Origin of the sequence: Paenibacillus sp. FSL R7-0179 (assembly GCF_038002265.1) — a bacterium.
Taxonomy (GTDB): Bacteria; Bacillota; Bacilli; order Paenibacillales; family Paenibacillaceae; genus Paenibacillus_AQ.
On sequence record NZ_JBBOCC010000002.1, the window covers coordinates 132,843 to 190,513 of the forward strand.

Sequence of the window (57,671 nt, forward strand, 5' to 3'; positions counted from 1 at the left end):
ATGCAGGGCTGCTGCTGTTCGCCCTGCTGGTCTTCCATCCGTTATTTCTGGCCACAGAGATAGCCGGGCTGCTGGCGTTGCTGCTGTTACAGGGCCAAGGGCGGCTGCTTGTGCGCGGCTTGCCTTTTATGCTGCTGATGGCAGCTTCCGTAGCCTTGCTGAACCCGCTGTTCTCGCATAGAGGAGCGCATATTCTGTTCTACTGGCTGGATCAGCCTATTACACTGGAAGCTGTGCTGTATGGACTGATGATGATGACAATGCTGCTTACTATTTTTATCTGGTTTCTATCCTACAATTACACGGTAACCACTGATAAATTCATGTACCTGTTCGCGGCGGCTGCGCCAAGAATGGCGCTGTTGACGCTGATGGCCATCCGGTTCGTGCCGCTGTTCCAGCGGCGGCTGCGCCAGATTACGCAGATCCAGCGTCTGCGCGGCGTAGATACCGGTACGGGAAGCCTTAAGAAAAGAATGACAGACGGAATGACGCTGCTTAAAGTGCTGCTGACCTGGTCACTGGAGGAAGCCCTCCAGACTGGAGACTCCATGACAGCCCGCGGCTACGGCAGCACCAAACGCAGCACTTACACGATATACAAGGCCGATTTGCAGGATAAGCTGGTGATGCTGCTGTTAACCGTTAGCGGTGTGGTTACGCTGCTGTTCTGGGTGCAGGGCTACGGCAAGCTGGAGATTTATCCCCGGATGAGACCGGCGGACTTCGGCTGGCAGGAGGCTGTCATGTACGGCAGCTTCTGCCTGTTCGTGCTCATTCCTGCGGGGCTGGAAGGAAAGGAGAAATGGTTATGGAGATCCTCAAAGCACAGCAATTATCCTTCCGATACCCTGAAGAAGACAGGGACACACTCCATGAGCTATCGTTCGTCATAGAAGAGGGTGAATTTGTCGTGCTCTGCGGCCCGTCCGGCAGCGGAAAAACCACCCTGCTGCGTCATCTGAAGCGGGAGCTTACCCCGGTAGGTACATCGAGCGGAACCTTGACCTACAAAGGACAGCCGCTGTCCGGGCTTCCGGCGGCGGTGGCCGCCGGGGAGATCGGGATGGTCTTCCAGAGTCCGGATGCACAGATCGTGATGGATACGGTCTGGCATGAGCTGGCCTTCTCCATGGAGAACCTGGGGCTGCCGCCTGCTGTTATGCGGACCCGGCTGGCGGAGATCTGCGGCTTGTTCGGGCTGGAGCCGCTGCTCTACCGTCCGGTACATGAGCTGTCAGGCGGACAGAAGCAGCTCATGAACCTGGCTTCAGTGCTGCTGCTTCAGCCCAAGGTGCTGCTGCTGGATGAGCCAACCTCCCAGCTTGATCCTGTTGCTGCGCGGGAATTCATTATGGCGCTGCAGCGGCTGAACGAGGAAATGGCGGTCACAGTGATCATCAGCGAGCACAGGCTGGAGGAGGTGCTGCCGCTGGCAGACCGTGTGCTGATGCTGGAAGACGGCAAGCTGCTGGCAGATGCCGCCCCCCGCCTGTTCGCCCAGCAGACCGGCAGCGGGACCTTGACCTCGGCTGGGCGTTACCTGCCAGCCGCCTCACGCCTGTACTTGTCGCACGCTCCGGAAGCGGATTCGGCTGTGCCGGAGAATATTCCGCTGACCGTGCGTGAGGGCAGACGCTGGCTGCATTCCCTGATGGCAGGAACTGAGGCTGGCGCAAGCGCTGAACTGGTTAACAACTTAACTTCCCGCATACTATCTGCTCCAGAGGTGTATTCACCTCCAAGCCCAGCCGCAGAGCCTCTGCTCACCTGCCGAGAAGTGACCTTCCGGTATGAGAAGGAGGGCCGGGAGGTCCTCAGGAAGCTCTCGCTGACGCTTAAGCAAGGAGAGCTCCTGGCAGTCATGGGCGGGAACGGCGCAGGCAAGTCCACCCTGCTGTATGTGCTGAACGGGCTGATGAAGCCGCAGCGCGGCAAGATAGAGCTGGCTAAGGGTAAGACTACCGGCCTGCTGGCGCAGAATCCGCTGCTCTATTTCAGTTATGATACAGTGGCTGAGGAGCTGCAGCATATGGGCAGCTACGCCGGGTTATCCCCCGAGGCAACAGCAAGCCGGATTGAGGCTTTGCTCGAAGTGTTTCAGCTCCGGGAGGTGCTGCAGAGTCATCCCCATGATCTCAGCGGCGGGCAGCAGCAGCAGACCGCACTTGCCATGATGCTGCTCATGAAACCGGATATTCTGCTGCTGGATGAGCCGACCAAGGGGCTTGATCCGGCCGCCAAAGACAGGCTGGCCGCCCTGCTTCAGCAATTGCGCGGGCAGGGGATCAGTATTCTTATCGTAACGCATGATGTAGAGTTCGCGGCTAAGCATGCTACGCGCTGCGCGCTCCTGTTCGACGGGGGAATTACAGCGGAGGGCACACCGGCTGAATTCTTCAGCAGCAATTACTTCTATACCACGGCAGTCAACCGGATGGTGCGGGACTGGCTGCCGCAGGCATTGACACTAGAGGATGTGATTCGCACATGGCCCGCTTCCGCATACCGCTGCTAATCGCCCTGGGACTCTTCATCGCCGGGCTTGCGCTTACCGCAGCATTCACTGACCGGCATTATGTGCTGCTTAGCGTAGTGCTGCTGCTGGCTGTATTGTCGGCCATCGCTGCGGTCAGCCGGATTCCTTTTGCCGCATTGCCGGGGGTAAAGCCTGTGTCAGCCGTTGTCATCCTCTCCGCTTATGTCTTCGGGGCAGAGGCGGGATTCGTCATCGGTGCAGTCGCTGCGCTGGTCTCGAATATTTACTTCGGGCAGGGCCCCTGGACACCCTGGCAGATGTTTGCCTGGGGCATGACCGGGCTTACAGCCGGATGGCTGCGGAGGAGCTGGTTATTGCGCCGGCGGGCCGGGCTGCTGATTTTTGGCTTCATCTGGGGGTTCCTGTTCGGCTGGATTATGAATATCTGGGTCCTGCTCAGTCTGCCGGACGCTTTAAGCTGGCGGCTGGTTGCCGTTACGTTTGCCGCAAGCTTTTATTTCGATCTGGCCCATGCCTTGTCGAATGTATTCTTCTTAGCGGTGCTGGCCGGAGGCTGGACCAAGGTACTGCAGAGATTCCGCAAGAAATATGGCTTGCTTCAAGAGTAAATGGAATGATAATTAATGGATAGCGCTCTGTTAAAACGATAAATTTCTTCTTTTTTCGACAAATTTCTTAACAGGGCCATCAACAATTCGATGTTATTCTCCGATAAATAAGGTTACAGCTAGATTCGAGAAGGCGGGATAACGGGAAATGAGACATCTGAAGATTAAGCATAAAATGATTGTACTGATAGCGGTGGTTACCCTACTTCTGATCGGGATTGGAACAACAGGTATTCTGACGACAACCAGAATGGCGGACAGGTCTGAAGAGACGTACAGGCAGAACCTGCAGCCGATTTATTTCGTAACGGAGATCCGCGGGAATAACCGGGCGATTGAGTCTTTTCTGCTGGAGGATCTGATTACTACGGATGACGCCAAGAAGCAGGAGCTGAAGGCGAGAATTCAGGAGAATATCCAGACGAACAATGAGCTGATGGCTGAACTGAGGAAGATTGAATTCAACAATGAGAAGATTGCTGCTTATGTGAACGAATATACTCTGCTGCTGCCGGACTACCGCTCACAGCGTGATAATATTATCCACCTGGCCGATAACGATCTTAACGACGAAGGGTATCAGGTGTTCACGGGCCAGACCTTTAATGAGCTGCGTGACAAAATGGTCCGGCTGCTTGAAGAGACAGCGACGTTATTCATTCAGGAGGCGTCTGCCCACAATACACGTACGGCTGACAGTGCCAAGAGCTCGGTTACGCTAAGCAGTGTTCTGATTGCACTGGCCTTGCTGCTCAGTATTGTCATAAGTGTGGTCATTACCAGATTGATTACAGGGCCGCTGAAGGAATTGCAGGGGCTGATGAAGCGGGCGGAAGAAGGGGATCTGACGGCCTCTGCCGCTTACCGGTCCAGGGATGAGATCGGCCAGATTAATACCTCGTTCAATACCATGCTGGACGGGTTGAAAAATATGATGCGCGGCGTCTCGGAGAGCGCCGAGATTCTCTCGGCCTCCTCCCAGCAGATGAGTGCCAGTGCCGACCAGACGGCACATGCCTCACAGGTGATCGCTGAGACCTCAGGCGAGATCGCAGCCGGATTCGATGTGCAGGCGGAGAGCATTACCCGTACTACGCAGTCTGTGCGGACGATGTCCTATGAGATTGCCGAAGCCCGGCATAGCGGTAACGAAATGACCCGCCTGATGGAGCAGGCTGCCTCCTCCACGGAACGCGGTGTATACGCAGTAGAGCAGATACTGGCCCAGATGCGGGAGATTGACTCCAGTGTCTCGGAGAGCCGGCGGATTGTCGGCAACCTGGGCAGCCTGTCGGAAGAGATTAATACGATTATTACAACCATAAATGAGATTGCGAGCCAGACCAATCTATTGTCCCTGAATGCTTCCATCGAAGCCGCCCGGGCGGGAGAGCATGGCCGTGGCTTCGCTGTAGTCGCCGGTGAGATCCGCAAACTGGCGGAGGCTACCGGAACCAGCTCGCTGCAGATTACGGAGATTATTAACCATATCCGTCAGCAGACCGCCAGTGCCGTAGAATCGATGGAGCAAGGCTCCGGGATTGTCTCTCATGGTGTAGCACAGAGTGAAGTGGTAGCTGAAGCCTTTACAGCGATCCAGACCTCCATTCAGGCCGCCAGTGAGCAGACAGAGCAGATTACAGAGGTTATCGGTCATGTCGCGCAGGAATCGGAGGAAGTAGCCAAATCCATGTCAACGGTGAATGAAATCTCGCACAAAGGCGCCGCAGACCTTCAGGGCACCAGCGAAGCAAGCCTGGAGCAGCTGACCGCAATGGGAGAGATGTCCTCCTCCGCACAGTACCTGGCTACCCTGGCCGAGGACCTGCAGAAGCATCTGGCAAGGTTCCGGCTGTAACTGCTATAATAGATATCAGCCTGGCCCGATTTGGCCGAGGAAACCTGGAGATTCCCGGGCATCCTCAGCGGAGCCGGGCTTTTGAACGTATTAGTATTACCCTCAAGGAGGCATTCTCTATAATGAATACCCGAACATGGAAGCTGGCGTTAGTTCCAGCCTTGTTAATGACACTTGCAGCTTGTAGCTCGAATCAGGCTGATACTCCGGCGGTTAGCCCCAGCCCGCAGCCAACAGCGGCTCCTGTAGAAGCTTCTGCCCAGCCGACGGAAGGGCCGAAGATTACACCGGCACCTGCTGAAGCTGCTGGCGTAACGGTTGGGGAAGTTAAGCAGTATGACAAAATCGCGATTTCCGACTGGAAAGATGATCAAACCATTGTCGTATCCAAGGCGAACGATAAGCTGGGGCTGATCGCTTCGGGAGAGCTGAAGGGTTCCTATCCGCAAAGCCTGTATTTCTTCCACCTGGATAGCGGCGAATACGAATTGATTACAGAGAAGGAGAATATGATGCTGGGGGATGCCAAGCTATCCGCCGATCAGTTGTTTCTGCTGTATAGTGAATTCTCCCTGGGTGATCCTTCCTATAATGTGATGGACCTGGGTTCCAAAAAGACCTTTACCATCAAGGGCGATACCATTGCCGGAGCGATGGGGGCTGAGTGGGCGGACAAGGATACGGTAGTGGGTCCGGCATACAGCGGCGGTGCCTATACAGCCAGTACTTCCGGTAAGATCGCTCCTGTTGAGGGGCTGGGGGAAGAAGGCCTGATTGTTGTAAGACAACTCAAGGATAAGCTCTATTACACCAGTAATTCAAAGGACTCGCTGCAAATGCTTGACCTTAAAACTAAGGCGAAGACTGACTTGAATATTCCGGGTACCACCAGCGTAATCCCTTCGCCTGACGAAGAACAAATGCTGATCCTGCAGTATAAGGAGAATACCCAGGCTCTGCTGCTCAGCGGCACTGACGGTAAGAATCCGCGGACCCTGTTGGAAGGTGCCGAGCTTGGGGCCGTCTCCTGGTCTCCAGATCAGCGGCTGATTGCCTATAGTGTAGCCATTGAAGATAATGGTACAACGAAGAATACCTTATATGTCTACGATTTGTCCTCTGACAAGTCCGTTCAGATTGCGGAGAGCAACGGGACGATGACCACCTCATGGAGCCCCTCGGGCAAGCAGCTTGCGTATACGGAGCGGGACGACAGCGGCAGCAGCAGCAGTATAGTACAGTTGAAGTATTAACTAAAAAAAGCGGTCCGCACCGGTAAATCTACCGGATACGGACCGCTTTTTTTAAATATTTAAATTTATATGTTGCACACGATAACTTATCCTTCTATTTCTCGTCAAAACGGTGCCGTCCTTTAAAAGGACGGCACCGTTTCCACTTATAGATTACTAGTAGGAGCATAACGCTCCTCTGCTTCTTACGTTCTAAGCATACCAGCCCCATACGAAGATGAACAGGGTGCCGAAGATCGTGACCAGAGCCACGAACATGGCGTATGCGATGTTGATATACAGTTCTTTTTTGGAATCGGCCGATTCTCCGATGTGCATGAACACAAACAGCTGCAAGGAAGCCTGGATCAGCGCTGTGATTAGCAGCACCGCCATATTGGCACTGGAGGACAGGTCTCCATAAATAACAATCAGTGCAGCGGCAGAGAGGACCAGAGAGGCTACATAACCCATCACATGCTTAATTGGGAATAGTTGCTTCATCATGTCACATCAGTCCTTTCAGGTAGACGAAGCTGAAGATAAAGATCCAGACCACGTCTAAGAAGTGCCAGAACAAGGAGAAGATGAACGTTTTGTTGGCGGTAGCGGGCGTAATGCCGCGCTTCCACAGCTGAATCATAATTCCAATTCCCCACAGCAGACCGAAGCTGACGTGAAGACCATGCGTTCCCAGTAAGATGAACAGACTGGAGAGGAAGCCGCTGGTCTGGAGCGTAGCTCCTTCATGCACATAAGTAAAGAACTCGTCGATTTCGATTCCGACAAAAGCCAGACCCATGACCAGCGTGATGGCCATGAAGACCATCATTGCTTTCTTGTAGCCATGCCGCATGGCATGGACAGCAAGGCCGATGGTGAAGGAACTCGACAGCAGGAGGAAGGTCTCCATCAGCACCGGGCCGATCTCGAACAGCTCGCTGCCGCTCGGTCCGCTGGCATAGCGGTTAACCATTACGAAATATACAGTGAACAGCGTAGCGAAGAGAGGGATCTCGGCTCCGAGGAAGACCCAGAAGCCGAAGATTTTGTTACTGTTCTCTTCCGTTGAATATTCGAGCGGCTTGGACGCATCTATTTTCATACAGTCTCACCCCGCATCAGTTTCTTTTCTGTAGCTGCAATCTCTTCTACAGGAATGTAGTAGCCCTGGTCCTTATCGAAGGACATGAAGGCCAGCACAACCAGGATTCCAATCCCGGAGACAATTGCCGGAATCCACATACTGAATACCAGGAAGAAGCCAAGGAAGAAGAAGACTACACCGAGTATGAACGGCTTGCCGGTATTGCTTGGCATATGAATCTTGGTGTATTTGGTATCTGTGTACAGCGGAATATTCTCGTGCTTCGCAGACCATAGAGCATCGCGCGTCTCAACCTTAGGCACAATCGCAAAGTTGTAGAGCGGGATCGGACTGTGCGTAGCCCATTCCAGTGTCCGGCCATCCCAAGGATCGTTGGTTGTATCTCTCGGCATGTAGCGGGTACTCCAGTAAATATTGTAGACCAGGATCACGAAGCCGATGGCGAGCCCGACAGCCCCGACGAAGCTCAGCATATTGAGCGGACCAAAGCCCGATTCCTCAGAATACGTATACATACGCCGCGTCATTCCCATCAGACCCAGGAAGAACAGCGGGAAGAAGGTTACATTAAAGGAAATAATAATCCACCAGAAGGCGTGCTTGCCCAGCCGTTCGTTCAGGCGGAAGCCGAACACCTTCGGGAACCAATAGTGGAACCCGGCGATGACGGCGAACACGGCACCCGGAATCAGCACGTAGTGGAAATGCGCAACCAGGAACATCGTGTTGTGATACTGGTAATCGGCGCTGGCCATCGCCAGCATGACACCCGTTACTCCGCCGATCGTAAAGATAGGGATAAAGGCCAGCGTGTACAGCATCGGGGTCGTGAAGGTAATCCTGCCCTTTCGCAGGGTGAATAGCCAGTTGAATATTTTGACCCCGGTAGGTACCGCTATGGCCATCGTTGTAATCGAGAAGAAGCTGTTGACCATGGCACCTTGACCCATCGTATAGAAATGGTGCGCCCATACGAGGAAGGACAGGAGCGAGATGATCAGCATACTGAATACCATGGAGGTATAGCCGTACAGGTTCTTCTTCGAGAAGGTGGCGATAATCTCACTATATATACCGAAGGCCGGAAGGATTACGATATAGACCTCCGGATGTCCCCAGACCCAGAACAGATTGGCCCAGAGCATATCCATCCCGCCGTTGGCCATCGTGAAGAACTGGGAGCCGAAGAGGCGGTCGAACATCATCATCGCCAGCGCTACGGTAAGCACCGGGAAGGCGAAGACAATAATAACGTTGGTGATCAGTACGGACCAGGTGAACATCGGCATCTTCATCAGTGTCATGCCTGGTGCGCGCATCTTAAGGATCGTTACGATAAAGTTAACCCCGGTGATCAGCGTACCGATACCGGAAATCTGCAAGGCCAGAGAGTAGTAGTTGTTCCCTACGGTCGGGCTGAATTCAAGACTCGCCAGCGGGAAGTACGCTGACCAGCCCGCATCCGGCGATCCGCCGATGACGAAGGAAATGTTCAGCAGCATGGCGCCCATGAAGAAGAGCCAGAAGCTGACAGCGTTCAGCCGCGGGAAGGCAACGTCCCGTGCGCCGATCTGCAGCGGAATGATTACGTTCATCAGACCGATGATGAACGGCATGGCCATGAAGAGAATCATGATCAGACCATGGGTGGTGAAGACCTCATTGTAATGCTGCGCATCGAGGAATTTCATTTCCGGCGCAGCCGTCTGCAGACGCATCATCATCGCATCTACACCGCCGCGGAACAGCATCAGCAGCGCCGCGAGGATGTACATGATCCCGATTTTTTTGTGGTCAACGGTGGTCAGCCATTCGCGCCACAGATAGCCCCATTTCTTGAAATAGGTAAGCCCTACGAGAATCCCGATGGTTGCCAGTGCAATACTGATCATGGCCCCGTATATCAAGGGTTCGCCGTGAACCTTAAATTTGTCCAAATCCATTAGGGTAGCTCCTTTCAGTGTGTTGCATTAAGCTCGCAAGAGAGCTAGTGTCCTTCGTGTGTGCTTTCATCCACAGGGGAGCTTGGCAGCGGCTGGTCGACATCCGGATGAGGCTCGCTGTCGAATTCTGTTCCGCTGGACGGCTCGGGAGACGGATGAATTTCCTTGTTATCCTGATGCTCCTGATTGCCGTTGTCCATATCCATCTCCTTGCCGCCGCCGCTCATATGCTCGCCGTGGTCTCCAGGAGGAGGGCTGAACTCCAGATGGGTGGAGGAATACGTTTTGCGTCCGAGGTAGTCTGTGGCCAGCAGGCCTTTGAATTCTTCCTCAGTCAGCTTAGGCGCAGTTTCCTTTACTTCCTTCACCCAGTCCTCATAACCCTTGTTGCTAAGGACAAGCGCTTCGAATTCCATGTGGGCGAAGCCTTTACCGCTGAAGTTCGCGTTCTTTCCGATATAAGAGCCTTCTGTATCAGCGGAGAGATGAAGCGTTGTCAGCATGTCGCTCATCGCGTACTTTTGACCGGCAAGCTGTGGAATCCAAAGACTGGTAATGGTGCCGAATGAGTACATTCTGAATTCTACCGCACGATGCACCGGCATATTCACGTAGTTAACCGTCTCGATCCCTTCCTCAGGGTAGCTGAAATGCCATTTCCAGTTGGAAGAGGAAGCATAGATGACCAGCGGCGTCTGATCCTGATAGTCCGCAGCCACATTCTCCACTTCGTTAGTCGTCTTGACGGTAACAACGGACAAGAAGGCTACGATGATTATCGGGATGATAATCCAGATGGCCTCCAGTACCTTGTTGCCTTCCTCATGTTCAGGGATGTAGCCCTCATTACTCTTCTTCGCACGATATTTCACCAGTACAAAGATATACAGAATGTAGACAACAGCCAGAACCCCGAGCATCACAAGAATAGAGAGCAAGATGGTGTCAGATAACGTCCTTGCAGACGGTCCCTTCGGGTTCAGAACAGCGATTGAGCTGCATCCCGGCAGGAGAAGGATCAGGCTTAGAAACAAAGCGTATAACGGTCCCTTTTTTTTCATATAGAACTCCTTCCTTCAATACTACTTTTCATTCGCCGTTCATTAACGGGAGTACATTGATCTGTATCTATAGTAAGAACTACTTACCCATAATGCAAAATACATATTTTGTATAAATATATAAAATAGACCTTAAAAATGGCGAACAAGTTAAATATGTGTGATCAAATTGTTACAACTCCCTAAGGGTATGATAAAGATCACTGTAGTGGCGCACTTTAGCTAATTTTAAGGTTGTTCAATTTTTGTTCAAAATTCCGATATTGTTATTAATTTTGTCACAATTATTCTGGGCCAAAAACCGCTGATTTAACCGTGTAACACCTGCTGTGACAGCATTCGACGAGAATTGCGTGCTTTCTGAAAATAATGGCGAACCCTCAATTATCATTGCATAAGAGTAACAATTTTTTAGCTTCCGGTTACAATCTCTCAAATTACGTTGAAAGTATATATGATAAAGTGATAGACAAATATACATAGATTGGAGACGGCTGCTGTGCGCATCAAGAAAATTCTGCTCTTATTCATGTCTTTATTCCTAATTATGGGGCTTGTGCAGGTCCCGGCTAACGCCAAAGCTACTAGCACTACACTTAAACTCGGAGTCAACGATAAATTAAGTGCGATTGAAGCTGTATCCGTAAAAGGCACCTATTATGTACCGCTGCGTGCACTTGCGGATGAGCTGAAATGGACCCTTACCGGCCTGACGAACGGGATTCACGTAGCTGGCGGGACGGGTTCGCTTACCCTGCTGAGCAAGGACGGAGGTGCGGTGCTGAAGGACGGCACGGCCGTGCCTATGAATACTTTTGTGCAGAACGGCAAGCTCATGGCTCCGCTGAAGGTCAGCGGGTACCTCGGGTATAGCATTTCCTATGTGGGAGATAAATATTTACTTCGTGTGAAGGACGGCTCGGCACAGCTTACCGATGCAGCGTTTACTGATAAATATGCTGCCGACCTGAAGCCGAAGGCTCCGGTAGCGCCAGCGACTCCCTCCACTCCGGTTACACCCGCTGATCCGGGCAAGCCGGGCCGGACCGTATACCTGACCTTCGACGACGGCCCGTCAGCGACGACTGGTGAGCTGCTGGACATCCTGAGTAAATATGACGTACAGGCGACCTTCTTCATGCTGGGGAACAACATGAATCAGCATCCCGCCCAGGTGAAGAGAATTGCGAAGGAGGGCTATGGCTTAGCGCTGCATGGTGTGACTCACCGCCAGGAGAAATTCTATGCTTCTCCGTCAGCGGCGCTTGCCGAGATGTCAGGGGCCAATGCAACGTTGAAGAAGCTGACGGGAGTAAGCACCACACTGATCCGTACGCCATACGGAAGCAAGCCCTATTTCACCAAGTCCTTCCGCGATAAAGTCCTGACACAGGGCTATCATCTCTGGGACTGGAACGTGGATTCCTACGACTGGAAATACAAACAGAACAGCGACAGAATCTATAACACCGTGATGGACCAGGTGAATAAGCTGAAGGCGTCCAAGACCAATCCGGTAATTCTGATGCATGACCAGAAGGCTACACTCAAGGTGCTGCCGCGTATTCTGGAGACGCTGAAAAAGGAAGGCTATACCTTCAAGCTCATTACTAAGGACATGGAGCCGCTCAATTTCTGGAAGGATAAACGCTGATCCGTAAGGGTCAATAGAGAAGAGCAAGCCTGCGGGGTAATCCGCAGCTTGCTCTTTTTTTGCGAAAATGTATAGAGGAAACGCTGTTGTTACTTGTACAAATATTGCACCAGCATATGAACCAGCTCTGACTTCAGCCGGTCCACAGCGATCCGCTGCGGCGAGAAGGAGATGAAGTCCACAATCGCGCTCACAGACTCGAACACAATGATCGATGCAGCCTCCGTATCTTCCGTCTTCAGTTCATCCTGTCCCATCTGAAGATAGGTCAGCGTCTTAAGACGGCCGGCCTCGTACTGGGCATCCATCAACTGCTTGATGGCCTCATCGCTGTGATACATAATGTTAAGATCCTTGTGATACCCGATAAAAGCCTTATGCGAAAGCAGAAGCGTGTCTATCAGATGCAGGATCAGGTCCGTACGCTCAATCGTATTGAAATTAATCTCAGCCATCGACCGCTCCACCTCGGCCATCAGCTCATCCCCGTACATGTGGAGCACCTCAATGAACACGGCTCTTTTATCCACGAAATAGGAGTAGAAGCTCCCGGTCGACACCCCGGCCGCTGCTGCAATCTCCTTCGTATTCGTCTGATAGAAGCCCTTGTCCGAGAACAGCTGCATCGCGGCCCGGATAATGGCTTCCTTAGTTCGTATACTGCGCTCCTGCTGCGGAGTTCTAATCTTGTCCTCTGTTTCACCCATATCGTAAGGTCCCCCTCATAGTACAGATTGTAGTGGAGCAGTTTTGCGCTGTCAATAAAAGTTGAACCCAAGTTCATTTTTTTGATTGACAAATATGAAACAGGGTTCATATAATCTAAATATGAACTCTATTTCATATTTAGGGAGATGAACAAAATGGGGATTGGAATGCGCAGAGCTTTATCCTTTACGGCGATTGTGCTGGGGTTTTTCATGGCGCTGCTGGATACGACCATTATTAATATTGCCCTGCCGGAGATGACCCGCCAGTTCGGGGGGAGTGTGTCGCAGGTATCGTGGGTGATGAACGGCTACAACCTGGCCTTTGCCGTATTCATCCTGACTGCCTCGCGACTGGCCGATCAATTCGGACGAAAGAAGGTATTTCTGATTGGCGTGGGAATGTTCACTCTGAGCTCTCTGCTGGCCGGACTCTCCACTTCCCTTGGCATGCTGATTCTGTTCCGGGTCATTCAAGGCTTGGCGGGAGCCATTATTGTGCCGGTTACCATTCCGCTAAGCACCACTACCTTCCCCAAAGAAATGCACGGACTGATTATAGGCATATGGGGGGCTGTCTCAGGAGTGGCTGCGGCAAGCGGTCCGGCACTTGGCGGAATTCTGACACAGAAGCTGAGCTGGGAGTGGATTTTTTTTGTGAACGTACCGCTTGGGCTGCTGAGTATAGGGCTGACCGCTATGTTCATTCAGGAGTCGCGGGATGATTCAGCAGGAAGGTCCATAGACTATGGCGGAATACTGGGGGTTACAGGAGGGATGTTCTGCATTACATATGCTCTGATTAAAGTGCAGGATTACGGCTGGAGCTCACGCACGTTCCTGGGGCTGATGGCTGCGGGAGTGTTGTTTCTGGTGTTCTTTTTTCTTACGCAGTCTAAGGGAAAGAAGCCGATGCTGCCCTTGTCCCTGCTGAAGATCAGAGCTTTCAATAGTACTTCGGTATCGATGATCGTGCTTGGGGCGGCGGTGATGAATATTTCGCTGCTGACCTCCTTTTATCTGACCCGGGTGATGGGGGTATCGGAGCTGAAGGCAGGGCTGGTCCTCTCAACCATGGCCTTAGGCTCCATCGCCAGCTCGGCTGTATCCGGGCCGCTGGCTGCGAAATACGGCAGCAGTGTGTTCGCCGCAGCGGGAATGGTGCTGATTGGCGCTGCCACCTATTCCATGAGCGGACTTGAGGCCGATTCTACGCTGGGTGCGGTGATGCTCCGGCTTGCAGTGACTGGCTTCGGCGTGGGACTCTCGATGCCGCCTGTGATGTCATCGGCGATCCGGGTCGTTCCTGAAGATAAGGTAGGCATAGCCTCAGGGGTGACGAATATGGCGAAGGCGCTGGGGAGTGTGCTCGGTGTGGCCATCATCGTCACTGTGCTCCAGCATAATACAACCCGGGAGCTGAGTGCGGCGAACTCCGCAGGCACAGAGGCCGGGACCGTGGTAATAAGACAGCAGCAGGCGGCTGTGGATGCGTTCAGCCAGACCTATAAGTTCGCAGGCTATCTGCTGCTCCCGGGTATAGGCGCTGCCCTGTTCAGCGATGAACGCAGGCAGCAGCGCAGAAGCAGCCTTCATGTTCAATAGAACAGTCCCCCTAAGCAATCATAACCCCCACCTGCCTTTTGGACAGATGGGGGTTATTTGGGTGACATGTTGAAACTAGAAAAAGTAAAAGTTAATGATTGACATTAACCCTAAACTGTATTAATAATAGTAGTACAGTTAATACACTTTGATACAGCAGCCGGAGTATCAGATGAAAGGAGGACTGTCATGTTCGAGTTGGATGTACGCAGCCGCAAGCCGATCTATGAGCAGCTGACCGACAAGGTGAAAGAGATGATTATGCACGGGATTCTGCGGGCGGATGAACAGCTGCCTTCGGTGCGGGCGTTATCCTCGCAGCTTACAGTCAATCCCAATACGATCCAGAAAGCCTACCGGGAGCTTGAGCGTGAGGGGTATATCTATTCGCTGCAGGGCAAGGGCAATTTCGTTGCCGCCATGCAGCAGGAGCACAACGAGAGCAAGCGGGCGGAGCTGAAGACAGAGCTGCTGCGGCTGATGGCGGAGGCGGTCTATCTCGGATTTACGGAGAGCGAGATTAGTGCATTGTACCGCCAGTCGCTGGATCAGAGAAGAGAGGGGAACAGCCATGATTGAGATACGCGGGGTCAGCAAGATTTTTCAGGGGGATAAGGCGGTTGACAATCTGTCGCTTACTGTACATAAAGGCGCTATTTACGGGTTGCTGGGATCGAACGGAGCCGGCAAAACCACGCTGCTGAAAACGCTTGCCGGGATTTACCGTCCTGATGCAGGCACGGTCAAGCTTGGCGGACAGCCAGTCTACGAGTCGCCGGAAATGAAGCGCAGAATGATCTTCATGCAGGACAGCCCGTACTTCTTCCCCCAGGCGACCATACGGAGTATGGCGGCCTTCTACAAGTCCATCTACCCGGAATGGAGCCAGAAGCGCTATGACGAGCTGCTTACTATGTTCCGGCTTGATCCCCGGCGCAAGCTCAGCCGCTTCTCCAAGGGGATGCAGCGCCAGGCAGCCCTTCTGCTTGCGCTTAGCTGCAGGCCGGAGGTGCTGATCATGGACGAGCCGATTGACGGGCTTGACCCGGTGATGCGCCGCCAGATCAAGAATCTCCTGTTCCAGGAGGTCGCCGAGCGCGAGCTTACGGTGCTGATCTCCTCGCATAATCTGCGCGAGATTGAGGATCTGTGCGATCATGTCGGCATTATGCATGAAGGGCGGATGCTGGTTGAGAAGGATCTGGATGATCTGAAGTCGGACACGCATAAGGTACAGGTCGCGTTCCGTGATGAACGTCATGCGGCTGCGCTGGAATCCATCCTGAGAATCCTCCACCGGGAGGAGCGGGGAAGTGTCAGGCTGTATATTGTCAAAGGTGAGCGGGAACGCATCAGCCAGGCCTTCTATGTCTATGATCCGTATGTATTCGATCTGCTGCCGCTGACGCTGGAGGAAATCTTTATTTATGAAATGGGAGGTGCCGGTTATGACGTACAGCCGATTATTTTGTAACGCCAGCCTGATCCGTCAGAACCTGCGCCAGCACGGGTGGATTGGAATTCTGTATACGCTGGTGCTGTTATTTATGCTTCCGCTGCAGCTGTTCGCAGACGGAGCCCGGCTTGAAAATAAGATCGAAATAGATAGTCTGTTCGGCTTTGGTACTAATATTTATGCGGTTCTGATTGCCTTTCCGATAATTGCTGGACTGTTCCTGTCCCGTTATCTGCAGTCCAAAGGCTCCTCCGATCTGATGCACAGCCTCCCGCTGCGCCGCTCGCATCTGCTGTCTTCTTATACGCTGAGCGGTCTGCTTCTGCTGCTGCCGCCCATTTGGATTACAAGTGTGGTTACGATGCTGGTCCGCCCGCTGGAGGGGAATATGTATATCTATCACGGGGCGGAGGTCTGGGAGTGGTGCCTGACCCTTACAGTGTTGTCGCTGTTCTTGTTTGCCTTTACGCTTTTTGTGGGGATATGTGTAGGACAGACCGTGCTGCAGAGTGTGGTGACCCTCATTCTGTTAGTCCTCCCTGCGGCAATATTAATGTTTATAGATATGCATCTGAACAGATATTTGTATGGGTACCCGGATAGTATAGGATCGAGGGAATCCCTGAAGGATTGGGCGCCGATGCTGCGGATTGCAGATATGTCTTATAGCCCCTTCAGTCCTACAGAGCTTTGGGTCTATGCTCTACTATTTGCAGCCTTTTTAACGCTGTCCTTTGTGCTGTACCGTAAGCGCCACAGTGAGAAGGCTGGACAGGCAATGGCCTTCACCTATTTTAATCCGCTGTTCAAAGCCGGGGTAATGCTCTGCAGTATGCTGCTTGCGCTCAGCTACTTCGGCAGTATCAAGCAGGAAACAGGCTGGATCGTCGGCAGTGTTGTCGCAGGAGGGGGAATCGGTTATATTCTCGTAGAGATGGTTCTCCGCAAAAGCTGGCATATCCTGAACCGCAAGCTGCCGCTTGAAATGGCAGTATACAGTATCCTGCTTGGCTTGCTGCTCTATGTTCCTGTATCCGGCTTGACCGGATATGAGACCCGGGTTCCGGCCTCCGGGAAGGTGAGTGCGGTATTCGCCGGTGGTAATTATGCAGACCTGATGCAACGCCCTTACAACGCTCCGAATACTGCACCTGCGGAGGAGACTGATATCTTTTCCAAGGACCCGAAATATATTGAGGCTGTAACTGCACTGCATAGTGCTATCGTAACGGCGAAGCCGGGTCAGGGCGATCCCATGTGGAATCATGGTTATCTCTCTTACTACCGCTTCACGTTGTCATATAAGCTTAAGAGCGGAGGGACACTGATGCGGACCTATCAGGTTCCGTCAGTGGGCTTCGAGCCGGAGTTGAAGACGGTCATGGGACATGTGGACTACAAACGTGTGCGATACCGGATATCCCAGATGAACAAGAACGCAGAGAGTATCCGTATGAGTAATCTCGACAAGGCCTTCAGTATTTCTGATCCGCAGGAGGTGAAGGAGTTCAAGGACATCTTAACCCGTGAAGTGCTGAATATGTCCTATGAGGATCAGGTTTCGGATCAGCGGTCACGGGCGTCCATCCGTGTTCTTCAAAAGACGGATAAAGATGGAATTCAGTCGTATTTCACTTATGACTGGTACCCGTCCTATCATGAATTAGGGGCTTGGCTGGAAAAGAAGGGATATGCGGATAAAGTGCGGATTACCGAGGCGGACGTCCGGTCCGCCGAGATGTTCATAGATATGAATCACAGTAAGCTGCCACCCGGGCGGATGTATGATCCCGAGAGCCGTCTGGAGTTAGCACGCAGCGAGAAACGGGCTATTATGGTCAAAGACAAAACGCTAATTAACGGTATTCTGGAGCATCGCCGCAATTATAACCGCAGAGAGGGAGAATATGCGGTGAAGATCGTGTATAAGAATGGTTCATCTAATTATATTTCGCTGGATCAGCAGGAGATGTCTCCGGCGCTGAAGGCACTTCTTCCTTAAGTAGGTTTGTTCTGTCGTAGTAACCCGGGCAATCCTGTTCCCCTCGTAAACGGATGCATATCCTTTGCGGGGGGATTTCTATGTTGCAGCGGGAATTCAGTGCCAGTGCCGATGCCAGTGGTAGTGCCATTGCCGGTGCTAGTGTTAGTGTTAGTGCTAGTGCTAGTGCTAGTGCTAGTGCCTTAGTGCAGTGTTATGTCCTCTGGTTCTACTTCAGGTGTACCTGAGTCCGAAGCATGGGTATATTAGATTAGGGCTGCAAAATAATGCGGCCAGTGTAAGGAGGAACGAACATGGAAGAGATACGGGATCATCTGGATCACGGACTCCAGATTGTCTTCATCGGATTCAATCCCAGCATCCGCTCCGGCGAGCTGGGTCATCATTATGCCAATCCGCGCAATAACTTCTGGCGCATACTGCATAAGTCCGGACTGACGCCGCGATTATACGAGGCCTCCGAGGACGGGGAACTGCTGAAGCTGGGGTACGGCTTCACCAACATCGTCGCCCGCCCCACCGTAGGCGCTGAAGATATCACCCGGGAGGAGTACGCCAAGGGCCGTGAGCTCCTGCGGGCCAAGCTGGAGGAATACCGCCCGGAGATTGCCTGCTTTGTCGGCAAGGGCGTGTATACAGAGTTCAGCCGCAGAAGTACAGCTGCCTGGGGCTTCCAGGAAGGCGTTGCTCCGGTGGTGGACGGAGTCCGGGAGTTCGTCGCCCCATCCTCCAGCGGCCTGGTCCGCATGCCAATGCCGGAGATCATCGGCATCTACTCGCAGCTGAGTGACTTCACGGGGGATCAGGAGCCTTGAAGCCGGAGGACGCGTTATAAGAGTGCGTGGGAGTGCGTGGGTTCGATGTATGCGGAAAACAGCATATATTTGCTGGCGCGGATGGCGTATGGCCCGAATGTATGTGAAAAACAGCATACATTGTGCTGGCGTGCAGGCATGTAGCCCGAATGTATGTGAAAAACAGCATACATTGTGCTGGCGTGCAGGCGTGTGGCCCGAATGTATGCGAAAAACAGCATACATTTGGTGCTGGTGCGAGGGTGAAAGGGTGGGGGCCGGATTGTGGTTTTATTTCTCATCCCGCTTAAACAGCGGAGAGAACGGAACGAATGTGGAAAAGCGATAGCGTTCGCCTTGGTCTCCGGATTTTCACCGCTAAGGGGAATGACAAAAAATCTGGAGACTACAGCGATTGTAACATCGTTCCGTTCACGGAGCGTCCACCCAAGCGCCCATGTTGATCCATCTCGAAAGTAAAGGTTCTCCCAAGTAATCCGTTCCGTTCGCGGAGCGTCCACCCAAGCGCTCGCCTTGATCCTGCTCAAAGATTCCAAACCAAAAAGGCTGTCCCCATCAGTCATTTCATGACTTTTGGGAACAGCCCTTTTCATAATAGCAATAGCAGCCTGCCTACGTCTGGATCAGCAGCAGGATAATGGATGACAGGGAGAGGCAAACGCTGGCCAGATAGAGCACGCCGACCACCTGTTTCTGGTTCAGACCCGCCTTGAGCAGGCGGTAATGAACCTGAGTGGCATCCGCCTGATAGATGGCTTGTCCCTTCAGGAAGCGTCTGATGACGACAAAAATATTGTCGAAGATCGGCACGCCAAGCGCGAGAATCGGAATGAACAGCGACAATACCGTGGCCTGCTTGAAGGCGCCATCCAGCGCAATCACCGCCAGAATGAAGCCGAGGAAGGTGGCGCCGGCATCGCCCATGAAGATTTTGGCCGGAGCCTTGTTGAAGCGCAAATACGCCAGCGTAACCCCGATCAGCGAAATTGCCATGAAGGCAGAAGTAGATTGGCCCATCGTGAGTGCGACTACGAACAGGGTAACTGCCGAGATCGCTGTCAATCCGCCGGCCAGACCGTCCATGCCGTCCGAGAAATTAATGACCGTAGTCACGCCGAAGATCCAGATGATCGTCAGCAGGAACTGCAAAATGAACGGTAGTGAGATATAATCACCTGAGAACGGATTAATGAAGCCGGTAAACGCATTGCCGGAAAAGAACACCAGAACGGCGGCGGCAATCTGTACGATGAATTTGGGCAGAGCCGGGAAATCCTTGCCTTTGGTTTTGTACCAGTCATCGATGGTTCCTATGGTCAGCAGAAGCACACCGCCAATGAACAGGGCGAGCGTCTCCAGGGTGAATTCACGTGCGAAGAGCAGATATGTAATGAAAAAACCTACGAAAATGGCATAGCTTGCGGTTAGCGGGATGGGCTCCCTATGGATTTTGCGTTCAACATCTACCCTCGGCCTGTCTACGAAATCCAGCCGGAAAGCCAGCCTGCCCAGAGGAGGAATCAGCAGATAAACGATAAAAAATGACACGAGAAAAGCTAAACCGTATAAAATGACAATCACCCCGTTGATTTTTTTAAGGCCTAACCCAGATTATATCGCAGAAGGACATATGTTGTCGAACTACATAAGCGAGATGGAGGACAAGATGAAATACGAATGTATCTTATTTGATGCCGATGATACACTGTTCGATTATGGAATGGCCGAGAGTCACGCCTTGAGCCATGCTTTCACCCACTTCGGGCTGCCGGCAGGCGCGCAGGAGTATGCGGCCAGCTATCAGGAGATTAACCATGCCTTATGGAAGGATTTCGAGCGAGGCTTAATCACCTCTGCCGCCCTGCGGGTGGAAAGGTTCAACCGCTTGTTTACTGCCCGACAGCTCGCGTTCAAGCCGGAGGAATTCAGTGAAGCGTACCTGCGCTTCCTCGGGGAAGGCACCTTCCTGATTCAGGGGGCCGCCGAGCTCTGCAGCGAGCTTGCCGGGTGCAGGCTGGCCGTGATCACGAACGGTATCAGTGATGTGCAGCATGCCCGGATTAAGGGTTCCCCGCTTAGTGAGGTATTCGAGGCGGTGATTGTATCGGAGGAGACAGGCTATCAGAAGCCGGAGGCGGGGATTTTTGATTATACTTTTGAGAGGCTTAAGCTGTCCGACAGACGCAAGGTGCTGATTGTCGGGGACTCCCTGACCTCGGATATCCGCGGCGGGAACAATTACGGCATCGATACGTGCTGGTTCAATCCGCTGGACAAGCCCGCTGATCCTGAGATCGTGCCTACCTATGAAATCCGCAGTCTGGACGAGCTGGTGGAGATTGTAAACCGCGCGTAAGCGGAATAAAAGGCGGCAGGCAGGTTGAAAGTTTCGCTTCCGTGTTAAATATATAAGGACGCTAAGTCCATACTTTTTTAACAACAACATACGGGAGAGGATATTATGAGAAAAAAATGGCTGATTGCCGCAGTGGTTACCGGCATGACGGTAACAGGCTCGGCAGGGGTGTATGCGGGCACCAAGCTGCAGCAGATCAAGGCTTATCTGAACCATAGCCTGGGTATTGTGGTGGATGGTAATCCTTTTTGGATGAAGGATGGCAACGGCAAAACCCTGACACCGATCACCTACGAAGGACTAACCTATCTGCCGGTCCAATCGATCGCCACGGTGCTGAAGGTGCCTATCAATTATGACTCGGTCAACTATAAAGTGAGAATTGGAGAAGGCAGCGCAAATATTCCTGCTCCGGGAACCTCTGCCGGCGGAGGGAATGCAACTCCTGCTCCAGTCGTGGAGGGAACAGCAAGACCGGTTAATCTGCCTAAGGATTTTCCGATTCCCCAGGATGCCTTGATTGCGATCACCTTAGATACGGATGCTAACGGCCAGAAGAAGGTGGCGTTCACATATTCAACGCAGGAGACACTGGAGATCATGGGCTTCGTGTACAGTGAATATGCACGGATCAAAGGTCTGGGTAATGCCTCCGAGTCGGTATCGGCCAGCAATGTCAAAATTTCGGGCAGACTCGGCGGGACAAGCCCTGTATCCATTACAGGGAAAGCCTCCACAGCCCGGCCCGGCTTCAATCTGTTCACGATCACCTGGTCGGAAAGCTAATCTGAGCGTGTAGAGTTAAGCTGTTATGCAGGCTTGGCTAACCTAAAAAGAAACTCCGGCTTGTAAAACATCCGGAGTTTCTTCATGTGCAGTTCATCTGAACTAATTCATCGGAATTAATTCACAAGCGCTAATAACATTAGGCCTGCGGACGGGTATCCAGCGGCTTCAGGTGGGCCTCAATCTGTTCGCGCTTTGCTTCCAGGAACGGCGGCAGGGCCAGCGCCTCGCCCAGATGTTCGACCTCCTCATCCGTGGCGAATCCCGGCCCGTCCGTTGCCAGCTCGAACAGAATCCCGTTCGGCTCGCGGAAGTACAGGGAGCGGAAGTAGAAGCGGTCTACAAAGCCCGAGTTCGGGAGCTGTACGCTGCGGATGCGTTCAATCCACTGCTTCAGCTCCTCTTCGTTATCGACGCGGAAGGCTACATGATGCACGCCGCCCCGTCCCAGGCGCTCCTGCGGAAGATCGCTGCGTTCCTCCAGATGGATCTCCGTGCCGGAGCCGCCTTCACCGGTCTCGAACACGATAATATCCGGCTGGCCCGCCACCGGTGAAGGATAACTGCCTGCGCGGCGGAAGCCGAGCAGGTCCTCCAGAATCAGGGCTGTATGCTCAGCGGTCTCGACGGTCAGATGTGCCGGTCCCAGTCCAACAATGGCATACTCGGCAGGAACCGGGCTCTTGGCCCACGGCTTGCCGCCGGGCATACCCTCGTTATGCTCATCCGAGACGAGGATTAGGCGCTGGCCCTCATGGTCGGTGAAGGCCAGCGTCTTGCGGCCGCCGCGTTCGGTGATTTCCTCATGCTCTACACCGAATACGGTGAAGCGCTGTGTCCAGAAGAGCAGGGCATCATCCCCGGGAACACGCAGGGAGAGTGCGGAGATGCTGTTGTTGCCGTCGCGGTTGCGCCCTGCGTTAGGCAGCTCGAAGAAGGTAAGCTCCGTGCCGGGATTCCCGGTCTCATCCCCGTAGAACAGGTGATAGACGGATACGTCATCCTGGTTGACGGTCTTTTTAATCAAGCGGAGTCCGAGCACTTCTGTATAGAATTTGTAGTTTTCCGGAGCTTTGGCGGTAATGGCGGATACATGGTGTAGTCCTTTTAGTGTTAAACTCATGGGAATACCTCCTGAGATATGGGTTGGTTGTTATATAAGACACACTTAAGAGTTAAACTCGAAGCTAGGTCGTCACTGCGGTGAACATTTGGACTTCCGGTCGCTGTTGTATTAGGATTTCCTGATTAGAACCGCTCTTCGCGGTAGAAATCCAAATACAGCATATGCTTTCGAAGCGAGCTTTCCTGCGGAAAGCTTTCAGGCGAACGCATCCGCTCCTACAGTTCCAAATTTCCCCTCCGCTTCTTTTTGCTTTTTGTTAATTTCTTGGTGTTTCTTATATAACTTGGATTGTTATATAAGGAAATTACTTATTAATATTAAGTTACTTTAATTTTAATAGTTAATGAGTAATTTTGCAAGTTGTATTTCAAGTTGAATTTAAAACTGTATTTCAAGGATGGTATTTATTATTCAGGAAAGCGGGGTTAATCATGCACACCAGATCAAGTCTGATGAAGCAGCTGGAGAAGATGGGGATCGATCCGCAGGGGACACTGCTGGTCCATTCCTCGCTCAAAAGCATCGGTGAAGTGGAAGGGGGAGCAGATACCGTACTGGATGTCCTCTCAGAATATATGAAGGAGGGGCTGCTGGTCCTGCCTACCCATACCTGGTCTTATATCAACGGGCTGAATCCGCGCTTCTCTGTGCTGGAGTCGCCCGTCTGCGTGGGCATTCTGCCGGAGCTGTTCCGGAAGCGGCCGGGCGTGATCCGTTCCTGGCATCCCACACATTCGGTGGCGGCTTTGGGCAGGGATGGGGCGGTATTCACAGCCGGAGATGAGCGCTGGGATACGCCTTGTGCGCGCGGCTCGGTCTACGGCAAGCTGCTGGACCGGGAAGCGGAGATTATGCTGCTCGGTGTGGATCTGCGGAGGAATACGTTCATTCACGGCATTGAGGAGTGGGTGGATATTCCCGGCCGGATGACGGACGTGCATGAGGCGCTCTATACGGTGACGCCGGAAGGGGAGGAGATTGCGGTGCCTTCGCGCAGACACTGCGGACTGTCCTGGTCGCAGCATTTTTGGAAGGTGGAATCCGTGCTGGAGGACGGCGGAGCGCTGCGCAGGGGCAGCTTCGGTGATGCGGCGGTTATGCTCTGCGGCACGGTAGAGACTACGCGTATCCTGAGTGATATGCTCAGAGAGAACCCGGATCTGTTCTCGGATAACGAGCCATTATACGGGGAGGATGCGCCTGAGACGCTGCCGAAGACGAAACGTGGACAAGCTGTACAGATAGTGCAGGAGCATACCAGGAGTTAACCGGGGCCGGATATTTACAGGTCTCTGGCAGGTTTCTATCAATGTATGGTATATTATTCTCACAAAAACATAGTAAGGAGATTGGAAATGACAAAAACTTTGATCTTTGGTCACAAAAACCCGGATACAGATACGATCTGCTCAGCTATTGCTTATGCGGCACTGAAGAAGGAACTGGGCTGGGATGCCGAGCCGGTCCGTCTTGGAGACATCAGCGGAGAGACTCAGTTCGCCCTCGATCACTTCGGGGTAGAAGCGCCGCGCCTGGTGGAGAATGTAGCCGCCGAAGCTGAACAAGTGATTCTGGTTGACCACAATGAACGCCAGCAAAGTGCGAATGATATCGATCAGGTCCGTGTGGTTGAGGTTATTGATCATCACCGGATTGCGAACTTCGAGACCGCCTATCCGCTGTATTACCGGGCTGAGCCGGTAGGCTGTACAGCTACCATTCTGAACAAGCTGTACAAAGAGAATGGCGTGGCCATTCCTGAGAACATCGCCGGTCTGATGCTGTCCGCTATCATTTCCGATTCCTTGCTGTTCAAATCGCCGACCTGCACAGAGCAGGATGTGGCTGCTGCGCGTGAGCTGGCGGTCATTGCCGGTGTTGATGCTGAAAGCTATGGCCTGGACATGCTCAAAGCCGGTGCAGACCTGAGCGACAAGAGCATTGCCCAGCTGATCTCTCTGGATGCCAAGGAATTCAAGATGGGTGAATATAAGGTGGAGATTGCCCAGGTTAACGCTGTGGATGTGAATGATGTCCTGTCCAAGCAGCCGGAGCTGGAAGCAGCGCTTACCGCGATTATTGATGACAAGGGACTGGATCTGTTCCTGTTCGTGGTTACCGATATCCTGAACAACGATTCCGTGGGTCTTGCCCTGGGCCGTGTAGCAGGCGCTGTTGAGCAGGCTTACAATGTGAAGCTGGATGATAACAAGGCTGTGCTGAAGGGTGTAGTGTCCCGTAAATCACAGATTGTACCGGTGCTTACCGAGACGATCGCCAAGCTGTAATTGCTGCTTCCGGGTGTACCCGGAGCAAGAAGGTTGTCCCGTGACCGGCTGTGCCTTTTCCTCAGGAAAAACGTACAGCCGGTTTTATTTTACAATTCACAGCAACTCCTTGCTGCCTGAAGGGTATAAACAGCATAGGACATTATAGAGGGGGACGGGAATAATGGGGAAGATGCGCAAGCTGGCGATTTCAACAATGTGCCTGATGATGGTCTCGGGAGGAGGCCTGCTGTATGCTGCTGCCGGCAAAACAGATCTCTCATTCTATGTGAATAATATGCTGCTTAAGCAGTCAGCACTATCCTCGGATGGTGGGGTATATGTGCCTGTGGAACAGCTTTCCGAGAATATGCAGGCGATTGTATCCGTGGACGAGTCAGCCGGAACGGTCAAGATCTACAAGCCTAATGTGAACACGGTGCTGCTGGATGAGCAGGGCAAGATTTTCGGCAAAGTCAGGATGGATACCAGCAATACCTTCTCTGCCCTGGTGCAGGTGGATGATCTCAAAACAGATATCTCCGATCTGAAAATTACCATTACAGACCCGGCAGGCAAGACGGATGTTGTGGATAACCAGCCGATAACAGAGAAGAAGGACAGCTTCTGGTTTAAATCGGCAGCGTATAATTATAAGGTTACCGACAAGGGGAACTATATGATCCAGGTGTATTTCAAGGATGCTGCGTCCAAGAAATGGTTCATCGTTTCTGAACTGCAAATATCGACCACTTCATAATAACCACAGGAGGCGGTTCCATTGATTACAATCTATCCTGCTGCGTCTGCGCACCAGTTCGACTACGGCTGGCTGAAGGGCAGCCATGTCTTCTCCTTCGGGGATTTCTATGATCCGGATAACACGGCCTTCGGGCCGATGCGCGTCTGTAACGATGATACGATCGCTCCGGGAAAAGGCTTCGGCGCCCACCCGCACAGTGACATGGAGATTGTCTCCATTGTGCTGTCCGGCGTGCTTCGTCATGAGGATAACCTCGGCAATGTTGCGCAGACATCCTTCGGCGGCATTCAGCGGATGTCGGCAGGGACCGGCGCGATTCATACGGAGCATAACCCTTCGGACAGTGAGCCGGTCCGCCTGCTTCAGCTATGGTTCATGCCTAAGGCCCGGGGGACGGCTCCCTCCTACGCAACCGGGCGCTTCGATCCGGCCAAGCTTGAAGGACGCCTGCTTCCGGTCGTAGCGGCCGAAGCTTCGGAGGAGATTGTCGGTATAGCCCAGGACATGACGATTTATCTGGGGAAGGCCAAGGCGGGAGAGCAATTGGATTTCCGGCAGGAGCCGGGGCGGCGCAGCTTTGTATATCTGGTGGAAGGGCAGCTTACCCTGAACGGGGAGGGTGTGCTGAAGCCGGGCGATTCGGCAAGAATCGAGGACATAGCGCAGCTGGAGCTGAAGGCTGATGAGAATATACTGGTCATGGTGATTGATCTGCCGTAATGAGCGGCGGGACACAGACGTGAAGGAGGAGCGCGAATGGCAGAGCAGGAAAGAGTGCTGGTGAAGCATTCCGTAACCGGGCGCATGCTTGTGAACAGCATGGAGGGAGTGGGGTACACCTTCGATGAGCAGGGCGGGCTGACCTTGATCACCCTGACGAATGTGGCGGCAGATAAGGGCGCTGCGGTGGTGGAGCTGAAGGCGGAGCTTAATGTATTCCGCTTCGAGGAGCCTGCAGACGGGCCGGTCATCAAGCATTGGTACTACGTCGGAGATCAGCCTGTCACCTATGATGCGGACTCCGGGCGCTTGACGATAGCTGTGCAGTCCGAGATCGAATACCGTCCAGATCAATACTGGGCCTGATCCCTTTTGCAGACTCCACCCCATGTGCTTACAACAGGCGTGAGGTTCGGGGTCTGCTGCTTGCTGCGCTTTTATGAAAATAGATGAAAATGGGACAAATGAACTTGACAATACGTTCCAGAACGACTAGCTTTGTTATGAAACGTAACATGTACATAAGAAAAGACGGGAGAAATGAAGCGGATGGAATTGTTTGCGGCGATGGAGCGGGAGGATTACGAGGAAGTGCTGTTTTGTCAGGATAAGGCATCGGGGCTGAAGGCGATTATTGCGATTCACGACACCACGCTGGGACCGGCGCTGGGCGGAACGAGAATGTGGACCTATGCAACGGAGGAGGAGGCGCTAGTTGACGCTCTTCGGCTGGCTAAAGGCATGACGTATAAGAACGCGGTGGCCGGGCTGAATCTGGGCGGCGGTAAGACCGTTATAATCGGTGATCCGCACACAGACAAGAACGAGGCGATGTTCCGCGCCTTCGGCAGATACATACAGGGCTTGAACGGCCGTTACATTACAGCAGAGGATGTTGGCACTACAGAAGAGGATATGGATATCATCCATCAGGAGACCGACTTCGTTACCGGAATATCGGCTTCCTACGGCTCGTCCGGCAACCCTTCACCGGCTACAGCCTTCGGGGTATATCAGGGCATGAAGGCCGCAGCGAAGGCTGCCTTCGGCAGTGATTCCCTCACAGGCAGAACCGTCGCCGTGCAGGGTGTCGGCAATGTCTCCTTTACACTATGCAAGTATCTGCATGAAGAAGGTGCACGACTGCTGGTTGCAGATATTCATAGTGAGGCAGTGAACCGGGCTGTCCAGGCATACGGGGCAACGGTTGTAGAACCGGGCGACATTATTGGGGCAGATTGTGATATCTATGCGCCATGTGCGCTCGGTGCCACCATTAATGATGAGTCGCTCCCGCGGCTTAGAGCCAAGGTGATTGCAGGAGCTGCCAATAATCAGCTCAAGGAGCCGCGTCACGGGGACGCGCTGCATAAGATGGGGATTGTCTACGCCCCGGACTATGTCATTAACGCCGGTGGCGTTATTAATATTGCTGATGAATTGAACGGTTACCACAAGGAGCGGGCGTACAAGCAGATCGCCCGAATCTATGACAGCATCACCCGTGTGCTGGAGATCTCCCGTTTGAAGGGGATTCCGGCCTACGCGGCTGCGGATCAGCTTGCAGAAGAACGGATATCCCTGCTTCGCAACAGCCGCAGCACTTTCCTGCGGAACGGTCAGCATGCCCTAAGCCGGAGATAGGCTGCCCGAGTGGGCGGCTAATTTCGACTTCATTCTACTTTTTATCCATTACCAGTTAGAATTGTGAGAAATGTAGTAGTGCCCAGCATGGATAATAAGGAAAATAGAACCAGGAATAATTTTGCATGAATGAAAGGCGGAGACCCATGGGAGCACTGCACATTACGGCAGAGATGAATTATGGAAGCAGGGAATCTTATTTTGACGGGAAGCTTATTGAGTACATTGGGTGGTGTCTCGCTGGCTGGCTGGTTACGGTCTGTACCTTCGGTATCTGCTATCCCTGGTCAGTAGTAATGCTCTACCGCTGGAAGGTCGAGCATACCGTGGTGGAGGGGCAGCGTCTGCGGTTCGACGGTTCAGCCGTCAGCCTGTTCGGACAATGGATCAAGTGGTTCCTGCTGACGGTGATCACGTTTGGAATCTACGGCTTCTGGGTGTTCATTAAGCTGGAGCAGTGGAGAACGAAGCATACCCACTTCCAATAAGTAGCCGCATGCTTCAAATATACTTAAGATATGAAGAAGAGCCATCCTCCGGTTATGGGGGATGGCTCTTCTGTGTAGATTTTGAAGCAAGACCGGACTGTGCAGCCTGCTTGCGGTTTGATTATTGGACTTTCTGCGGCTCGGGATAAGTAACGCCAAGCGTATCAACGGTGACCTTCTTCATCACCGGCGGCTGATCCGGACGGTCATTCTTGCCACGCGGCAGACTGACGATGGCCTGGACCGCTTCGAGTCCTTCAGTAACCTTGCCGAAGGCAGCGTAATCGCCGTCAAGGCTTGGATAAGCTGCGGCCATAATGAAGAACTGGGAGCCTGCAGAGTCCATAGGCTTGCTTCTCGCCATGGACAGTACGCCTTCTGTATGCAGCAGATTATTGGTGAAGCCGTTGTTGTTGAATTCTCCGGCAATGCTGTAGTCCGGTCCGCCCATACCTGTGCCATCCGGGTCCCCGCCCTGGATCATGAAGCCTGGAATGACCCGGTGGAAGATGGTTCCGTCATAGAAGCCCTTCTTGATCAATGAAATGAAGTTGTTGACCGTATTGGGGGCAACCTCGGGATACAGCTCGGCCTTAATAACAGCGCCGTTATCCATCTCGATCGTAACCACCGGATGGCTGGCTGTGGCTGAAGGCACGCCTTCTGTAGCGGTGACGCTCTCCTGCGGTGCTGCGGTGGCCTCGCTGCCTGCTCCGGTGCTGCTGTTACCATTGGCATTATTATTCACTGGCTTATTGCCGCAGCCCGCCAGAATGACGAGCATCAGGCACATCACCGCAAGCAGGATGACAGGTTTTCTTGTGATAGACTTCACTTCAGAATCTCTCCTTCTTGAATAATGTGGTGCATTCACCTCTGTATCATACCTTCTTTGTCCTGCTTCTGGCAAAGTCTGCGTCAGCGGCCGGCCGGATTCCGCTACTTTGGTGCGGGGTGCTCCTTGGCGGAAGCGAGCGTCGTTCCTTCGGGAACCGGCAGTAAAGCGCTTTTGGAGATGCCGATGAGCTGGGAGCTGTAAATTCCGCTGTGTCCGGAGAACAGATAGCTGATGATGCAGGCGATGAACATATAGACCGCTCCGCCGGAGCCGAACAGCTCGATGCCCATTATGAAGCAGGCAAGCGGTGTATTGGTTGCTCCGCAGAAGACAGCGATGAAGCCGAGTGAAGCCAGGAATGGCCCATATAGATGAAGCACTCCGGCCAGGCTGCTCCCCAGAGAAGCTCCAATCGCGAATAGAGGCGTTACTTCGCCGCCCTGGAAGCCGGTCCCCAGAGTGAATGCGGTGAAGATCAGCTTCCATAGAAAAGCAAAGGGCGATACGCCGTCTTCGAAGGAGCTGCTGATCAGCGGAAGGCCCAGCCCCAGATAGTCCCGGGAACCGGCTATGTAGACCAGGGCAATAATGATTAGTCCGCCGGCGGCGCTTTTGAGCATAGGATTACGGATTATGGCGGTGAAGGTCCGCTTCAGATAATGGGTAAGCTCACTGAACAGCAGGCTGCACATGCCGAAGAGGATAGAGGCGATTATAACCTTGACCAGCACCAGCGCATCCATAGCTGGGAAGACATCCACCTGATAATGGATATGGTGAACGCCCCACAAGCGGGAGGCCACCAGATCACCGGTGAAGCTGGCGGCAAAACAAGGCAGCAGCGCCTTATGGCTGATCAGCCCGATGGCGATCACCTCCAGGCCGAACACCGTTCCGGCCAGCGGGGTGCCGAAGATGGAGCCGAAGCCGCCGCTGATGCCGCACATCAGCAGGATTCGGCGGTCCACCGGACCGATTCTGAGCCAGCGGCCGAGACTGTCTGCCAGACTGCCGCCCATCTGCACAGCCGTGCCTTCGCGTCCGGCTGACCCGCCGAAGAGATGGGTAATCAGCGTGCCGCCAAGAACGAGCGGGGCCATGCGCAGCGGAATGGCTTCGTTGCCCTGGCGGATCTGCTCCAGGATCAGATTGTTACCCTTCAGGCTGCTCTTGCCGTAACGCATATACATTAAGCTGACGAGCGCGCCTCCCGCCGGAAGCAGGAAGAGCAGCCAGGCATGCTCCAGCCTTACCTGGGTGACCGCGTTCAGACTTGCCAGGAACAAGGCTGAGGCACTTCCTGCCAGCAGCCCGACCATTCCCCCCAGGATCACCCACTTCACAAATGTACTCCAGAGTGCAAGCTGGTTCTGGCGCGCTGCAAGCTCGGCCCACCGTTCATACTTCCTCTTCATTATGGCTTATGCCCCCCGACCCGAAATCAATACTGCCCTGAAATCAAAACAGACTCCTACCAGCGAAGTTAACCACTGGTAGGAGTCATTAGCCCCGAAGGGCGGTTATGGCGAACTCCATCGCCGCAACTGAATGAAACTATCGTAAGCCGATTGTCTCCAAAAGTCAATATGAACCTGGACCGTGGGTGTACGCTCCGGCAGGGACGCTTAGCCGTATCTACTCCTCACCGTTCGAGCCGTTCAGCACATCGGTGCCGGGCATGGCATCCGGGTCCGGGGAGACCGGGTCAACGCTGCTTCCGGGAACCAGCTCATCCGCATCCGGGACATCCTCCAGCGGAGCGGCCTCCTCCGCTTCTTCGGTCACCTCTTCCTCCGTATCCGCATAATCAATGACGCTGCCGGTCAATCCGGCTGCGCCGGCCGTGTATATAGCATCCGACTCCAGCAGCTCATCCCGCTGCGGACCGGGGGTGGCAGAAGCATGAACAGGACGGTTTGCGCGCGGCCCAAGCCCGGAGTCCGGCACATTCAGGCCGATATCGGCTGCAAGAATAGGATCGCTCTCAAGCGCCGGGTCCGAGCCGTCATCCACTACACCGTCGAAATCGATCGGTGTGAAGTGAGCAGGGTCATGACTGGCCAGTGCAGATTCCAACGGGCGGTTCCCGGCGCCAGCGGTTTCCTCACTGGGACTTGGCTCAGTAATCGTGCCAAGCGGGCGTAATTCTTCCAGCGGGATATCCTGCTCCGGGGAGACACCGCCCATTTTGGTATAGCGCTCATATGCAAAGTCGGCTTCCGTCTTATTGAATTCGTTGCCCATCGTCAATCAGCTCCCTTTTCCCTTGTTGTAGGTCTTCTTCATCTTATAGTACAACTATACCCGTTTAAGCAGCGGCGAATCTGTCTTGGCATCCAGGCAGAGCATTTGATTAATATATTCATTTCTCCGGCAAAATAACCGGAATAGATGGATTAACCGAGCCGTTTCGAGGTTATTTGCAGTCTGATGGCAGGTATTGTGCAAACGTTGTCGAAAATAAGAATCATATGGACTATATAAATACAACTAATGATTCACTGAGGTGCCACAATGAAGTTAGCATCAACCAAAACAGCCGCAGTTCTCATCATGCTGCTGCTTGTAATAACCATTATTCCGGCGGGGATCGCCATAGAATGGGACGGACATACCGAAGCGGAAATTCCGGCCTGGGAGCTGAAGTGGGAAACGGCTGAAAATAGCGGCATAGAAGCTGCAATGACAGTGCGGGCCACTGAATGGACATGGGTACGGGCCAGGGAGGCCAGGCCTCTTCCGCCATCTGGTACCGCTTCCGCCTGGATGCGGCTTACCTTGCCCCCTGCAGGGGCAACCCCTGCTATTCTGATCGATAGAGTATTTGGCGATAACCTGAAAGCATACATAGACAACCGGCTAATCTACGATTCCAGCGGGGATGTGGAATATAGCGGCAACAAGGTGCTGATTCCGCTCCCGGCACAAGACAGTGCAAAGCGGCTCTATCTGTGGAATGCGGGCAGCGGGGAGTTTGGAATCGAGGGGAATGTAAGGGTCGGCAGCTACAATCAGCTGCTGTCCTTTTATGTGAAGCAGGATCTGGTGGACGTTGTGCTTGGAGCCGCCATGACTTTCATGGCCGGAGCGTTACTGATCTGCCTGCTGTTCCTTAAGCCTGAATTTTTCTACAGCGGTTTCTTTCTGGCCCTGGTCATTCTGTCCTTTGGAGTGCTGTTGCTGACGTACTCCCCGTTTCTGACACTGATTCTAAGCCGGGGAGATCGTCTCAGACAGATCAGCTTCGATTTGGCCCTGTTTACCATTATGCCGGCGTTCACGCTTTATTTTGAGCAGTTATTCGGACCGGGCAAGCGGGGATTCACTACCCGGGCGCGTAAATTTCAGCTGGCCTATTCCCTGTTCTGTACCGCAGCGCTTATTCTGAACGCCGCAGTGTCCTTCCGGCTGGACGCGTTGTATTCTATTCTGACTATTAACGCAACCGGTGTACTAATGATTGCCCAGCTTATCTACCTGCTGTTCTTGGCGTTTTCTTATGCCCGAAGAGGCAATTCAGATGCTATTCTATTCACTGGCGGCTTCTCTGTATTTGCCGTGGTCTCTGTGGCGGAGCTGCTGCGGTACTTCCTTTCAATGGAGAGGTATCATCTATACTGGTGGAAATGGGGCATGGTGGTGTTCATTCTTTCCCTGATTGCTATTCTGGGGAAAAGGTTTGCAGGAAGCCACGAGAAGGCGCTGGAATACGCCAGGGAGCTGGAGAAATTCAATAATGAGCTGCAGCGTTCGGAGAAAATGGAGATTATCAGTGAGCTTGCCGCCTCTGTAGCCCATGAGGTACGTAATCCGCTCCAGGTCACACGCGGTTTCCTGCAGATTCTGGGGGAGCGCTCAGGCAATAAGGAGAAGGAGTATCTGAAGATGGCTGTAGGGGAGCTGGACCGGGCCTCGGTGATCATTACCGATTTCCTGACCTTTGCGAAGCCGGGCTCGGATATTGTGGATGTATTCGAAGTCTCGGGGGAGCTGAAGCATGTGTCGGGAATCCTGCTGCCGCTGGCTAATCTGCAGGGCGGCTCGATAGAGCTGCGTCTGCAGCAGGAGCTTCAAGTGACGGGCAGTCCGGCCAAATTCAAGCAGGCATTCATTAATCTGATCAAGAACAGCATTGAATCACTGCAGGAGGAGGGGCAGATTGTCGTAACGACCTGGAGAACGGGCGACTGGGTAATCATCAGCGTGAAGGATAACGGCGAGGGAATGAAGGTCAGCGAGCTGGCCCGGCTGGGCGAGCCGTATTACTCCAATAAGACCAAGGGCACGGGACTTGGCCTCATGGTCACCTTCCGTATTATTGAGGCGATGAACGGCACGATTGAGTTCCACAGCCGCAAGGGCGAAGGGACCGAAGTGCTTATTAAATTGCCGGCCTCCAACAGTAATTAGAAAATATTTTTGTTTATTCCGTTTTTTTGAAGGGATGGGCAGAGCATGGGGCGAAATATTAACACTACAGAACTTTGCTTCTAAAACTTTCCTCTGAGGTGCTTGCATGTCTTTGATGGTCAAAAGTTTACATACAGCGTTCGTATTGTTTCTGCTTTGCCTAACCTGCGGAGGTCTTCAGGTATCCGCGCAAAGCGCCTCCCCCGCCAGTGAGATCAGACATTGGCAGATGAAGTGGCAGGAGGGGCCGGATGATGGCGGGCTTCAGGCTCCGGTAAAGGAAGAACAGGGGTGGATCGATGTGGAGGCGAAGGCCGAGATGCCGCGCAAGCCTTCCGGGGTATCCTCCGCCTGGACCAAGATTACTTTGCCCTCCTATCATTACGTGTCCCCCTCCGTCTATATCCAGACGATTTATGCGCTGCATGTGAAGGTGTATGTGGAGGACCGGCTGGTTTTTGAAGGGGATCGCGGCTTTATTATGGATAATTATTCCTTGCTTGTGCCCCTGGACATGCGGGATAACGGAAAGACGCTCTATATCTGGACGCAGACGCTCCAGGACCGGATCGGAATCAAGGAGCAGGTGATGCTCGGTGAGCATACTATTCTAATCAAGGACTATATCAAAAACGGACTTATAGATGTGATTCTGGGCGGCGCGTTTATCTTTGTGGCGGCGGTGCTGTTTGTGTGCGCATTTTTCCTGAACAAGGAGTATTTCCCCGTGGCGGCTTCGCTGTCCATTGTCATTGCCTCTACCGGAGTGCTGTCCGTAACCTATTCTTCCTTCACTTATACCTTCTACAGCTATTTGGGCGGGCTCAGTGTATTTTTGTTCGATGTGGCACTGTTGTCCCTCTTACCTGCACTGACCTTCCTGTTCGAGAAAATATTTGGTGCGGGCAAATACGGCATCATCCGCAGGTTCCGCAAATTTCAGATGGCCTATTCCTTATTCTGCTGTGTCCTCCTTATTATTAATGCACTATCCGGGGGCCGGTATCTGAAATTCTATTACTTCATCTCTACCAACATTGTCGGCATTATTATGATTCTTCAATTCATCCTGCTGATCGGCTGCGTTATTGTGTTCTCTCTGAAGCGCAACAAGGATGCGATCATCTTCGCATGCGGCTTCGGTACGGCTGCTCTTACCGGGATCTTGGAGCTGCTGTGGTATTATCTCAAACGCGGGAATTATGATCTCTTCTACTGGAAGTGGGCGCTGGTTGTGTTCATTCTCTCACTGATTGTGATTCTGGGTCGTCGGCTGGCGCAGAACCACAGCCAAGTGGTGAAGTATTCGCAGGAGCTGGAGCTGTTCAACAACGAACTGCAGCGTTCGGAGAAAATGGAGATTATCAGCGAGCTGGCAGCATCGGTAGCTCATGAGGTGCGTAACCCGCTCCAGGTAACCCGGGGGTTCCTTCAGCTGCTCAGCGAGAAATCGAGCGGGGACGAGCAGAAATACCTGACCATGGCGCTCAGTGAGCTGGACCGGGCGGCGAGCATTATTACCGATTTTCTGACCTTTGCCAAGCCGGAATTTGAACAGGTCTCCCTGCTCTATGTGAATGAAGAGTTCATGCATATCCAGAGCATCCTGCTGCCCTTATGCCATTTGAACGGTGGCAAAATGATTCTCGAGGTGGAGGACGGCCTGTGGGTCAAAGGGAATTCCTCGAAGTTCAAGCAGGCGATGATTAATATCATCAAGAACAGCATTGAATCCCTGGGGGAGGAAGGCACGATTCATCTGCTGGCCTACAGCCGGGGAGATAAGGTGCATATTCATATTAAGGATAACGGGGCAGGCATGGAACCGTCTGTGCTTAGCCGTCTGGGCGAGCCGTATTTCTCTTCTAATAAGACAAAGGGCACGGGGCTCGGGCTGATGGTTACCTTCCGTATTATTGAAGCGATGGAGGGCGAAATCCGTTTTATGAGCAAAAAAGGAGCCGGAACCGAGTCCATCACCATTCTGCCGCGTGCAGAAGGGCCGGACGATTCCAACTCCCGATCATAATATGACTTGAATATGCTACCAGGTTCCCATTGGGGTGATACGTGTCTTCATTACATCAGAAGAAGGGCTTGGGGGAATGACCAGATAGAATTCATTGGAGCCTTCCTCAACGGTCTTCAGTGTAATGTTGTCAGGAAGGTTGATGCCCAGCGCCTCCTGGAGCGCTGCCTTCGGATCTGCAAGCAGTCTTTGTTTGAAAGCCGGATCTTCCCACGCCTTCTGAATCACCTGATTCTTAAGAACTCCTACTGACAATAGAATCACCCTTTCGAAATGGTTATAATTGCCTTTTAAGTATAGCATAGGCCATTCTATAATTCTATTGCTATTTACATAAATTATGAGAGATTCAAGTGCGTAGACAGCCAGTAATCAAGCCCCCCGCCCAGCAGTATTTGCTTCTGCTCTTCAATGGCCGTGGCGATCTGGTGCAGGTTCTGCACGAGCACGAGATGGAAGGATACCAGCAAGGGCAGCTGTAAGCTGGCCTCCTCCAGCATCAGATGGTTAGCTTGGGCCGTTGCTGCATATCCTGTGAGTCCGCCTGCTACATAGATGAAGTCCTTCACTGTTGATTCAGCGAGTGGCTCTCCGGCTGCAATCCCGGTACTGGAGCGTACCAGTGACAACAGGCAGTTATAGCTGCTGTCCTTCAGATCCTGCTCCCAATCTTCGTAGTCGTCAAGCATTTGCAGGGTCAGCAGCAACGTGTGAATCATCTCTTCGGCCTCAGGAATGGAGGAGGACTGGCCGGAGAGCAGCAGCGCGGCCGTGCTGCTGAGCTTGAGCGGGCTGGCCTTATGGGAGATACGGATGCGGTCATTCAGGAAGTAATCGCTGCCGGCTTCACCGCTCACGCTGTCCGCCCACTCACTGATGTAACGGCTGAAGCAGGGCCAAAAAGGGGAGTCTGCCGGGAACAGCGGAAGGTAGGTTGCCAGAAACTCTACATAGAGCAGATTGGCAAGTGGTAGCGCTTGCATTGCCGAGGCCTCCGGACTGTCCATCAGGTCATCCTGGAGGAAGAAATAGAGCATGAGGAAGACGTTGCCTGCGGACATCCTGCGGACCAGTTCAGGACTCAGGCCACAAGGGTCCTGGAGCCAGAAGGGGAGCAGGTAACAGATGTAATTCTTATGGCTGTCCGGGTTGAACACGTTGAACTGATCGAGATATGACAGGCCGCGGGCGTTAAGCGGCTCTGGAAACGCAGAGATCACCCTGCGGTTCTCCTCAAAAACCACACGGAGCTCGTCCTCATAAGCATGAAGCCAATCCATAGACTTATCTCCTGTCAATTATGTATTTTATTTTAAATATTAGGTAAAAAGTGGTTATTTGATCTTATTATAATCCTGCCCTGCTCCTAATTCAATCTAAAGTTTGTTGCTGTAAAAAACAGCATACATTTGCTGGCGCGGAGGCGTGAGGCCCGAATGTATGCGAAAAACAGCATACATTTGCTGGTGCTGCCGCTTTTACGCGGGTCATTCCGTTCACTCCACTGTATAAGCGGAAAAAGATTCTTCAAAATCTTTCTAAATCCAAAAAAGAAACCACCCCTTGGTGAAATGGAGTACCTGCACAACCATTTCAAAGGAGAGGTTTCTTCTGTATGTTCTATTGTTCTTCCGTAATGTAATCTACAGAACTGCCTCTGCGTCCAGCTTGGCGGCAAGCTCGGCGTATTCCCCGCGCAGGCGGACCAGCTTCGAGACACTGCGCTCCAGGCCGCCCGGCCGGTTGCGCCGGCTCCATAGCTGGCGGTACTGGTGCAGCAGCAGATCCAGGTCATGGATCTGCGCCTGAACCTGCGCTGCCTGGGGCTTCGGCTCGGCTGACGCAAGCTGGTGCTTGAGCCGGGTAAGCTGCACGGCATGCTTCACGAAGCGGATGCCGCTCTGAAGCTCTTCTATGACCAATCCGGCGTCGCTGCAATCCATAACCGGCTGCTCAAGCCTGGCTTCGAGGCTGAGGATGTATTGCTCCAGCTGGTCAAGCTGCTCTGCAGGGAGCTTAACAGCCAGCTGTACATGCTCCAGATGGCTTCGCAGCAGCATGGACATCTCTGTATCATTCGGGCGGACCGTGCCCGACTCCAGCTTATAGTAGTTGCCCAGATCAAGCAGCAGTTGCCCGATGGTTCCAGAGCGGTCTTGGAAGACTGTCGTGTTCAGATAATGCGCCACATCCGCCTCCAGATTCCCCTCTACATTCCAGGCCAGTGCTGCCCCGTAGGCGAATCCGGCATAGCTGACCGGCAGATGCTGCCAGTGGCCGAAATCGCCCCAGTCGGTAATCAGGTAGCCGATAGCGCCGTTTCTCTTGCCATGTACCGCAGCACTGCGCAGATTGGCGAGCATGTTGTCCGTTCGCCCGGTGAGCGAATTCCAGGAGCTGGTCCCCGGACAGACATAGAAAGGGATGCCTGCTTCCTTGAATTTGCGGGTATCCGCTTCAAACGGATGGGCCGCGCTGTACCCCCACTCCATGGCGATGATATCCTTCGGCAGCCGGGGGATCAGCTCAGGATGCTGGATGATGATATCGCCCCAGAATTGCATGGTTTTGCCGCGCTGCTTGACCAGCCCGTGAATCTTTTGCAGGAAGGAGAGGTATAGCTCGCCCTTGCCGGAAGACTCCGCCAGCGCCTGACTTGCGCCAAGTCCCAGTTCATAGGTCTCATCGCAGCCGACATTGAACATCTCTGAGCTGAAGTAGGGAAGGAGGTCATCGTACATCGTGCCCAGAAGCTGCAGTACCTCGGGGTCCTCCGTATGGAAGGTGCCGGGATGCATGAATAATCCTTCCGGGTATAAATCGCTATCGTACATCTGATCCGGGAGCATGAAGCCTGCGGGGATCTCTGCCAGGTGGTTGAACTCCGGCCGGGTCAGCCAGCCCTCCATATGGCCGAAGCTATTTTGATTAGGCACCAGCTCAATATACCGCTCGCGGCAGTAGGCATCTAAGCGCAGAATTTCATCGCCCGTGAGCGGAGTTTCCAGCTCCCATACCTGCGGGAAAGACTCGTAAGCGAATGGAGCTCCTTCTATATATAGCTGCAGCTGATTCAGCTTGAGATCCGCCATGAGATCAATGATCCGGTACAGGGTATCCAGCGTGGGGATTTTGTTGCGGCTGATATCAAGCATCAGTCCTCTGGCCGCGAAATCCGGCTGATCGCAGATATGCAGATAAGGAAGTGTCCGGCCGCACTGCTGCAGGAGCTGCTTCAGCGTTGCGGCTGCATAATAAGCACCTTGCGGGGAACCGTAAGCGGCAGTTAGGCCTTCTTCGTTAATGTGCAGCTCATAGGCACCTTCTGCAAGCAGTGCGTTATAGCGGAAAGTACATGCAGGAACTGTGGAAGACCGCTGCCCTATGGACAGAGGCAGATTGAGACGGACCGCCCCGGATGCGGTCTGTTGAAGCCTGCGTGCTGCGGGAAGGGCGGACAACTGGTCCTCACTGGCCAGCACAATGCTGCCCCGGGAAGGAAGGTGGAACTGTCCTGCGGATACCGTGACCTTTTGCGGGCGGGGGAAAAGCTGTAAGTGAACAACATCAGACATAGCGTGGACACCTCTTATTCATGTAGAATATGATCATCTTCATTATCAACATATCACTCCTGAACACATGGAGGAATGCAGTGTATGCCCAAGCTCATGGATTATATGATCAGCCCGTATCCAGTAAGAATTATTGATCCGAAGGTGGAGGCCGCCAGGCTGCGCCTGAAGTCGATTCGTGTCGGGCAAGCCGGCCATCTGCCGGGAAGAACGCTGTTTCGTTCGGGGGTCACCTTTGAACACTGGGCCCTTGTATATATAGTCGCAGGAGGCGGAACTTATACAGAGAACGGAGGAGCAGAGCAGCAGGTCCATGAGGGAAGCCTGTTTTTTTTCAGACCTGGTTATCACTACAGCTTCGGACCGCCGCCAGGCGGGTATTGGGATGAATACTATATTAATTTCAGCGGAAGCCGTGTCACCGAATGGCTCGAAGCCGGTATGATTGCGGGTGGAGAGGTAACCCGGGGAGATAAGGCGGAAGGGCTGGAAGCATCTTTTGAAAAGGTTCTGTCGTACATGGCGGGGGATGTTCCCGGTGATGCGGACCGGGCTGCACTGCTGCTGGAGGAGATGCTGTTGGAATGCTCACTGCAGCTCCAGGGCAGCCGCCGCCCGTGGCAGCAGGAAGCCATGCCGCTGATCCGGGAGGCGCTGAATGCCTGTATCTATGAGAAGCCCGATCTGCCGAAGATGGCTGAGCGCCTGCACCTCTCCATGTCTACACTCCGGCGCACCGTGCGGCGGAGCAGCGGGTATCCACTGCATGAATATATCCACCGGCTGAAGATGGCCGAGGCCAAGCATTTGCTGCTTAATACCTCGCTGCAGGTGCAGGAGATAGCGGGAATGCTTCATTATAGGGATAGTTTTTATTTTTCAAGGCTATTCAAAAAATATATGGGCCTCTCTCCGCAGACCTGCCGGAATCATATATGATTGAATAAACGACAAATTTCTACTTTTTACCTCTAAATGAGCTTGGTATAATGTCGTATTTTGCAGATTATTGTTGACACACAGAAAAAAACAGTGCTATGCTCTAGATAATATTAGCAGTTCTAGAATAGTACTTCTAGACTAGCCGGAGATGAGACTATTGAGAGAGTATTACTGCATCAGTTGCCGCAGTCTCCATAAAGTGGTAGGACCAAGTCATACCTTGCGTATTCTGTCCACCGGGTATCATATCGTTGGCGAACAGCGCTATCAAATTTGTATATGCAATAAGGCCAAGCTGGAGCAGGCTGTTCCGGCGGCGACTGAATAGACTGTGCCGGGTGAACTCACCGGATAACTGGAGACATCCTGTCTTTGGAAGAGCCTGTCCCTGAAGGGGCAGGCTCTTTGTCATGCCTGGAGCCGAACTGGATAATATTGCATGCGCTATCATTTGATAAGCTGGATAGAGCTGGTTAATTTTTCATGAAAAAAGAAGAATTATACCCATTTTATTTTCAAAGTAAACGCTATCATTAGAAAACGAAACTTGTTATTGTGATTTTTCTCATGTATGATGCTTTTAAACATAGCTTAGAACAAACTCGAATTTTCCACAAACTGGAGAATAGGGTGGTGGGATGAACATTAAATTAACAGCAGAAGATCGCACTATCGCCTTTTTTAGAATCTTTTCTTTGTCCCTCACATCGTTTATGTACCTCATGGTTCCTGCGGGACCTTCCGTAATATACAAATCCCTACTAATCATCGTGCTATTCTTATTTGCCCAACTATTCCCGTACTATTACCGGAGGTTCCATGCAAAAGCCCGTCCGCTCATGCTCTTGATCAGCCTGGAGACGGCACTCATTGCGGTGTTGATGTTATTTACTGGAGGATACGATAGTCCTTTTAAGCTATATGTACTGAATCCTGTGCTGTTTGCGGCGGGTGCGTTATCTTTTTATTTTGCCTGGAGCCTGATTGTGGGCTATATTGCCATTGTGGCAGCATCGGGCTATATGGATTCCGGTTCTCCCGGTCCTACGATTCCAGAAATTATGCTTGCCAATGGTAACCTGTTTCTAGCCCTGGCTCTCGCGGTTATAGTTATGCAGATGGTTAAGGGGATAAAGCGGCAGCGGGAGGAAGCGAACGCGCGGACCAACGATACCATGGAGCATATCAAATCGCTTTATCACATCGTGGAAACATCGAGCCAGCATGACTTCATGAATATTGGCCAAGTCATTACCGATTATGTGGTCAAGCTTACCAAGCTGGAGAAGGCCCTGTTCTGGTTCGCCAAAAAAAGCGGGGAGCCTGCTCCGCAGAGCCGTCAGACAGGATGGCAGCATGAGGAGGAGCGCTTTCTGTTCATGGAACTGGAGAAGCATGAGCATGAATGGAGGCTGCAGCGTGAACCGGTATTCAAAAGTATGCCGGGAATCGGCGACTTCCTGCTGATGCCGGTAAGAATGAGCACCCGGTTCGTCGGGATGATTGGCGTGAAGCTGGAAGCCTCGGAAGGGCTGGAGGGCCGCCGGTGGTACATCCAGCAGCTGATGTTCCTGTCGGAGCTGAGTGCAATTATTCTTGAGCGCCATGAACTGGGCGTGATCGAGAACCGGCTGATCATCACGAACGAGCAGAACCGGATCGCCGATGAGATGCATGACAGTGTGTCCCAGAGTCTTTTCGGCATCGTCTATGCGACCCATTCCCTGAAGCAGACCTGGCGGAAAATGTCTGAGCGGGAGCTGGAGGAGCAGATTGAGCTTATCCATGATTCAGCCACCAAGGTGGCCAAGGAGCTGCGGATTACCATCTACAGCCTCAGCTCCAAGAAGAGCGGCGGCCCAAGCTGGCTTGGGATGGTGCGCTCGCATCTGAAGAGCCTCTCCCGGCTTAACGATGTTGAGATTGAACTGAAAATAACGGGGGATGATTTCAGTCTCCCTTATCCTTACCACAAGGCACTCTTCCGGATTATCTCCGAAGCTACCGGCAACGCCATACGACATGGTGCTGCCAGCCGGGTGGATGTAGAACTGTCACTTAAGCCGAAATGGATTAGACTATCGATTGTCGACGATGGCGTCGGTTTCGATGCCGATCTGATCTGGGCTGAATCCGAGGATCACTCAGGCGGACTGGGAATGAAGAATATGCAATATCTGGCACAGTCCCTTGGAGGCGATTTCCAGTTAACCAGCAGCGAGAACGCTGGAACCAGAATTTTAATCTCTATACCTGTCGGTGTGGCTGAACTGAAAAATGCATAAACTTTAGGCAGGAGGTCGTTCAAGTGAAAATCGTCATTGTTGATGATCACCCTTTGGTGAGAAGAGGATTGGCATCTGTGATATCGATGCAGTCCAATCTGCAGTTTGCCGGCGAAGCAACGAATGGCCAAGAAGCTCTTCTCGTCATTGAGGAGATACAGCCTGATCTTGTGCTGATTGATCTGAAGCTTGCCGATGAATCGGGCCTGGATATTATCAAGGAAGCACGCGTGCGGGGATTCTCATGCAAGTTCATCCTGCTTACGTCCTCAGCCAGCCGGGAAGATTTCCTGAAGGCGGAGGAAGTGCTGGTAGACGGTTACGTACTGAAGGAAGCTCTGCCTGAGGAATTGCTGTTTGCAATTCAACTGGTCCACAAGGGCAGGAAGTATTACGATCCTGGCCTGATGGAAGATAAGATGCGCATGAGCGGCAGCAGTCCGACGGATGAGCTTACACCCAAAGAGAAGGAAGTTCTGATCGAGCTGGGACAGGGGGCCTGCAACCGCGAGATTGCTTCACGCCTGTTCATCAGCGAATTCACCGTCAAGAAGCATGTCAGCCAGATTCTGGCGAAGCTGCAGGTGGCGGACCGGACGCAGGCGGCCTTATATGCCAATGCGGTCGGACTTACCAAATATGAGATGTCATACGATTAATAATCATCCCTGTGAATGATCGGGGACGGAGCACGGACCACGTTGTCCGTGTTTTTTTGCGTTCCGGGAAATCAAACCGAACACAATGGATGGCTGTGAGGTCCACGGCCCGAATGTATGCGAAAAACAGCATACATTATGCTCGCAAGCGGGCTCACGGCCCGAATGTATGCGGAAAACAGCATACAATATGCTCGCAAGCGGGCCCACGGCCCGAATGTATGCGGAAAACAGCATACATTATGCTCGCAAGCGGGCCCACGGCCCGAATGTATGCGGAAAACAGCATACATTGCTCGCAAGCGGGCCCACGGCCCGAATGTATGCGAAAAACAGCATACATTATGCTCGCAAGCAGGGCTGATAAGGCGTACCCGCATCCCTCACCCGGCTGGGTGATTATTGTGTTTGGCCAAGTAAACACCTGAAGGAGGCAAGGCTCACCGGAGGTGTTAGCATTTTCCATGGATATGGTACTAAAGTATACCATCCACCCCCTCTGGCGGACCAAACGCAGTCACTCGAAAGTGAAGTGTAAAGTGATGCTAGGGGGCATGTGATAAATCCTGCGCATTGTTAGAATAAAAGCAAGACATCTGAAACTTTCATGATTGCTTTCAAAACGAACACAAGCGGAAGGAGGGTTACTGTGGAAAAGACGATTTTGGATTACATTAACCTGATAAAGAAAAAATTATGGTTAATCATGGTATTTGTACTTATCTCCTGCGCCACCACCTTCTACGTCAGTAAAAACTTCGTTGCGCCCGTCTACTCCGCCTCTGGACAGCTACTGGTCAACAACGTTGTGAATGTCCCCGAGAGCAATAATCTCAACGCACTGAACTTCAGTCTTAACCTCATCGAGAGCTATAAGGAAATCATGAAGTCGCCAACCATTATGAAGAGTGTGATCGCGGAGCATCCCGAGTTCGGTCTGACGGCGGGCCAGCTGGCTGCCAAGCTGCAGATCAAATCCTCGGAGAAAAGCCAGGTGATTAATCTGACCGTGGAGGATAAGGATTACGGCACCGCAGCTACGATTGTAAACGCGGTTTCGCAGACCTTCATCCGCAGCCTGCCGGCACTGATGAACCTGGATAATGTAACTTTCCTGACTCCGGCTGATCCTGCAGCCCAGCCTCTGCCGGTCAACGGCGGGGTGACCATGAATATTCTGATTAGCTTCGTGGTGTCACTGATGGCAGCGGTCGGGATTATCCTGCTGATGGAGACGCTGAACGGTACGCTGAGAAACGAGAAGGAAGCGGAATTCGAGCTTGGCCTTCCGGTCATTGCCAGTATTCCGGCCATCCGCAAACGCGATTTCGGCACCACGGATAAAGATAAGGCAAGAGTAGGGGAGGGCAAATATGTTACGGCTGAATAGAAGTCTAATCGCGGATATGAACCCGTCATCGCATGTGTCCGAATCCTTCCGCTCGCTGCGCACGTATATCCGCCAGCTCGGCTTGCTGAAGGGACCAGGCGGTCAGGTGCTGCTCTTCACTTCAGCAGAGGGCGGCGAAGGCAAGACCACCATTCTCTCCAATCTGGCCGTATCCTTCGTACAGGACGGCAAGAAAGTGGCGGTGGTGGATTGTAACCTGCGGAAGCCCGGCCTGCATAGCGTCTTCGATGTGGAAGGCAGCCAGGGGCTGGCAGCTTACTTAAGCGGCTACGAGGAAGCCAAGGACGTTCTGGTATACGGCAGCTTGGCGAATCTGGCAGTCATCCCTGCCGGAGTGAGTACGGTCAGTCCGCCGGATCTGCTCGGCAGCGAGAGAATGACCGGGCTACTTAGGGAGCTGAAGGCCAGCTTCGATCTCATTCTGCTGGATTCCCCGCAGGCGGTCGATTACAGCGATGCACGGATTCTGGCCCCGCTCTCGGATGGAGTGGTTATTGTCGCCAGACACGGCCGGACGAAGCGTGAAGCTCTCCGCAAGCTGAAGGGTCTCATGGAACAGACAGGTGTAAGGATTCTCGGAATAGCAATGAACCAGACCAAGTAGAACACGACAGCAGCAATGTGAACGAAACTATTGGGAGGTATGTGTGATGAAAAAGGTAAAAAAGGTAATTATCCCGGCGGCCGGGTTAGGCACACGTTTCCTTCCGGCAACCAAGGCAATGCCCAAGGAAATGCTGCCTATTATCAACAAACCGACGATCCAGTATATAGTGGAGGAGGCCATTGCCTCCGGGATTGAAGACATCATCATTGTAACCGGTAAGGGAAAGCGGGCGATCGAGGATCATTTCGACAACGCCTTTGAGCTTGAATCCCGGCTGCTGGAGGACGGTAAGCTGGAACTGCTCAAAGAGGTGCAGCGGTCCTCCAAGGTGGAAATTCACTACATCCGGCAAAAGGAGCCCAAGGGTCTCGGCCACGCTGTATGGTGTGCCAGACGGTTCATCGGCGATGAGCCGTTCGGCGTTATGCTCGGCGATGATATTGTAACCGGACAGGTCCCTTGCCTGAAGCAGCTGATCGACCAGTATGAGGAGACTCAGAACTCGGTGATCGGGGTACAGGTCATCCCGGATGAATTCACGAACCGCTACGGGATTATTGAGCCGGATCTGCAGGACGGGAAGCTCTACCGGGTGAACAACTTCGTGGAGAAGCCGGCACTTGGCACGGCACCTTCCAATCTGGCGATCATGGGCCGTTATGTATTTACCCCTAAGATCTTCAAGTATCTTGATCTTCAGGAGAAGGGTGCAGGCGGCGAGATTCAGCTGACGGATGCCATTCAGAAGCTGAACCAGAGCGAACGTGTCTACGCGTATAACTTTGACGGTACGAGATATGATGTCGGCGAGCGGCTCGGTTATATTTTGACCACACTGGAATTTGCCTTAGAGAGCGAAGATCTGCGTTATCAGGTCATGGATGCTATGGCGGAATGGCTGAATAAAGCGGGACAGACCACGATCAGCAGCTAAAGACAGTTCCCCGAGAGTGAGCGATACAAGCCGGAGTCAAGAAGTAAGACTGCATAAACCTTTACGAGAAATGAGGAGAGATGAGCATGCAAAAACTGCCGGAAGACTATGAGGCCGTCCTGCCGAAACTTTACATGCTGCATTCGGGTGAAGAAAGCAAGGGAATGGAATCCTATCTGGTCATGAAGCGGATCATCGACATCTTGTTCTCTGCCCTGGGGCTGCTGTTCCTGCTTCCGCTCTTCGCAGTGGTGGCTGTCCTGATTAAGCTGGAAGATCCGAAGGGCAAGGTGTTCTTCCGCCAAAATCGGGTCGGCAAGGACGAGAAGCTGTTCCCCATGTACAAGTTCAGATCCATGGTCTCTAATGCCGAGGAGCTGAAGGAGAGTCTCATGGCCTATAACGAAGTAAGCGGCGCGATGTTCAAGATCAAGAATGATCCCCGCATTACCCGGATTGGAAGATTCCTGCGCAAGACCAGTATTGATGAACTGCCGCAGCTCTGGAACGTGCTGATGGGGCATATGAGTCTGGTGGGTCCCCGTCCTCCGCTCGTTGAAGAGGTGGAGCAGTATACGGAATACGACAAGCAGCGGCTGATGGTAACCCCCGGCTGCACCGGCTACTGGCAGGTGAATGCCAGAAACAGCGTCGGCTTCGACGAGATGGTTCAGCTGGATCTCACGTATATCCACATGCGCAGCACGATGCTCGATCTGAAGATTATCGTCAAGACAGGCCTGATGCTGCTCGGTTCCAAGAATGCTTATTAAAAATATGGAAATTAGGTGATGCCGATGTTCGTACACGGAGCTGTACCTGAGATTTCCATTATCATATGCACCTATAACCGGTCGGCGCTGCTGGTCAAGACTCTTCATTCGCTGCTGCCGCTGGAGAATTTGCACCAGGCCGAAATCATCGTCGTGGATAACCAGTCCACGGATGATACGGCGGCCGCCATTAAGGGGTTCATCGAGACCTATGGTGCCGATATGGATATCCGTTATCTGCTGGAGCCGGTTCAAGGGCTGTCTGCAGCCCGGAACACAGGAATTCTGGCTTCCAAATCGCAGCTCATCGCCTTCCTGGACGATGATGCGATCCCTTGCCGGACCTGGATTACAACCATTGTGAACACCTTCGCGGATAAGCCGGAGGTGATGGCGATGGGCGGCAAGATTGCTCCGATCTTCGAGAGCAAGCGTCCGGATTGGCTGATCAAGCCGTTCGAGCTTCCGTATACGATTGTCGATCTGGGGAACCGGATCAAGGAGTATCCGAAGCGGCTTCACCCTTGCGGTGCCAATATGGCGATGCGCAAGCCGGTGTTCGATATCAGCCTGTTCCCTCTGGAGCTGGGCCGCAAGGGCGATTCGCTACTATCGGGTGAAGAGACCTGGCTGTTCAGCCAGCTGCAGGAGGAAGGGCATTCGATTCTCTATCATCCTGAGATGGCCGTGGATCATTTCGTTCCGGCGAACCGGCTGACGGAGGACTGGATCATGAAGCGGTATTACAGCCAAGGGATATCGAACGCTATGAAGAGTGAAGGAATGAAAGGGCATCTGCTGCTCCTGGGCAAGACAGGCGCCAAAGTGATCTACATCCTGGCAGATTCCATTCTATCCCGCAGTAAGGGAAGGAAGCTGCTGAATAAATGCCGGCTGGAGAGTATTCGCGGAACTCTCCATATGATTCTTAACCGGAAGAGGGAATCCGCAGCGGGGTGAGGGGAGGACGCGCGATGACCAATTTTGAGTGGGGCACCAAAATCAATAGTCTGCCATACGGAATGCTCTATCTCGTAACTGCACTGTTCCTCGGAACAGCCGTCATCTTCCAGCCGGTCATCGCAGTAGCAGCCGTATTCTTCATTCTGCTGCTGGTTGCCTCCCTGTCACGCCCCGAGCTGATCAGCTATTTCGTTCTGCTGACCACGGCGGTCTCGATTAACTTCTTGTACAGCGGGAGTATGTTCGGTATTGAGATCCTGTCGCTCTATAAGCTGGTTATTCTGATGCTGCTGGTGCCGTGTATCCTGGTCAATGGCCTCAGGTTCAAGCTTAGCTCTCCCTTATGGGCGATGCTGGCCCTGATTCTGCTCACCTTCAGCTTCTCCATCTGGCTGCCGGAGATGAGCACATCGATTGCGGTCAAAGCCTTCATCGGACTGTCTCTGCCCTTCGTGCTTCTGCTGATCAACTGGAAGAAGGAGGTTGCCGGGAAGCAGATCCGGATCATTACCCTGCTGCCGCTGGTCAGCATGCTGATAGGCGTGGTGCTGCAGGCTGCGAATATACATTCACTGGTAGCCGTGGAGTTCACAGGTGCGGTTCGGGTGCAGGGGGCCAATATTCCGCCTCACCTGGCGATGCTGGCCTTCATGGGAGTAGCAATCGCGTTCATCGAGATCAAGCGCAGTCCGCAGTATATCCGGTTCAATTACATCATGCTGGGGCTGAATTTCTTCATTCTGGTGATCACAGGCACGCGCGGTCCGATTCTCGCCCTGGTGCTGATGGTGCTCTATTACTTCTATGATATCTCCCGCGCTTTTCTGAAGGGGAAGAAGAAGTATCTGATCCCGCTGCTGTGCTCGCTGCTGGTCATCACCGCGGCGGTATATATGCAGCTCGACAACCTCAAGAAGCGCTCCTTCGAACGGACGACCGAGACGGGAATTGACCTGTCGGGGCGGGCGGAGGCCTGGGAGTACTTCCTGAACAAGGCGGCAGATTCGCCGCTTGCGGGACGGGGGCTTGGAGCCGTAACGGTGGCGAATGACGGAACGCTCTACGGAGGGTTCGTGGTTCCGCATAACGAATATATCCGCTTTTATTACGATGGGGGATATGTTGGTGCCATCCTGCTGCTGCTGTCCTTGCTCGCTGTGTTTATTATGGTATACAGAGTTCTTTTGCCGGCGGTCAAACCTTATTTCCTGCTCTTTATTGCAGCATTTCTGATCTATTCTTTCACGGATAACACGCTGTCGACGGTCCAATTCATCATTCCGTTCTGTTGGTACCTGAACTGCCTGTACCGATCTTCACAGCTGGCCGATTCCCCACAAAAAGAAGTGATACGATGAACCAAGTGAACATGTTCGATGTCAATTTCGATAACTATGACTTCATGGACCTGCTGGATTATATCGACAGAACCATTCAGGAGCGGAACCAGTCCTACATCCTGACCTGCAATGTCGATCATGTGATCAAGCTGCGCAAGGACAAAGAGTTCCGGGAAGTGTACTCTGAAGCAGGTGCCGTAGTCGCGGACGGGATGCCGATCATCTGGGCTTCCAAAATGCTCGGCAAACCGCTGAAGCAAAAGGTGTCCGGCGCGGACCTGTTCAGCCGCCTGGGCAATGCGTTCGAGCAAAGGCAATACCGGTTATTCTTCCTCGGTGCCGCCGAGGGAGTGGCGGAGCAGGCTACGAAGAATCTGAAGGCCGCCTTCCCGGGCATTAACGTAGTGGGCTGTTACTCGCCTTCCTACGGCTTCGAGCACAACGAAGAAGAGAACCGGCATATTATCCAGATGCTGACCGAGAGCCAGCCCGATATCGTGTTCGTAGGGGTAGGCGCACCGAAGCAGGAGAAGTGGATCTACCGTCACTATACCTCCTACCAGGCGCCGGTCTCCATCGGGGTGGGTGCAACCTTCGACTTCCTGTCCGGCTCAGTGAAGCGGGCACCGGATTTCATGCAGAGAACCGGCATGGAGTGGCTCTGGAGACTTAGTCAGGAGCCGGGCCGGTTATGGAAAAGATACCTTGTCGACGATGCCCAGTTCCTGGTGCTCCTGCTCAAAGAGCTGCGCAAACGGGGCAAGGTGAAGAACAGCAGTACAGATTGAAGAACGCGGCGAAAGACGGGAGGCAGGGAATGAAGATGCTAAGCAGAGATGAGAATAATCTGAATCTTCCATCGGCACAAGCCGTGAAGTCGGCTGTACTGATGACCTTGATCTGTGCTGCGGCACTGGCCCTGCCGCTGGCGATCGGCTTTGCCAGTGCGAATCTGAGCGCGTCGAATAGCCTGCAGGGCATCATTCTGGCAGGCATCCTCTTTCCGGCCTTGCTGCTCGCCCTACTGAATCCGCGGATGCTCATTCCGTACACGCTGCTGATCTGGGCGGTTGCCCCGGAGCTGCGGCGGATTGCAGACTGGTACGAAGGCGTGTATCACTCCGTTTCCCTGCTTAGTCTGGCCCCGCTGCTGACCGGAGCGACCTTAGCCATTCCGGTGCTGCGGGAAATTCACCGGATCCGCAAGTCCTCCACCCGGATCATGCTGTTGTTCTCCGTCGCACTGGCCTACGGCACATTGATCGGTCTGGCGAAGAACGGCATCGGCTCGGTATACGATCTGGCGAATTACATCGTACCGCTGCTGCTGATTCCCTTCTTCGCGGTCACGCCGTTTAAGCCGAAGGATATCGACCGGCTGCTGTACTCTTTTGCCAACATTGCCGTGCTGGTTGCGGTCTACGGGATCGTGCAGTATCTGACTGTTCCTCCCTGGGACGCCTTCTGGATGCGGAATGCCGATATGATGTCCATCGGGACTCCCTATCCGCTGGAGATCCGGGTCTTCTCGACCCTGAACTCTCCGGGTCCGGCTGCAACCTTCTTAGTCTTCGCTCTGGTGCCGATGATTCTGGAGAAAAGATGGCAGGGTACCCTGCGTTGGCTCGGTGTTCTGCTCGTAGTAGTCTGCCTGCTGACTACGCTCGTCCGGTCCGCCTGGCTGGTCCTGCTGGTGATGCTGCTGGTCTACATCGCTTCCTCTCCCTCCAAGGGTAAATGGAAGACACTGCTCCAGCTTGCCTTCGTGGCAGCCGCGCTGTTCTGGATCGTGCCGAAGCTCCCTGGAGCAGAGGGGCTGGTGGCCCGGATGGAGACCCTCACCTCGGTGCAGGAGGATCATTCCTACAATGAACGCCTCAGCCTCTGGACCAACATGCTGCCGATGGTGGCAGGCAATCCGGTAGGGCAGGGGATAGGCAGTGTAGGCCAGGGCACCAAGCTTGGCAACGGCGGAGAGCTGGGGGAATACGGCAATATGGATAACGGCTTCATCGCGCTGCTGCTGACCTTCGGTGTACTGGGCGCATTGTTCTTCTTCGGGGCACTCGGTGCGGTCATCAAGGAGATCGGCGCCAGAGTCACCCGCAGGAATGAACTTCAGCCTTACGCCAGACTGGCGCTGGCGGCGTGGATGGGAGCTGTAGCCAGCCTGATATCGGATAACGGCTTTCCCGGTCTTAAAGGGTATCTGATCTGGATGCTGATCGGACTTGGTCTCAGCGCCAAGGAGCTCACTCAAAGCAGAAAGAAGGGACTACCGCATGCAGCAGTCAAGCGCCAAATCACTACCCGCTAACCGGGTATGGTCCACCTTCCGGAGGTTCACGAAGAGTAAGGACAATAGCTCGGCTGCTGTCAAAACGATGTTCGTCAGCGTGCTGATCCTGCTGGTCAATATGCTGACCGGCGTACTGACCGCCCGTTATCTCGGCCCGTCAGGCCGGGGGGAGCAGACAGCGATGGTGAACTGGTCGCAGTTCCTGGCCTTCAGCATGAGCTTCGGCATTCCCTCGGCGCTGATCTACAACGCCAAGAAGAATCCGCAGGAAGCCGGGGTACTGTACCGGATCGCCCTGCTGATCGGACTGACGTTCGGAACCATTGCGATGACAGTCGGAATACTGGTGCTGCCTTATTGGCTGGGGTCGTTCAGTCATGAGGTAGTGGTCTTCGCCCAGTGGTCGATGATTCTCTGCCCGCTGATTGTGGTGTCGCAGATCAACAACGCGGCCTTCCAGTTCAGAGGGGATTACAAGACCTTCAACTGGATGCGGTACCTGGTGCCGCTGCTGACACTGGGAGCCATCGGGATTCTGATCCTGACCGGTTATATGAATCCTTATACAACTGCACTGGCTTATCTGGTTCCGTCGGTTCCGTTGTTCATCTGGATGACCATCCTGCTGTTGCGGACCTACAAGGTCAAGCTCCGGGATTCCTATCTTAATTTTAAAAGATTGTTCACCTATGGTCTGGGCTCCTACGGAAACGATCTGCTCGGACAATTCTCGGTATACATAGACCAGATCATCATTGCCGGATTACTGAGACCGGCAGATCTGGGGCTCTATGCGGTAGCGGTAAGCCTGTCGCGTATGGTGAATTTCTTCGCGAATTCGATCACGGTGGTGCTGTTCCCGAAGGCCTCCGAGATGTCGAAGGATGAAGCAGTTGCCCTTACCTTCAAGGCTTTCCGGATCAGTACTACCTGTACTCTGCTTGGAGCAGTGTTCCTGATGCTGGTAGCGCCCTTTGTCATCCCGCTGCTCTACGGCAAGGATTTCAATACCGCGCTTACCGTGTTCCGCCTGCTGCTGCTGGAAGTGACCATCAGCGGCGGGACGCTGATTCTGGCTCAGGTGTTCATGGCGCTGGGCAAGCCGAAGTTCGTATCCATCCTGCAGGGGGTCGGCCTGATCCTGGTGATTCCGCTGCTCTTCCTGCTGGTGCCGAAGTTCGGATTGTTCGGAGCCGGGGTGGCGATGCTCTCATCAGCCGTGCTGCGGTTCCTGTTCATTATTCTCAATATCAGGTACAACCTGAAGGTTAAGCTTCCGCGGCTGCTCATTAACGCCCAGGACCTTCAGTGGATGAAGACGACGATGAATTCGTATATTCGCAAGAAACCTATGGATGTGTAGGCAGTTAAGGGTTCGATTCAAGCGTTTAGAGTAAGACTCAAATGGCTTGTAGCTGGTTTAGCGAGCCGAGAACACGAGGCGAGCCCTTATCTGCTTAAAAAACCATGGGATGGTGTTGGAGAAGCGGAGGGGAAGTTTGGAGCTGTAGGAACGAAGTGTCCGCCTGAAAGCTTTTCGAAGAAAAGCTCGCATCGGAAGCATAAGCAGTTCTCTGATTTCACCCGCTAACAGCGGTCCAATCAAGGAAATCAGAGAACAACAGCGGCCAGAAGCCCAAACATTCCCCGCAGCGACGACACACACCAGACCATATAAGGAGGATACCTATCATGGATTCAGTAACAAGCGTGCTTGGCGGCCGGGGCAGCTACCCTGTCTCGGCGGTCATCATTGCCCAGGACGATGAAGTTCGGATATCCAAAGCGATTCAGTCCTGCCGGTTATTCGCCGATGAGGTGGTCGTAATCGACGGAGGAAGCAAAGACGGGACCGTAGGGCTATCCGAGAGCCTGGGATGCCGGGTGTATGTCAACCCCTGGCCCGGATATGCGAAGCAAAGGGAATTCGGAGTGGAACGTGCCATCCATGATTGGGTCTTCCTGATTGATACCGATGAAGTGGTCAGCGAGGAGCTGGCCCGGGATATCCTGGAGCGCAAGCCGGGACTGACCGATGCTACGGTGGCATTCTCGCTGTACCGGATTGGCGACTTCCTCGGCAAATGGCTGGATAAAGGCGAATACCTGGTGCGGCTGTATAACCGCAAGGAATACGGTATCCGCAACTCTCTGGTGCATGAGATGCCCGAGGTGTCCGAGGAACGGACGGTGAAGCTGAACGGAACGCTGTGGCATCAAGGCTTCCGCAGCATCAACGACCATGTCGCCCGGTTCAACAAATACACCGATCTGGAAGCAGAGAGTGCGTTCGCCAGCGGCAAGCCGTTCAAGCTGAGCCACCTGCTCCTGCGTCCGCCCGCACGGTTCCTGCAGAAGTACTTCCTGCATGGCCTGTTCAAGAAAGGCATCTCGGGCTTCGCGGTATCCGTCTTCTGGGTGATGTATGAATTCATGGTCGGCTTCAAGCATTACGAATTGCACAGCGCAGGCAGGCTGGCCCGGCATAACGAAGCGGGTCAGGCCGAGAAGGAGAACAAGGGGGAGAGAAGCTATGTCGTACAATGACGGACTCAACATTATGACGACCGGCCTCAGCTGGCCCTCATTACAGCCCGGAGGACTGAACACCTATTTCAAATCCGTGTGTGAACAGCTCTCCTCACGGAACCGGGTGCATGCCCTGATTTGCAGCCAAGAAACGCCGGAGACGCCGAAGGAACTGATCATCCACAATGCAGGTGATCCGAAGGAGACCATCTGGAAGCGCAAGGATGCCTTCCAGCGCAAGGCGGCCTCCCTGATGGGGGACGGCAGCGGGCGGATCGATATCCTCTACACCCACTTCGCCCCTTACGGCATCGGGCCTGCAATTGAAGCGAAGAAGCGGGGGATTCCGGTCATCATGACCTTCCACGGCCCGTGGAACGAAGAGATGAAGATTGAAGGTCAAGGCATCAAGCATAAGGTCAAAACAACGATTGCCAAGTCGATAGAGCATAAGGCTTACAAGCTGGCGGACAAATTCATCGTCCTCAGCGATTACTTCCGTAACATGCTGCACGAACTGCACGGTGTACCGCTGCACAAGATTACCGTCATTCCGGGAGCGGCGAATGTCGAGCGGTTCACCCCCGCTCCGAACCGGCTGGCGATCCGCCGGACCCTGAATCTGCCGGAAGGCGCGACCACCGTCCTGACGGTCCGCCGGCTGATGAACCGGATGGGGCTGCTGCAGCTGCTGGAAGCCTGGAAGCAGGTGGCGGAGAGGTTCCCGAACGCGATTCTGCTGATCGGGGGCAAGGGCCCGCTCCGCGGGGAGCTGGAAGAGCGGATCGCCGATTACGGATTGGGCAACAAAGTCCGCCTGCTCGGCTACATTCCCGATCATGAGCTGGCCTCCTATTATCAGGCAGCGGATATGTTCGTTGTTCCTTCCCAGGCGCTGGAAGGCTTCGGCCTGATTACCGTTGAGGCTTTGGCCTCGGGGCTGCCGGTGATGGCTACGCCGGTCGGCGGCAACAAGGAGATCCTCCAGGGCTTCCGGCCGGAGCTGCTGTTCAAGAGTGCAGCCAGCGAGGACATGGCGGAGGGCATGATTCATATGCTGAGCAACCGCAAGCTGCTGCCGGGCCGGGACGAGTGCCGGAATCATGTGCTGGAGAAGTACACCTGGCAGCATGTGGGCGACAAGATTGAATCTTTATTCCTCGAAACCTTGGGAAAGGGTGTGAGCGTAGGATGATCAAAGTCGCTTATATCGACCACACCGCCAAATGGAGCGGGGGCGAAGTCGCCCTGTTCAACATCCTCACCAACATCGGTGAGCAGATTGAGCCGCTGGTGATCCTGGCGGAGGAAGGCACGCTTGCGGAACGTCTGCGGGAGAAGGGCATCGATGTCCGCATTATCCCGCTGGATGAGAGCATCCGCAGCCGCGGCCGTAATGCCGTGAACCTCGGGGCTCCGGCGGCTGCGATGAAGCTGCTGGCCTATGGCCGCAAGCTGGCTCCGCTGCTGAAGGAGGAGAAGGTGGATTGTGTGCATACCAATTCCCTGAAATCAGCCTTTTACGGAGCCGTCGCCGCCAAAAAGGCGGGCGTGCCGCTGATCTGGCACATCCGGGATCACATCGGGGCGCCTTATCTGAAGCCGGTTGTCGCCAAGGCGATCCGGCTGCTGTCACGCCTGCTGCCGAACGGGGTCATTGCCAATTCCCACTCCACGCTGAATGCCCTGGAGCTGCCGCGCTCGAAGAAGACGCTGGTCGTCTACTCGGCTTTTGCTAAGGCAATAGGCGAAGGGATCGGACGGCGGGAGCGGAAGGACTTCAACGTCTTGCTGGTCGGGCGGCTGGCCCACTGGAAGGGGCAGCACATTGTACTGGAAGCGGCTAAGGCCTTCAAGCAGGACAGCCGCGTGAAATTCTGGCTGGCCGGTGACGCCCTGTTCGGGGAGGAAGAATACAAACAGGAATTAATTCAGCAGATGCAGCGGGATGGCATCACCAATGTCAGCCTGCTGGGTCATGTGGATGATATACAAGGACTCATGAACCAAGCGGATTTACTGATCCATACGTCGATCACTCCTGAGCCGTTCGGCCAGGTCATCGTCGAAGGCATGGCGGCCGGACTGCCGGTGATTGCCTCTAATGAAGGCGGACCGGTAGAGATCGTAGTTCCTGGTGAGACAGGACTGCTGATCCAGCCCGGAGATGCCTCTGTACTTGCAGACTCCATCACCTGGATGCTGAACCATCCCGAAGAGCGTAGACGGATGGCAGACAATGGAATGAGACGGGTGAAAGAGCATTTTGTCATCGAGAACACGGTCAAGGACATCGTCGCTTACTACAAAGGTCTGCTGGCAGTCACCTGACCTTCCCGCTCCATAATGCTTAAGGCTTGCATCACATCTGTCTCTAACCATGCGTTCACTGCTTGATGATGCTGCTCCATAAAACTTTGAGGATGATTCACATGAAAATTGCGATAGCGCACGATTATTTAATCCAGATGGGCGGGGCGGAACGGGTGGTGGAGGTGTTTCATCACATGTACCCGGAGGCTCCGATCTTCACAACGGTTTTTAACGGAAGCCGCCTGACCGATAACCTCAAAGATGCCGATATCCGGGCCTCCTGGCTGCAGAAGATTCCGGGAGTGAAGCGTAATTTCAAAGGGGTGCTCCCGCTCTACCCCATGGCAGTCCGCGATTTGGACTTCAGCGGGTATGATATCGTTCTTAGCTCCAGCAGTGCATTTATGAAAAGCATCCAGGTGCCCGAATCCACCTTCCATCTGTGCTACTGTCATACGCCGATGCGCTTCGCCTGGGACTATGACACGTACATGGAGCGGCAATCGAATTCCGGGTTGTTCAAAAGACTGCTTAAGGTGTATATGCAGCGGCTCAAGAACTGGGATCAGCGCACCTCCAAAAATGTGAACCAGTTCGTCGCCAACTCCTCCGTCGTGAAGACGCGGATTCAGAACTATTACCACCGGGATTCCGATGTGATTTTCCCGCCGATCAATACGGCCCGCTTCACCAGCTCCCCAAGCATTGGAGATTATTATCTGATTGTCTCGCGGCTGGTCTCCTACAAGCGGATCGATCTGGCGGTGGAGGCGTTCAACCGTAACGGTCTGAAGCTGTATATTGTCGGGGACGGACCGGACCGTAAGCGTCTGGAAGGCATGGCCAAAGGGAATGTATCGTTTCTGGGCCGGCTGGAGGATGAGGAAGTCACAGGGCTGATGTCCCAGTGCCGGGCGTTTATTTTCCCGGGGGAAGAGGATTTCGGCATCACGCCGCTGGAGGCGAATGCTGCTGGAAGACCGGTCATTGCTTATCAGGCCGGAGGAGCGCTGGACACGATTATTCCATACGTTAACGGCGTGTTTTTCCAGCACCAGGAAGTTG

The 57,671-nt window shown here is 53.4% G+C and carries 52 protein-coding genes and 1 riboswitch (2 of these 53 cut by a window edge); of the genes, 39 read left to right on the forward strand and 13 right to left on the reverse strand.

Going from position 1 to position 57,671, the window contains the following annotated elements; all coding sequences use genetic code 11:
* The 5 genes from MKX63_RS17365 to MKX63_RS17385 all read left to right on the forward strand — a co-directional run.
* Positions 1-896, forward strand: partial view of an energy-coupling factor transporter transmembrane component T gene (locus MKX63_RS17365; RefSeq protein ID WP_341018860.1) — the 3' portion only. It extends 49 nt beyond the left edge of the window; the window shows 896 of its 945 coding nt (coding positions 50-945); its start codon lies beyond the left edge, outside the window; its stop codon occupies positions 894-896.
* On the forward strand, positions 812-2,518 hold the full coding sequence (locus MKX63_RS17370; RefSeq protein WP_341018861.1) for an ABC transporter ATP-binding protein: 1,707 nt from the start codon (positions 812-814) through the stop codon (positions 2,516-2,518). The genes MKX63_RS17365 and MKX63_RS17370 overlap by 85 nt, the downstream gene beginning before the upstream one ends.
* The gene (locus tag MKX63_RS17375) at positions 2,491-3,108 is read left to right on the forward strand and encodes an ECF transporter S component (RefSeq protein WP_341018863.1); all 618 of its coding nucleotides are present in this window, start codon (positions 2,491-2,493) and stop codon (positions 3,106-3,108) included. The genes MKX63_RS17370 and MKX63_RS17375 overlap by 28 nt, the downstream gene beginning before the upstream one ends.
* 148 nt (positions 3,109-3,256) lie before the next feature.
* Positions 3,257-4,966: a methyl-accepting chemotaxis protein gene (locus MKX63_RS17380; protein ID WP_341018864.1), complete on the forward strand. Its 1,710-nt coding sequence runs from the start codon at positions 3,257-3,259 to the stop codon at positions 4,964-4,966.
* 122 nt (positions 4,967-5,088) lie between these two features.
* Positions 5,089-6,219, forward strand: a complete 1,131-nt coding sequence (locus tag MKX63_RS17385; RefSeq protein WP_341018865.1) for a hypothetical protein — start codon at positions 5,089-5,091, stop codon at positions 6,217-6,219.
* Between the two features lie 192 nt (positions 6,220-6,411).
* Here the strand turns inward: MKX63_RS17385 and qoxD are convergent, their stop codons facing one another.
* From qoxD to qoxA, 4 genes are read right to left on the reverse strand one after another with little or no spacing between them, the layout of a single operon-like run.
* Positions 6,412-6,705, reverse strand: coding sequence for a cytochrome aa3 quinol oxidase subunit IV (qoxD, locus tag MKX63_RS17390; protein WP_340756670.1), 294 nt, complete (start codon positions 6,703-6,705; stop codon positions 6,412-6,414).
* A 1-nt stretch (position 6,706) separates the two neighbouring features.
* Positions 6,707-7,303, reverse strand: coding sequence for a cytochrome aa3 quinol oxidase subunit III (gene qoxC / locus MKX63_RS17395; RefSeq protein ID WP_036693560.1), 597 nt, complete (start codon positions 7,301-7,303; stop codon positions 6,707-6,709).
* Positions 7,300-9,249, reverse strand: a complete 1,950-nt coding sequence (gene qoxB, locus MKX63_RS17400) for a cytochrome aa3 quinol oxidase subunit I (RefSeq protein ID WP_076157033.1) — start codon at positions 9,247-9,249, stop codon at positions 7,300-7,302. Before qoxB ends, qoxC begins: the two co-directional genes overlap by 4 nt.
* Before the next feature lie 44 nt (positions 9,250-9,293).
* On the reverse strand, positions 9,294-10,310 hold the full coding sequence (gene qoxA, locus MKX63_RS17405; RefSeq protein WP_341018866.1) for a cytochrome aa3 quinol oxidase subunit II: 1,017 nt from the start codon (positions 10,308-10,310) through the stop codon (positions 9,294-9,296).
* 499 nt (positions 10,311-10,809) lie between these two features.
* Here qoxA and MKX63_RS17410 point away from each other — a divergent pair, with 499 nt between their 5' ends.
* Positions 10,810-11,964, forward strand: a complete 1,155-nt coding sequence (locus MKX63_RS17410) for a polysaccharide deacetylase (protein ID WP_341018868.1) — start codon at positions 10,810-10,812, stop codon at positions 11,962-11,964.
* 89 nt (positions 11,965-12,053) lie between these two features.
* Here MKX63_RS17410 and MKX63_RS17415 read toward each other — a convergent pair whose 3' ends face one another.
* Positions 12,054-12,671, reverse strand: a complete 618-nt coding sequence (locus tag MKX63_RS17415; RefSeq protein ID WP_341018870.1) for a TetR/AcrR family transcriptional regulator — start codon at positions 12,669-12,671, stop codon at positions 12,054-12,056.
* 168 nt (positions 12,672-12,839) lie between these two features.
* Between MKX63_RS17415 and MKX63_RS17420 the strand changes: the two genes are divergently transcribed.
* The 5 genes from MKX63_RS17420 (at position 12,840) to MKX63_RS17440 (ending at position 18,549) form a co-directional block, all read left to right on the forward strand.
* Positions 12,840-14,276, forward strand: a complete 1,437-nt coding sequence (locus MKX63_RS17420; protein WP_341018871.1) for an MFS transporter — start codon at positions 12,840-12,842, stop codon at positions 14,274-14,276.
* Positions 14,277-14,465: 189 nt separating this feature from the next.
* Complete coding sequence (locus tag MKX63_RS17425; RefSeq protein WP_341018873.1) at positions 14,466-14,855, forward strand: GntR family transcriptional regulator; 390 nt, start codon at positions 14,466-14,468, stop codon at positions 14,853-14,855.
* Positions 14,848-15,750 (forward strand): ABC transporter ATP-binding protein, encoded by a 903-nt coding sequence (locus MKX63_RS17430; protein ID WP_341018874.1) that lies wholly within the window; start codon positions 14,848-14,850, stop codon positions 15,748-15,750. Before MKX63_RS17425 ends, MKX63_RS17430 begins: the two co-directional genes overlap by 8 nt.
* Complete coding sequence (locus tag MKX63_RS17435; protein WP_341018875.1) at positions 15,725-17,734, forward strand: hypothetical protein; 2,010 nt, start codon at positions 15,725-15,727, stop codon at positions 17,732-17,734. Before MKX63_RS17430 ends, MKX63_RS17435 begins: the two co-directional genes overlap by 26 nt.
* A 293-nt stretch (positions 17,735-18,027) precedes the next feature.
* Positions 18,028-18,549 carry a mismatch-specific DNA-glycosylase gene (locus tag MKX63_RS17440; RefSeq protein WP_341018877.1) on the forward strand — a complete coding sequence of 174 codons (522 nt, stop codon included), beginning with the start codon at positions 18,028-18,030 and terminating at the stop codon, positions 18,547-18,549.
* A gap of 612 nt (positions 18,550-19,161) precedes the next feature.
* Here the strand turns inward: MKX63_RS17440 and MKX63_RS17445 are convergent.
* Entirely contained in the window at positions 19,162-20,121 is a 960-nt protein-coding gene (locus tag MKX63_RS17445) for an MraY family glycosyltransferase (RefSeq protein ID WP_445321860.1), read from the reverse strand.
* Between the two features lie 94 nt (positions 20,122-20,215).
* Here MKX63_RS17445 and MKX63_RS17450 point away from each other — a divergent pair, with 94 nt between their 5' ends.
* The gene (locus MKX63_RS17450; protein WP_341023076.1) at positions 20,216-20,905 is read left to right on the forward strand and encodes a YjjG family noncanonical pyrimidine nucleotidase; all 690 of its coding nucleotides are present in this window, start codon (positions 20,216-20,218) and stop codon (positions 20,903-20,905) included.
* A gap of 105 nt (positions 20,906-21,010) precedes the next feature.
* Positions 21,011-21,691: a hypothetical protein gene (locus tag MKX63_RS17455; RefSeq protein ID WP_341018879.1), complete on the forward strand. Its 681-nt coding sequence runs from the start codon at positions 21,011-21,013 to the stop codon at positions 21,689-21,691.
* Between the two features lie 139 nt (positions 21,692-21,830).
* Here MKX63_RS17455 and MKX63_RS17460 read toward each other — a convergent pair whose 3' ends face one another.
* Positions 21,831-22,814, reverse strand: a complete 984-nt coding sequence (locus MKX63_RS17460; RefSeq protein WP_341018880.1) for a ring-cleaving dioxygenase — start codon at positions 22,812-22,814, stop codon at positions 21,831-21,833.
* 434 nt (positions 22,815-23,248) lie between these two features.
* Here MKX63_RS17460 and MKX63_RS17465 point away from each other — a divergent pair, with 434 nt between their 5' ends.
* The 7 genes from MKX63_RS17465 (at position 23,249) to MKX63_RS17495 (ending at position 28,699) form a co-directional block, all read left to right on the forward strand.
* A complete protein-coding gene (locus MKX63_RS17465) occupies positions 23,249-24,085 on the forward strand; it encodes an AAC(3) family N-acetyltransferase (RefSeq protein WP_341018881.1) in 837 nt (278 codons plus the stop codon).
* Positions 24,086-24,172: 87 nt separating this feature from the next.
* Complete coding sequence (locus MKX63_RS17470; protein ID WP_341018882.1) at positions 24,173-25,105, forward strand: manganese-dependent inorganic pyrophosphatase; 933 nt, start codon at positions 24,173-24,175, stop codon at positions 25,103-25,105.
* A gap of 163 nt (positions 25,106-25,268) precedes the next feature.
* The gene (locus tag MKX63_RS17475) at positions 25,269-25,844 is read left to right on the forward strand and encodes a hypothetical protein (RefSeq protein ID WP_341018883.1); all 576 of its coding nucleotides are present in this window, start codon (positions 25,269-25,271) and stop codon (positions 25,842-25,844) included.
* 21 nt (positions 25,845-25,865) lie between these two features.
* Positions 25,866-26,567: a pirin family protein gene (locus tag MKX63_RS17480; RefSeq protein ID WP_341018884.1), complete on the forward strand. Its 702-nt coding sequence runs from the start codon at positions 25,866-25,868 to the stop codon at positions 26,565-26,567.
* Between the two features lie 36 nt (positions 26,568-26,603).
* A complete protein-coding gene (locus MKX63_RS17485) occupies positions 26,604-26,933 on the forward strand; it encodes a hypothetical protein (RefSeq protein WP_339222501.1) in 330 nt (109 codons plus the stop codon).
* A gap of 183 nt (positions 26,934-27,116) precedes the next feature.
* The gene (locus MKX63_RS17490; protein ID WP_341018885.1) at positions 27,117-28,211 is read left to right on the forward strand and encodes a Leu/Phe/Val dehydrogenase; all 1,095 of its coding nucleotides are present in this window, start codon (positions 27,117-27,119) and stop codon (positions 28,209-28,211) included.
* 146 nt (positions 28,212-28,357) lie between these two features.
* Positions 28,358-28,699, forward strand: a complete 342-nt coding sequence (locus MKX63_RS17495; RefSeq protein WP_341018886.1) for a DUF6693 family protein — start codon at positions 28,358-28,360, stop codon at positions 28,697-28,699.
* A gap of 121 nt (positions 28,700-28,820) precedes the next feature.
* On the opposite strand, the gene MKX63_RS17500 is transcribed toward MKX63_RS17495, so the two are convergent.
* From MKX63_RS17500 to MKX63_RS17510, 3 genes are all read right to left on the reverse strand, one after another.
* Complete coding sequence (locus MKX63_RS17500) at positions 28,821-29,492, reverse strand: peptidylprolyl isomerase (RefSeq protein ID WP_341023077.1); 672 nt, start codon at positions 29,490-29,492, stop codon at positions 28,821-28,823.
* A gap of 146 nt (positions 29,493-29,638) precedes the next feature.
* Positions 29,639-30,952, reverse strand: coding sequence for a voltage-gated chloride channel family protein (locus MKX63_RS17505; protein ID WP_341018887.1), 1,314 nt, complete (start codon positions 30,950-30,952; stop codon positions 29,639-29,641).
* Between the two features lie 72 nt (positions 30,953-31,024).
* Positions 31,025-31,086: riboswitch (Fluoride riboswitch) on the reverse strand.
* 86 nt (positions 31,087-31,172) lie between these two features.
* Positions 31,173-31,781, reverse strand: coding sequence for a hypothetical protein (locus MKX63_RS17510; protein WP_341018888.1), 609 nt, complete (start codon positions 31,779-31,781; stop codon positions 31,173-31,175).
* 270 nt (positions 31,782-32,051) lie between these two features.
* Between MKX63_RS17510 and MKX63_RS17515 the strand changes: the two genes are divergently transcribed.
* Both MKX63_RS17515 and MKX63_RS17520 read left to right on the forward strand, forming a co-directional pair.
* Positions 32,052-33,947 (forward strand): ATP-binding protein, encoded by a 1,896-nt coding sequence (locus MKX63_RS17515; RefSeq protein ID WP_341018889.1) that lies wholly within the window; start codon positions 32,052-32,054, stop codon positions 33,945-33,947.
* A 115-nt stretch (positions 33,948-34,062) separates the two neighbouring features.
* On the forward strand, positions 34,063-35,976 hold the full coding sequence (locus MKX63_RS17520) for an ATP-binding protein (protein ID WP_341023079.1): 1,914 nt from the start codon (positions 34,063-34,065) through the stop codon (positions 35,974-35,976).
* A 15-nt stretch (positions 35,977-35,991) separates the two neighbouring features.
* Here the strand turns inward: MKX63_RS17520 and MKX63_RS17525 are convergent, their stop codons facing one another.
* The 3 genes from MKX63_RS17525 to MKX63_RS17535 all read right to left on the reverse strand — a co-directional run bounded on the left by MKX63_RS17525 (position 35,992) and on the right by MKX63_RS17535 (position 39,551).
* The gene (locus MKX63_RS17525) at positions 35,992-36,240 is read right to left on the reverse strand and encodes an NHLP leader peptide family RiPP precursor (RefSeq protein WP_445321806.1); all 249 of its coding nucleotides are present in this window, start codon (positions 36,238-36,240) and stop codon (positions 35,992-35,994) included.
* A gap of 74 nt (positions 36,241-36,314) precedes the next feature.
* Positions 36,315-37,256 carry a hypothetical protein gene (locus MKX63_RS17530; protein WP_341018890.1) on the reverse strand — a complete coding sequence of 314 codons (942 nt, stop codon included), beginning with the start codon at positions 37,254-37,256 and terminating at the stop codon, positions 36,315-36,317.
* Positions 37,257-37,619: 363 nt separating this feature from the next.
* Positions 37,620-39,551, reverse strand: coding sequence for a beta-N-acetylhexosaminidase (locus MKX63_RS17535; RefSeq protein WP_341018892.1), 1,932 nt, complete (start codon positions 39,549-39,551; stop codon positions 37,620-37,622).
* 84 nt (positions 39,552-39,635) lie between these two features.
* Between MKX63_RS17535 and MKX63_RS17540 the strand changes: the two genes are divergently transcribed.
* The 17 genes from MKX63_RS17540 to MKX63_RS17620 all read left to right on the forward strand — a co-directional run.
* Positions 39,636-40,490: a helix-turn-helix transcriptional regulator gene (locus MKX63_RS17540; RefSeq protein ID WP_341018894.1), complete on the forward strand. Its 855-nt coding sequence runs from the start codon at positions 39,636-39,638 to the stop codon at positions 40,488-40,490.
* Positions 40,491-40,641: 151 nt separating this feature from the next.
* On the forward strand, positions 40,642-40,821 hold the full coding sequence (locus MKX63_RS17545) for a hypothetical protein (protein ID WP_341018895.1): 180 nt from the start codon (positions 40,642-40,644) through the stop codon (positions 40,819-40,821).
* A 511-nt stretch (positions 40,822-41,332) separates the two neighbouring features.
* Complete coding sequence (locus MKX63_RS17550; RefSeq protein ID WP_341018897.1) at positions 41,333-42,778, forward strand: sensor histidine kinase; 1,446 nt, start codon at positions 41,333-41,335, stop codon at positions 42,776-42,778.
* A 23-nt stretch (positions 42,779-42,801) separates the two neighbouring features.
* Positions 42,802-43,437 carry a response regulator gene (locus MKX63_RS17555; protein ID WP_036693598.1) on the forward strand — a complete coding sequence of 212 codons (636 nt, stop codon included), beginning with the start codon at positions 42,802-42,804 and terminating at the stop codon, positions 43,435-43,437.
* A gap of 649 nt (positions 43,438-44,086) precedes the next feature.
* Complete coding sequence (locus tag MKX63_RS17560; RefSeq protein WP_341018898.1) at positions 44,087-44,827, forward strand: YveK family protein; 741 nt, start codon at positions 44,087-44,089, stop codon at positions 44,825-44,827.
* A complete protein-coding gene (locus MKX63_RS17565) occupies positions 44,811-45,452 on the forward strand; it encodes a CpsD/CapB family tyrosine-protein kinase (protein ID WP_341018899.1) in 642 nt (213 codons plus the stop codon). The genes MKX63_RS17560 and MKX63_RS17565 overlap by 17 nt, the downstream gene beginning before the upstream one ends.
* 46 nt (positions 45,453-45,498) lie before the next feature.
* The gene (gene galU, locus MKX63_RS17570) at positions 45,499-46,389 is read left to right on the forward strand and encodes a UTP--glucose-1-phosphate uridylyltransferase GalU (RefSeq protein ID WP_341018900.1); all 891 of its coding nucleotides are present in this window, start codon (positions 45,499-45,501) and stop codon (positions 46,387-46,389) included.
* An 80-nt stretch (positions 46,390-46,469) separates the two neighbouring features.
* On the forward strand, positions 46,470-47,162 hold the full coding sequence (locus MKX63_RS17575; protein ID WP_341018901.1) for a sugar transferase: 693 nt from the start codon (positions 46,470-46,472) through the stop codon (positions 47,160-47,162).
* An 18-nt stretch (positions 47,163-47,180) separates the two neighbouring features.
* Positions 47,181-48,122 (forward strand): glycosyltransferase, encoded by a 942-nt coding sequence (locus MKX63_RS17580; protein ID WP_341018902.1) that lies wholly within the window; start codon positions 47,181-47,183, stop codon positions 48,120-48,122.
* Between the two features lie 14 nt (positions 48,123-48,136).
* Positions 48,137-49,483: an O-antigen ligase family protein gene (locus MKX63_RS17585; protein WP_341018904.1), complete on the forward strand. Its 1,347-nt coding sequence runs from the start codon at positions 48,137-48,139 to the stop codon at positions 49,481-49,483.
* Positions 49,480-50,253, forward strand: a complete 774-nt coding sequence (locus tag MKX63_RS17590; RefSeq protein WP_341018906.1) for a WecB/TagA/CpsF family glycosyltransferase — start codon at positions 49,480-49,482, stop codon at positions 50,251-50,253. The genes MKX63_RS17585 and MKX63_RS17590 overlap by 4 nt, the downstream gene beginning before the upstream one ends.
* A 101-nt stretch (positions 50,254-50,354) precedes the next feature.
* On the forward strand, positions 50,355-51,782 hold the full coding sequence (locus MKX63_RS17595; protein WP_341023081.1) for an O-antigen ligase family protein: 1,428 nt from the start codon (positions 50,355-50,357) through the stop codon (positions 51,780-51,782).
* Positions 51,748-53,127: an oligosaccharide flippase family protein gene (locus MKX63_RS17600; RefSeq protein ID WP_076157063.1), complete on the forward strand. Its 1,380-nt coding sequence runs from the start codon at positions 51,748-51,750 to the stop codon at positions 53,125-53,127. Before MKX63_RS17595 ends, MKX63_RS17600 begins: the two co-directional genes overlap by 35 nt.
* 329 nt (positions 53,128-53,456) lie before the next feature.
* Positions 53,457-54,311: a glycosyltransferase family 2 protein gene (locus tag MKX63_RS17605; protein WP_341018907.1), complete on the forward strand. Its 855-nt coding sequence runs from the start codon at positions 53,457-53,459 to the stop codon at positions 54,309-54,311.
* Positions 54,298-55,488 (forward strand): glycosyltransferase family 4 protein, encoded by a 1,191-nt coding sequence (locus tag MKX63_RS17610; RefSeq protein ID WP_341018908.1) that lies wholly within the window; start codon positions 54,298-54,300, stop codon positions 55,486-55,488. The genes MKX63_RS17605 and MKX63_RS17610 overlap by 14 nt, the downstream gene beginning before the upstream one ends.
* Positions 55,485-56,624, forward strand: a complete 1,140-nt coding sequence (locus MKX63_RS17615) for a glycosyltransferase family 4 protein (protein ID WP_341018910.1) — start codon at positions 55,485-55,487, stop codon at positions 56,622-56,624. Before MKX63_RS17610 ends, MKX63_RS17615 begins: the two co-directional genes overlap by 4 nt.
* 101 nt (positions 56,625-56,725) lie before the next feature.
* A protein-coding gene (locus MKX63_RS17620; protein WP_341018911.1) for a glycosyltransferase crosses the window boundary here: on the forward strand, positions 56,726-57,671 show its 5' portion. The gene runs 155 nt beyond the window's last position; the window shows 946 of its 1,101 coding nt (coding positions 1-946); the start codon lies at positions 56,726-56,728; its stop codon lies beyond the right edge, outside the window.

Bases quoted from the DNA above. Each gene is read 5' to 3' on its own strand.
- MKX63_RS17500 (WP_341023077.1), bottom strand. From the start codon at position 29,492: ATGTGCCTGATGCTCGTCATTCTGGCGGGCTGCGGCAATAAGCCAGTG.
- MKX63_RS17605 (WP_341018907.1), top strand. From the start codon at position 53,457: ATGGATTCAGTAACAAGCGTGCTTGGCGGCCGGGGCAGCTACCCTGTC.
- galU (WP_341018900.1), top strand. From the start codon at position 45,499: ATGAAAAAGGTAAAAAAGGTAATTATCCCGGCGGCCGGGTTAGGCACA.
- MKX63_RS17460 (WP_341018880.1), bottom strand. From the start codon at position 22,814: ATGAGTTTAACACTAAAAGGACTACACCATGTATCCGCCATTACCGCC.
- MKX63_RS17520 (WP_341023079.1), top strand. From the start codon at position 34,063: ATGGTCAAAAGTTTACATACAGCGTTCGTATTGTTTCTGCTTTGCCTA.
- MKX63_RS17485 (WP_339222501.1), top strand. From the start codon at position 26,604: ATGGCAGAGCAGGAAAGAGTGCTGGTGAAGCATTCCGTAACCGGGCGC.
- qoxC (WP_036693560.1), bottom strand. From the start codon at position 7,303: ATGAAAATAGATGCGTCCAAGCCGCTCGAATATTCAACGGAAGAGAAC.
- MKX63_RS17535 (WP_341018892.1), bottom strand. From the start codon at position 39,551: ATGTCTGATGTTGTTCACTTACAGCTTTTCCCCCGCCCGCAAAAGGTC.
- MKX63_RS17440 (WP_341018877.1), top strand. From the start codon at position 18,028: ATGGAAGAGATACGGGATCATCTGGATCACGGACTCCAGATTGTCTTC.
- MKX63_RS17475 (WP_341018883.1), top strand. From the start codon at position 25,269: ATGGGGAAGATGCGCAAGCTGGCGATTTCAACAATGTGCCTGATGATG.
- MKX63_RS17585 (WP_341018904.1), top strand. From the start codon at position 48,137: ATGACCAATTTTGAGTGGGGCACCAAAATCAATAGTCTGCCATACGGA.
- MKX63_RS17510 (WP_341018888.1), bottom strand. From the start codon at position 31,781: ATGGGCAACGAATTCAATAAGACGGAAGCCGACTTTGCATATGAGCGC.
- MKX63_RS17470 (WP_341018882.1), top strand. From the start codon at position 24,173: ATGACAAAAACTTTGATCTTTGGTCACAAAAACCCGGATACAGATACG.
- MKX63_RS17415 (WP_341018870.1), bottom strand. From the start codon at position 12,671: ATGGGTGAAACAGAGGACAAGATTAGAACTCCGCAGCAGGAGCGCAGT.
- MKX63_RS17435 (WP_341018875.1), top strand. From the start codon at position 15,725: ATGACGTACAGCCGATTATTTTGTAACGCCAGCCTGATCCGTCAGAAC.
- MKX63_RS17370 (WP_341018861.1), top strand. From the start codon at position 812: ATGGAGATCCTCAAAGCACAGCAATTATCCTTCCGATACCCTGAAGAA.
- MKX63_RS17450 (WP_341023076.1), top strand. From the start codon at position 20,216: ATGAAATACGAATGTATCTTATTTGATGCCGATGATACACTGTTCGAT.
- MKX63_RS17610 (WP_341018908.1), top strand. From the start codon at position 54,298: ATGTCGTACAATGACGGACTCAACATTATGACGACCGGCCTCAGCTGG.
- MKX63_RS17615 (WP_341018910.1), top strand. From the start codon at position 55,485: ATGATCAAAGTCGCTTATATCGACCACACCGCCAAATGGAGCGGGGGC.
- MKX63_RS17580 (WP_341018902.1), top strand. From the start codon at position 47,181: ATGCCGATGTTCGTACACGGAGCTGTACCTGAGATTTCCATTATCATA.
- MKX63_RS17505 (WP_341018887.1), bottom strand. From the start codon at position 30,952: ATGAAGAGGAAGTATGAACGGTGGGCCGAGCTTGCAGCGCGCCAGAAC.
- MKX63_RS17490 (WP_341018885.1), top strand. From the start codon at position 27,117: ATGGAATTGTTTGCGGCGATGGAGCGGGAGGATTACGAGGAAGTGCTG.
- MKX63_RS17545 (WP_341018895.1), top strand. From the start codon at position 40,642: ATGAGACTATTGAGAGAGTATTACTGCATCAGTTGCCGCAGTCTCCAT.
- MKX63_RS17420 (WP_341018871.1), top strand. From the start codon at position 12,840: ATGCGCAGAGCTTTATCCTTTACGGCGATTGTGCTGGGGTTTTTCATG.
- MKX63_RS17600 (WP_076157063.1), top strand. From the start codon at position 51,748: ATGCAGCAGTCAAGCGCCAAATCACTACCCGCTAACCGGGTATGGTCC.
- MKX63_RS17380 (WP_341018864.1), top strand. From the start codon at position 3,257: ATGAGACATCTGAAGATTAAGCATAAAATGATTGTACTGATAGCGGTG.
- MKX63_RS17495 (WP_341018886.1), top strand. From the start codon at position 28,358: ATGGGAGCACTGCACATTACGGCAGAGATGAATTATGGAAGCAGGGAA.
- MKX63_RS17465 (WP_341018881.1), top strand. From the start codon at position 23,249: ATGCACACCAGATCAAGTCTGATGAAGCAGCTGGAGAAGATGGGGATC.
- MKX63_RS17595 (WP_341023081.1), top strand. From the start codon at position 50,355: ATGACCTTGATCTGTGCTGCGGCACTGGCCCTGCCGCTGGCGATCGGC.
- qoxB (WP_076157033.1), bottom strand. From the start codon at position 9,249: ATGGATTTGGACAAATTTAAGGTTCACGGCGAACCCTTGATATACGGG.
- MKX63_RS17590 (WP_341018906.1), top strand. From the start codon at position 49,480: ATGAACCAAGTGAACATGTTCGATGTCAATTTCGATAACTATGACTTC.
- MKX63_RS17455 (WP_341018879.1), top strand. From the start codon at position 21,011: ATGAGAAAAAAATGGCTGATTGCCGCAGTGGTTACCGGCATGACGGTA.
- MKX63_RS17425 (WP_341018873.1), top strand. From the start codon at position 14,466: ATGTTCGAGTTGGATGTACGCAGCCGCAAGCCGATCTATGAGCAGCTG.
- MKX63_RS17515 (WP_341018889.1), top strand. From the start codon at position 32,052: ATGAAGTTAGCATCAACCAAAACAGCCGCAGTTCTCATCATGCTGCTG.
- qoxD (WP_340756670.1), bottom strand. From the start codon at position 6,705: ATGATGAAGCAACTATTCCCAATTAAGCATGTGATGGGTTATGTAGCC.
- MKX63_RS17565 (WP_341018899.1), top strand. From the start codon at position 44,811: ATGTTACGGCTGAATAGAAGTCTAATCGCGGATATGAACCCGTCATCG.
- MKX63_RS17550 (WP_341018897.1), top strand. From the start codon at position 41,333: ATGCTCTTGATCAGCCTGGAGACGGCACTCATTGCGGTGTTGATGTTA.
- MKX63_RS17375 (WP_341018863.1), top strand. From the start codon at position 2,491: ATGGCCCGCTTCCGCATACCGCTGCTAATCGCCCTGGGACTCTTCATC.
- MKX63_RS17575 (WP_341018901.1), top strand. From the start codon at position 46,470: ATGAGCATGCAAAAACTGCCGGAAGACTATGAGGCCGTCCTGCCGAAA.
- MKX63_RS17540 (WP_341018894.1), top strand. From the start codon at position 39,636: ATGCCCAAGCTCATGGATTATATGATCAGCCCGTATCCAGTAAGAATT.
- MKX63_RS17430 (WP_341018874.1), top strand. From the start codon at position 14,848: ATGATTGAGATACGCGGGGTCAGCAAGATTTTTCAGGGGGATAAGGCG.
- MKX63_RS17530 (WP_341018890.1), bottom strand. From the start codon at position 37,256: ATGGATTGGCTTCATGCTTATGAGGACGAGCTCCGTGTGGTTTTTGAG.
- qoxA (WP_341018866.1), bottom strand. From the start codon at position 10,310: ATGAAAAAAAAGGGACCGTTATACGCTTTGTTTCTAAGCCTGATCCTT.
- MKX63_RS17385 (WP_341018865.1), top strand. From the start codon at position 5,089: ATGAATACCCGAACATGGAAGCTGGCGTTAGTTCCAGCCTTGTTAATG.